The sequence below is a fragment of the Thalassospira sp. ABD4_177 genome (assembly GCF_056160125.1).
In genome coordinates, this window is the sequence record NZ_JBSWWO010000002.1 from 607672 (window position 1) to 663654 (window position 55983).

59 protein-coding genes and 1 pseudogene (2 of these 60 cut by a window edge) are annotated in these 55983 nt (G+C 55.1%); 35 read left to right on the forward strand and 25 right to left on the reverse strand.

The genetic code is table 11. The features are described from left to right. Window positions 1–440, reverse strand: the beginning of a protein-coding gene (locus ACXAF0_RS15590) for an aspartate kinase (protein WP_475346763.1). It extends 781 nt beyond the left edge of the window; only the first 440 of its 1221 coding nucleotides appear in the window; the start codon lies at window positions 438–440; its stop codon lies off the left edge, out of view. 381 nt (window positions 441–821) lie between these two features. On the opposite strand from ACXAF0_RS15590, the gene ubiG reads away from it, so the two are divergent. Then, complete coding sequence (gene ubiG, locus ACXAF0_RS15595) at window positions 822–1580, forward strand: bifunctional 2-polyprenyl-6-hydroxyphenol methylase/3-demethylubiquinol 3-O-methyltransferase UbiG (protein ID WP_475346764.1); 759 nt, start codon at window positions 822–824, stop codon at window positions 1578–1580. A 16-nt stretch (window positions 1581–1596) separates the two neighbouring features. Here ubiG and ACXAF0_RS15600 read toward each other — a convergent pair whose 3' ends face one another. Then, window positions 1597–2031, reverse strand: coding sequence for a DUF1178 family protein (locus tag ACXAF0_RS15600; RefSeq protein WP_475346765.1), 435 nt, complete (start codon window positions 2029–2031; stop codon window positions 1597–1599). A gap of 125 nt (window positions 2032–2156) precedes the next feature. On the opposite strand from ACXAF0_RS15600, the gene ACXAF0_RS15605 reads away from it, so the two are divergent. Then, window positions 2157–2684 carry a class I SAM-dependent methyltransferase gene (locus ACXAF0_RS15605; protein WP_475346766.1) on the forward strand — a complete coding sequence of 176 codons (528 nt, stop codon included), beginning with the start codon at window positions 2157–2159 and terminating at the stop codon, window positions 2682–2684. Here the strand turns inward: ACXAF0_RS15605 and ACXAF0_RS15610 are convergent. The 6 genes from ACXAF0_RS15610 to ACXAF0_RS15635 form a co-directional block, all read right to left on the reverse strand. Beyond that, complete coding sequence (locus tag ACXAF0_RS15610; RefSeq protein WP_475346767.1) at window positions 2681–3193, reverse strand: copper chaperone PCu(A)C; 513 nt, start codon at window positions 3191–3193, stop codon at window positions 2681–2683. The genes ACXAF0_RS15605 and ACXAF0_RS15610 overlap by 4 nt on opposite strands. A 39-nt stretch (window positions 3194–3232) precedes the next feature. Next, window positions 3233–4543, reverse strand: coding sequence for an FtsX-like permease family protein (locus ACXAF0_RS15615; protein ID WP_475346768.1), 1311 nt, complete (start codon window positions 4541–4543; stop codon window positions 3233–3235). After that, window positions 4540–5220 (reverse strand): ABC transporter ATP-binding protein, encoded by a 681-nt coding sequence (locus ACXAF0_RS15620; protein ID WP_475346769.1) that lies wholly within the window; start codon window positions 5218–5220, stop codon window positions 4540–4542. Before ACXAF0_RS15620 ends, ACXAF0_RS15615 begins: the two co-directional genes overlap by 4 nt. Then, the gene (locus ACXAF0_RS15625) at window positions 5220–5642 is read right to left on the reverse strand and encodes a hypothetical protein (RefSeq protein WP_475346770.1); all 423 of its coding nucleotides are present in this window, start codon (window positions 5640–5642) and stop codon (window positions 5220–5222) included. Before ACXAF0_RS15625 ends, ACXAF0_RS15620 begins: the two co-directional genes overlap by 1 nt. A 115-nt stretch (window positions 5643–5757) precedes the next feature. Beyond that, window positions 5758–7242 carry an alkaline phosphatase gene (locus tag ACXAF0_RS15630; RefSeq protein WP_475346771.1) on the reverse strand — a complete coding sequence of 495 codons (1485 nt, stop codon included), beginning with the start codon at window positions 7240–7242 and terminating at the stop codon, window positions 5758–5760. Window positions 7243–7518: 276 nt separating this feature from the next. Continuing rightward, complete coding sequence (locus ACXAF0_RS15635) at window positions 7519–8061, reverse strand: YHS domain-containing (seleno)protein (protein ID WP_475346772.1); 543 nt, start codon at window positions 8059–8061, stop codon at window positions 7519–7521. A gap of 224 nt (window positions 8062–8285) precedes the next feature. On the opposite strand from ACXAF0_RS15635, the gene ACXAF0_RS15640 reads away from it, so the two are divergent. Further along, window positions 8286–8669 (forward strand): VOC family protein, encoded by a 384-nt coding sequence (locus ACXAF0_RS15640; protein ID WP_475346773.1) that lies wholly within the window; start codon window positions 8286–8288, stop codon window positions 8667–8669. Between the two features lie 19 nt (window positions 8670–8688). Here ACXAF0_RS15640 and ACXAF0_RS15645 read toward each other — a convergent pair whose 3' ends face one another. Further along, window positions 8689–9513, reverse strand: coding sequence for a carbon-nitrogen hydrolase family protein (locus ACXAF0_RS15645; protein ID WP_475346774.1), 825 nt, complete (start codon window positions 9511–9513; stop codon window positions 8689–8691). 237 nt (window positions 9514–9750) lie between these two features. On the opposite strand from ACXAF0_RS15645, the gene ACXAF0_RS15650 reads away from it, so the two are divergent. Together ACXAF0_RS15650 and ACXAF0_RS15655 are read left to right on the forward strand one after the other, a co-directional pair. Then, complete coding sequence (locus tag ACXAF0_RS15650; protein ID WP_475346775.1) at window positions 9751–10410, forward strand: GntR family transcriptional regulator; 660 nt, start codon at window positions 9751–9753, stop codon at window positions 10408–10410. 136 nt (window positions 10411–10546) lie between these two features. Then, window positions 10547–11884 (forward strand): NAD(P)H-dependent oxidoreductase, encoded by a 1338-nt coding sequence (locus ACXAF0_RS15655; RefSeq protein ID WP_475346776.1) that lies wholly within the window; start codon window positions 10547–10549, stop codon window positions 11882–11884. A 75-nt stretch (window positions 11885–11959) separates the two neighbouring features. On the opposite strand, the gene grxC is transcribed toward ACXAF0_RS15655, so the two are convergent. The 3 genes from grxC to ACXAF0_RS15670 all read right to left on the reverse strand — a co-directional run bounded on the left by grxC (window position 11960) and on the right by ACXAF0_RS15670 (window position 14085). Continuing rightward, window positions 11960–12217, reverse strand: coding sequence for a glutaredoxin 3 (grxC, locus tag ACXAF0_RS15660; RefSeq protein ID WP_475346777.1), 258 nt, complete (start codon window positions 12215–12217; stop codon window positions 11960–11962). A gap of 125 nt (window positions 12218–12342) precedes the next feature. Then, window positions 12343–13110, reverse strand: a complete 768-nt coding sequence (locus ACXAF0_RS15665) for a ComF family protein (RefSeq protein ID WP_475346778.1) — start codon at window positions 13108–13110, stop codon at window positions 12343–12345. 60 nt (window positions 13111–13170) lie between these two features. Continuing rightward, window positions 13171–14085: a LysR family transcriptional regulator gene (locus tag ACXAF0_RS15670; protein ID WP_475346779.1), complete on the reverse strand. Its 915-nt coding sequence runs from the start codon at window positions 14083–14085 to the stop codon at window positions 13171–13173. Window positions 14086–14218: 133 nt separating this feature from the next. Here ACXAF0_RS15670 and ACXAF0_RS15675 point away from each other — a divergent pair, with 133 nt between their 5' ends. From ACXAF0_RS15675 to ACXAF0_RS15685, 3 genes are all read left to right on the forward strand, one after another. Further along, the gene (locus ACXAF0_RS15675) at window positions 14219–14836 is read left to right on the forward strand and encodes a glutathione S-transferase family protein (RefSeq protein WP_288350533.1); all 618 of its coding nucleotides are present in this window, start codon (window positions 14219–14221) and stop codon (window positions 14834–14836) included. A gap of 26 nt (window positions 14837–14862) precedes the next feature. Then, complete coding sequence (locus ACXAF0_RS15680) at window positions 14863–17073, forward strand: pyridoxamine 5'-phosphate oxidase family protein (protein ID WP_475346780.1); 2211 nt, start codon at window positions 14863–14865, stop codon at window positions 17071–17073. A gap of 99 nt (window positions 17074–17172) precedes the next feature. Then, on the forward strand, window positions 17173–18072 hold the full coding sequence (locus tag ACXAF0_RS15685; RefSeq protein ID WP_475346781.1) for a methyltransferase domain-containing protein: 900 nt from the start codon (window positions 17173–17175) through the stop codon (window positions 18070–18072). An 18-nt stretch (window positions 18073–18090) separates the two neighbouring features. Here the strand turns inward: ACXAF0_RS15685 and ACXAF0_RS15690 are convergent, their stop codons facing one another. Next, window positions 18091–18309 (reverse strand): DUF6500 family protein, encoded by a 219-nt coding sequence (locus tag ACXAF0_RS15690; RefSeq protein ID WP_475346782.1) that lies wholly within the window; start codon window positions 18307–18309, stop codon window positions 18091–18093. A 126-nt stretch (window positions 18310–18435) separates the two neighbouring features. Between ACXAF0_RS15690 and sfsA the strand changes: the two genes are divergently transcribed. The 4 genes from sfsA (at window position 18436) to ACXAF0_RS15710 (ending at window position 21362) form a co-directional block, all read left to right on the forward strand. Further along, the gene (sfsA, locus tag ACXAF0_RS15695) at window positions 18436–19149 is read left to right on the forward strand and encodes a DNA/RNA nuclease SfsA (RefSeq protein WP_475346783.1); all 714 of its coding nucleotides are present in this window, start codon (window positions 18436–18438) and stop codon (window positions 19147–19149) included. 110 nt (window positions 19150–19259) lie between these two features. Further along, the gene (map, locus tag ACXAF0_RS15700; RefSeq protein WP_475346784.1) at window positions 19260–20066 is read left to right on the forward strand and encodes a type I methionyl aminopeptidase; all 807 of its coding nucleotides are present in this window, start codon (window positions 19260–19262) and stop codon (window positions 20064–20066) included. 26 nt (window positions 20067–20092) lie between these two features. Further along, on the forward strand, window positions 20093–20935 hold the full coding sequence (gene radC, locus ACXAF0_RS15705) for a RadC family protein (RefSeq protein WP_475346785.1): 843 nt from the start codon (window positions 20093–20095) through the stop codon (window positions 20933–20935). A gap of 37 nt (window positions 20936–20972) precedes the next feature. Then, window positions 20973–21362 (forward strand): VOC family protein, encoded by a 390-nt coding sequence (locus ACXAF0_RS15710; RefSeq protein ID WP_475346786.1) that lies wholly within the window; start codon window positions 20973–20975, stop codon window positions 21360–21362. Between the two features lie 86 nt (window positions 21363–21448). Here the strand turns inward: ACXAF0_RS15710 and ACXAF0_RS15715 are convergent, their stop codons facing one another. Further along, window positions 21449–22294 carry a MipA/OmpV family protein gene (locus ACXAF0_RS15715; RefSeq protein ID WP_475346787.1) on the reverse strand — a complete coding sequence of 282 codons (846 nt, stop codon included), beginning with the start codon at window positions 22292–22294 and terminating at the stop codon, window positions 21449–21451. 127 nt (window positions 22295–22421) lie between these two features. After that, window positions 22422–24182, reverse strand: coding sequence for an HD domain-containing phosphohydrolase (locus ACXAF0_RS15720; protein WP_475346788.1), 1761 nt, complete (start codon window positions 24180–24182; stop codon window positions 22422–22424). A gap of 291 nt (window positions 24183–24473) precedes the next feature. On the opposite strand from ACXAF0_RS15720, the gene purB reads away from it, so the two are divergent. Then, window positions 24474–25784: an adenylosuccinate lyase gene (gene purB / locus ACXAF0_RS15725; protein ID WP_475346789.1), complete on the forward strand. Its 1311-nt coding sequence runs from the start codon at window positions 24474–24476 to the stop codon at window positions 25782–25784. A 159-nt stretch (window positions 25785–25943) separates the two neighbouring features. Beyond that, window positions 25944–26564 (forward strand): YbhB/YbcL family Raf kinase inhibitor-like protein, encoded by a 621-nt coding sequence (locus ACXAF0_RS15730; protein ID WP_475346790.1) that lies wholly within the window; start codon window positions 25944–25946, stop codon window positions 26562–26564. 54 nt (window positions 26565–26618) lie between these two features. Here the strand turns inward: ACXAF0_RS15730 and ACXAF0_RS15735 are convergent, their stop codons facing one another. Beyond that, on the reverse strand, window positions 26619–27518 hold the full coding sequence (locus ACXAF0_RS15735) for a LysR substrate-binding domain-containing protein (protein ID WP_475346791.1): 900 nt from the start codon (window positions 27516–27518) through the stop codon (window positions 26619–26621). 99 nt (window positions 27519–27617) lie between these two features. On the opposite strand from ACXAF0_RS15735, the gene ACXAF0_RS15740 reads away from it, so the two are divergent. Further along, entirely contained in the window at window positions 27618–28559 is a 942-nt protein-coding gene (locus ACXAF0_RS15740; protein ID WP_475346792.1) for a DMT family transporter, read from the forward strand. Window positions 28560–28663: 104 nt separating this feature from the next. On the opposite strand, the gene ACXAF0_RS15745 is transcribed toward ACXAF0_RS15740, so the two are convergent. Beyond that, window positions 28664–29341, reverse strand: coding sequence for a response regulator (locus ACXAF0_RS15745; RefSeq protein WP_475346793.1), 678 nt, complete (start codon window positions 29339–29341; stop codon window positions 28664–28666). A 165-nt stretch (window positions 29342–29506) separates the two neighbouring features. Then, the gene (locus tag ACXAF0_RS15750; protein WP_475346794.1) at window positions 29507–29824 is read right to left on the reverse strand and encodes a DUF1476 domain-containing protein; all 318 of its coding nucleotides are present in this window, start codon (window positions 29822–29824) and stop codon (window positions 29507–29509) included. Between the two features lie 163 nt (window positions 29825–29987). Between ACXAF0_RS15750 and ACXAF0_RS15755 the strand changes: the two genes are divergently transcribed. The 5 genes from ACXAF0_RS15755 (at window position 29988) to purL (ending at window position 35098) form a co-directional block, all read left to right on the forward strand. Further along, window positions 29988–30767 carry an NRDE family protein gene (locus ACXAF0_RS15755; protein ID WP_475346795.1) on the forward strand — a complete coding sequence of 260 codons (780 nt, stop codon included), beginning with the start codon at window positions 29988–29990 and terminating at the stop codon, window positions 30765–30767. 222 nt (window positions 30768–30989) lie between these two features. After that, window positions 30990–31754, forward strand: a complete 765-nt coding sequence (gene purC / locus ACXAF0_RS15760) for a phosphoribosylaminoimidazolesuccinocarboxamide synthase (RefSeq protein WP_475346796.1) — start codon at window positions 30990–30992, stop codon at window positions 31752–31754. 124 nt (window positions 31755–31878) lie between these two features. Further along, entirely contained in the window at window positions 31879–32118 is a 240-nt protein-coding gene (purS, locus tag ACXAF0_RS15765) for a phosphoribosylformylglycinamidine synthase subunit PurS (RefSeq protein ID WP_475346797.1), read from the forward strand. A gap of 80 nt (window positions 32119–32198) precedes the next feature. Next, window positions 32199–32888 (forward strand): phosphoribosylformylglycinamidine synthase subunit PurQ, encoded by a 690-nt coding sequence (gene purQ, locus ACXAF0_RS15770; protein ID WP_475346798.1) that lies wholly within the window; start codon window positions 32199–32201, stop codon window positions 32886–32888. Continuing rightward, window positions 32885–35098: a phosphoribosylformylglycinamidine synthase subunit PurL gene (gene purL, locus ACXAF0_RS15775; protein WP_475346799.1), complete on the forward strand. Its 2214-nt coding sequence runs from the start codon at window positions 32885–32887 to the stop codon at window positions 35096–35098. Before purQ ends, purL begins: the two co-directional genes overlap by 4 nt. A gap of 74 nt (window positions 35099–35172) precedes the next feature. Here the strand turns inward: purL and ACXAF0_RS15780 are convergent, their stop codons facing one another. After that, on the reverse strand, window positions 35173–36357 hold the full coding sequence (locus tag ACXAF0_RS15780) for an Mrp/NBP35 family ATP-binding protein (protein WP_475346800.1): 1185 nt from the start codon (window positions 36355–36357) through the stop codon (window positions 35173–35175). Between the two features lie 329 nt (window positions 36358–36686). Here ACXAF0_RS15780 and hflK point away from each other — a divergent pair, with 329 nt between their 5' ends. The 4 genes from hflK to ACXAF0_RS15800 all read left to right on the forward strand — a co-directional run bounded on the left by hflK (window position 36687) and on the right by ACXAF0_RS15800 (window position 40965). Continuing rightward, window positions 36687–37814, forward strand: coding sequence for an FtsH protease activity modulator HflK (hflK, locus tag ACXAF0_RS15785; protein ID WP_475346801.1), 1128 nt, complete (start codon window positions 36687–36689; stop codon window positions 37812–37814). Beyond that, window positions 37814–38686, forward strand: coding sequence for a protease modulator HflC (gene hflC / locus ACXAF0_RS15790; RefSeq protein ID WP_475346802.1), 873 nt, complete (start codon window positions 37814–37816; stop codon window positions 38684–38686). Before hflK ends, hflC begins: the two co-directional genes overlap by 1 nt. 115 nt (window positions 38687–38801) lie before the next feature. Further along, window positions 38802–38993, forward strand: coding sequence for a DUF2065 domain-containing protein (locus tag ACXAF0_RS15795; RefSeq protein ID WP_008891737.1), 192 nt, complete (start codon window positions 38802–38804; stop codon window positions 38991–38993). Window positions 38994–39471: 478 nt separating this feature from the next. Beyond that, window positions 39472–40965, forward strand: a complete 1494-nt coding sequence (locus ACXAF0_RS15800; RefSeq protein WP_475346803.1) for a DegQ family serine endoprotease — start codon at window positions 39472–39474, stop codon at window positions 40963–40965. Window positions 40966–41041: 76 nt separating this feature from the next. Here ACXAF0_RS15800 and serB read toward each other — a convergent pair whose 3' ends face one another. Next, complete coding sequence (gene serB / locus ACXAF0_RS15805; RefSeq protein ID WP_475346804.1) at window positions 41042–41932, reverse strand: phosphoserine phosphatase SerB; 891 nt, start codon at window positions 41930–41932, stop codon at window positions 41042–41044. Window positions 41933–42092: 160 nt separating this feature from the next. Between serB and ACXAF0_RS15810 the strand changes: the two genes are divergently transcribed. The 6 genes from ACXAF0_RS15810 (at window position 42093) to ilvC (ending at window position 47418) form a co-directional block, all read left to right on the forward strand. Beyond that, window positions 42093–42347, forward strand: coding sequence for a type II toxin-antitoxin system Phd/YefM family antitoxin (locus tag ACXAF0_RS15810; RefSeq protein ID WP_475346805.1), 255 nt, complete (start codon window positions 42093–42095; stop codon window positions 42345–42347). Next, a complete protein-coding gene (locus tag ACXAF0_RS15815; protein ID WP_475346806.1) occupies window positions 42347–42769 on the forward strand; it encodes a PIN domain-containing protein in 423 nt (140 codons plus the stop codon). The genes ACXAF0_RS15810 and ACXAF0_RS15815 overlap by 1 nt, the downstream gene beginning before the upstream one ends. Before the next feature lie 18 nt (window positions 42770–42787). Next, window positions 42788–43753: a tRNA (adenosine(37)-N6)-dimethylallyltransferase MiaA gene (miaA, locus tag ACXAF0_RS15820; RefSeq protein ID WP_475346807.1), complete on the forward strand. Its 966-nt coding sequence runs from the start codon at window positions 42788–42790 to the stop codon at window positions 43751–43753. 152 nt (window positions 43754–43905) lie between these two features. Further along, window positions 43906–45669: an acetolactate synthase 3 large subunit gene (locus tag ACXAF0_RS15825; RefSeq protein WP_475346808.1), complete on the forward strand. Its 1764-nt coding sequence runs from the start codon at window positions 43906–43908 to the stop codon at window positions 45667–45669. A 103-nt stretch (window positions 45670–45772) separates the two neighbouring features. Beyond that, on the forward strand, window positions 45773–46282 hold the full coding sequence (gene ilvN / locus ACXAF0_RS15830) for an acetolactate synthase small subunit (protein WP_044828093.1): 510 nt from the start codon (window positions 45773–45775) through the stop codon (window positions 46280–46282). A gap of 116 nt (window positions 46283–46398) precedes the next feature. Next, window positions 46399–47418 (forward strand): ketol-acid reductoisomerase, encoded by a 1020-nt coding sequence (ilvC, locus tag ACXAF0_RS15835; RefSeq protein WP_167724710.1) that lies wholly within the window; start codon window positions 46399–46401, stop codon window positions 47416–47418. Between the two features lie 77 nt (window positions 47419–47495). Here ilvC and ACXAF0_RS15840 read toward each other — a convergent pair whose 3' ends face one another. After that, the gene (locus ACXAF0_RS15840) at window positions 47496–48689 is read right to left on the reverse strand and encodes an MFS transporter (RefSeq protein ID WP_475346809.1); all 1194 of its coding nucleotides are present in this window, start codon (window positions 48687–48689) and stop codon (window positions 47496–47498) included. A 222-nt stretch (window positions 48690–48911) separates the two neighbouring features. Between ACXAF0_RS15840 and ACXAF0_RS15845 the strand changes: the two genes are divergently transcribed. Next, window positions 48912–49823: a pseudouridine-5'-phosphate glycosidase gene (locus tag ACXAF0_RS15845; protein WP_475346810.1), complete on the forward strand. Its 912-nt coding sequence runs from the start codon at window positions 48912–48914 to the stop codon at window positions 49821–49823. A 77-nt stretch (window positions 49824–49900) separates the two neighbouring features. Here ACXAF0_RS15845 and ACXAF0_RS15850 read toward each other — a convergent pair whose 3' ends face one another. Then, window positions 49901–50158: a hypothetical protein gene (locus tag ACXAF0_RS15850; RefSeq protein WP_475346811.1), complete on the reverse strand. Its 258-nt coding sequence runs from the start codon at window positions 50156–50158 to the stop codon at window positions 49901–49903. 197 nt (window positions 50159–50355) lie between these two features. On the opposite strand from ACXAF0_RS15850, the gene ACXAF0_RS15855 reads away from it, so the two are divergent. After that, window positions 50356–50817 carry a helix-turn-helix domain-containing protein gene (locus ACXAF0_RS15855; protein ID WP_475346812.1) on the forward strand — a complete coding sequence of 154 codons (462 nt, stop codon included), beginning with the start codon at window positions 50356–50358 and terminating at the stop codon, window positions 50815–50817. Between the two features lie 115 nt (window positions 50818–50932). On the opposite strand, the pseudogene ACXAF0_RS15860 reads toward ACXAF0_RS15855, so the two are convergent. Then, a pseudogene (locus tag ACXAF0_RS15860) lies at window positions 50933–51349 on the reverse strand (N-acetyltransferase family protein); the annotation flags it as partial. 133 nt (window positions 51350–51482) lie between these two features. Here ACXAF0_RS15860 and ACXAF0_RS15865 point away from each other — a divergent pair. Beyond that, window positions 51483–51851 (forward strand): hypothetical protein, encoded by a 369-nt coding sequence (locus ACXAF0_RS15865; protein WP_475346813.1) that lies wholly within the window; start codon window positions 51483–51485, stop codon window positions 51849–51851. On the opposite strand, the gene ACXAF0_RS15870 is transcribed toward ACXAF0_RS15865, so the two are convergent. Both ACXAF0_RS15870 and ACXAF0_RS15875 read right to left on the reverse strand, forming a co-directional pair. Beyond that, window positions 51838–52578, reverse strand: coding sequence for a PDC sensor domain-containing protein (locus ACXAF0_RS15870; RefSeq protein WP_475346814.1), 741 nt, complete (start codon window positions 52576–52578; stop codon window positions 51838–51840). The genes ACXAF0_RS15865 and ACXAF0_RS15870 overlap by 14 nt on opposite strands. Before the next feature lie 95 nt (window positions 52579–52673). Beyond that, a complete protein-coding gene (locus ACXAF0_RS15875; protein WP_475346815.1) occupies window positions 52674–53321 on the reverse strand; it encodes a pyridoxamine 5'-phosphate oxidase family protein in 648 nt (215 codons plus the stop codon). A 118-nt stretch (window positions 53322–53439) separates the two neighbouring features. Here ACXAF0_RS15875 and pdxR point away from each other — a divergent pair, with 118 nt between their 5' ends. Beyond that, on the forward strand, window positions 53440–54960 hold the full coding sequence (pdxR, locus tag ACXAF0_RS15880) for a MocR-like pyridoxine biosynthesis transcription factor PdxR (protein WP_475346816.1): 1521 nt from the start codon (window positions 53440–53442) through the stop codon (window positions 54958–54960). Window positions 54961–55079: 119 nt separating this feature from the next. Then, a protein-coding gene (locus tag ACXAF0_RS15885) for a cryptochrome/photolyase family protein (protein ID WP_475346817.1) crosses the window boundary here: on the forward strand, window positions 55080–55983 show its 5' portion. The gene runs 575 nt beyond the window's last position; the window shows 904 of its 1479 coding nt (coding positions 1–904); its start codon is at window positions 55080–55082; its stop codon lies beyond the right edge, outside the window.

Below are 55983 nucleotides of genomic sequence, written 5' to 3' on the forward strand. Positions count from 1 at the left end.
GTAGTAATCCGGTTATCAGGTGCGATCCCCTGGAAACCGGCGACACAAACGACTTCGCCGCCATCCATGCGCTTATCAAGCTCGGTGGTATCGATTTCCTGAATGCGGGCCTTGGCGTGGGCGCCATCGGTCTTGATCGGGATCTGCCAGCCAAGCCAGGAGCGCGCAGGCACATCCATGCTTTGCAGCGCCATCGCCAGAAGTCCGACAGTCACCTGCTCGCCCGACGATACGATCACGTCATATTCACGTGCATCATACATCGGCGAAACTTCCTGCGCCCAGCCAACCAGTTCGTTGGTCTTGCCCGACATGGCCGAGACAACAACAGCAACCTGATTGCCGGCATCGACTTCGGATTTCACCCGGCGCGCGACATTCTTGATTTTATCAACATCGGCGACCGACGTGCCGCCAAATTTCATGACAATACGGGCCATGAAGTATCCCCGCTATGCTCGCCGTCCATCGGCTGTCCGAACGTGACGGCATGTGATCCGGTCTTAGTCCAGGATAGCATGCCGCACTCGCAGCGCTTTCCCTGATCCAAGCGGCGTTATCAATACTGCCATAATTCACATGAAACAAGCGTCAAGGATGCCGATAAATTGCGCAAACGCGATTTTTTTGGCCCGAAAATGTCCCAAATCACCCAAACACAGCAAATCGCATCGCATATCCTGCGAAAACTACCCAATATCCCTGAGCGCGGAACGATCTTTCCGGGGTGCGATTTGACAGCTCGGTATTGCCTTGCCGGGCGCGCGCGCGTAAACAGAGCATCATACAGCTAAAGTGTTTTACGCCTTCGGAGCCACACCATGTCGGACGCATCCGCACAAACCAGCCGCACTGCCAATGCCGATGAAATCGCACGTTTTTCTGCGATGTCCGAAAAGTGGTGGGATCCGAACGGCGTGATGAAGCCGCTGCACAAGTTCAATCCGGTGCGCCTGCAAATCCTGCGTGACAATATCTGCGCCCATCTGGGCCGCGACCCGGAAACCATCGAACCGCTCAAAGGCATCGAAATCATCGATATCGGCTGTGGTGCGGGCCTTCTGTCAGAACCGCTTGCCCGCATGGGCGCCCGAATGACCTCGATCGATGCATCGGAAAGCAATATCGAAGTCGCCAAAATTCATGTTGCGCAATCCGGTCTTGAAATCGACTATCGCTGCTGCACGCCGGAAATGCTGGCCGATGAAGGCAAACAGTTCGACATCGTCCTGAACATGGAAGTGATTGAGCATGTCGATGATCCGCAATTCTTCATGCAGGCCTGCGCATCGGTTCTTAAGCCGGGTGGTCTGATGTTTGTCGCCACACTGAACCGCACAATCAAGTCACTGGCACTGGCCAAGATCGGTGCGGAATACATTCTGCGCTGGCTGCCGGCCGGGACCCACGACTGGCGCAAGTTTGTGAAGCCGTCGGAAATGTCGGGATATCTGCGTGGTGCGGGTCTTGATCTTTGCGATATCACGGGTGTGGCATACAACCCGATCAACGATACCTGGTCGCAAGCCCCGCGTGATCTTGATGTGAATTATATGGTGATCGCCCAAAAGCCCGACTGAGCAGGAAAACGCCTGATCAGTTCTTTTTGGTCTCGTCATCCCAGGGCAGCGCCATGACATCGATGCCTTCATCGACCAGTTCGGTGGTTTCCTCGATCGAGGCCTGACCATAGATGCCACGTTTTTCGGTTTCACCGTAATGGATTTTGCGGGCTTCTTCGGCGAACTTGTTGCCGACATTTTCGTAATTGCTTTCGACCTGTTTGCGGATTTCGGCTATCGCGGCCTGGGTGGCTTCGGCAATGGCTTTTTGTTGCTGCTTTTCGGCTGCGACTTCTTTTTGGCGTGACGTGCGCAGACGCGGCGCCATCAAGGCCTTGCCAACATTCGATGTGCCACATACCGGGCAGGACAAATCACCGCTTTCGGCCTGCGCCTCATAGGTCGCGCCGTCCTTGAACCAACCTTCAAATTCGTGATCATGTTCGCATTTAAGCTGGAATAGAATCATGATGGTACTTGTATAAGCCGAACCTGCCGCAAAACGATAAGCATATCATATAGACATGATATGGCCCGCCTTGGCACAAATCGCCAGTCCACGGGCGTCACACTGAATAAACAAGATTTACAAAAATGTCATCCCAATTGCCATCAAACTGGATCACACAGCATTGCCCCGCCTCAACCCCATCACGCAATCAGGCGCTTGATCTGGCATGCGGCAAGGGACGGCACAGTTTCTGGTTGGCGGATCAGGGATGGCAGGTCACCGCACCTGATCGCAACCTTTCCCAAACAGATACCAACGCCAACCCGGAAATCAACTGGTTGAAAGCTGACCTTGAAACGGGTCACTGGCCCTTGGGCGACCAGCAGTTTGATCTGATCGTTGTCGCCAATTACCTGCACCGGCCGTTATTTGCCCGCCTGCGTGATGCCGTCCGCCCAGACGGCACCCTGATCTATGAAACCTTCATGGTCGGGAACGAGGTTTATGGGCGCCCAAGATCGCCGGACTTTCTGCTGCGCCCCGGCGAGTTGAAGGCGCAATTTGGCGATTGGAAGGTGATCGCCAGTCAGGAAGGCGTGGTGCATGCCCCCGCCACTGGCGATCCAAAGGCGTGTCGACAGTCTATCGTTGTCCGCAAACCGGAAGCTTAATGTTGATGGCCAGCATGACTGTGCTGATGGGCGTCTGCTTCTTCAATCTCAACCTCGATTTCGATTTCCTCACCGTCGCTTAGGACATGCATATCGAAATGCCCACCATGCTCCAGCGATTGCTTTAGGCCAGTAAGTTTGAAGGCCAGTGCTTCCGGGGCCAAATCCATCTCGGCACCGGCGGGCACGATCAGGTCCCCAATCGGGACATAGACGCCATCACCAGACTGCATCTGAAAACCGACCACTGAAACATCATTGGCGATATCGGCTTCGGCCCCCGTGATCACCACGTCCTTGTCACTGGTGTTCTTGATTTCCATAAAGACAAGCGCATCATGACCAGATGTTTCACGGCTCCAGGCATGGATAAAACGAAGTGAGCTGCTTTCAGAAACATGATGCTCTTCGTGCTCATGTTCATGCTCATGGTCATCATGTTTGTGATCATCGGCAAATGCAGGCGTCGTTACCAACATCGCAGCAGCAATCAGCAGGGCCGTTTTCATTTCGATTTCTCCATTATCAAATTAAAGCGTGCCGCAACATCACCCGCGCAGGCCCGCAATCACGGAACGTTTCATGGTCAAAAGGGCTGGCAGAAGGGCCAGAACCGAGGTCAGACTGATAAACCCGGCGACGATATGAATTTCTGGCCAATCAAGTGTCGCCTGCACCAGAATATCGGTGCGCGCTGTGATCGCCTGGGAAATCCCCCAACTTGCCAACACGCCAAGGCCAAGCCCCGATGCCGCACCAATCACAATCAGGAAAACCGCGTAACTCCAGGTCAGCGCAAAGACGAACCTGCCCGGCGCCCCAAGGGCACGCAGCAGGGCAAGACGACGTGACAGCAATCGGGTCAGCATCATCAAACCGGCCAGAACACTGGCTGTGACAAGAACCTGCGTGATGACGGCGAGAACCGACATCAACTGACGCACATCGCCCATCAATGCATGTAGCCGGGCCAAAATGGCGCCCGGGAAAAAGGCCATCGTTTCGTCGTTGTTAAAGGTGGCCTGCAATCCATAGGTCGATCCCAGTGAATCGGCGCGCACCAGAACGGCTGGCGTTCCCGGGAAATAAGCCGGATCAAACGGCGGGCCAACAACGCCATCCCATTGCGGATCATGGCCAACCGCAAGACCATGCACACCCCAAACGGCTTCAACCGGCACCAGAATGGCCCGATCCCAAGGTGTTCCGGTCAACGGCATCTTGCCGGTGATGGTGTAATTGGCGCCGCGATGTGCATCATCTTCGGCCGCGTCCCCGACCCCGTGGGCCGGCGAAAACTGATCACCAACCGACAAAGACACGCGCGCCCCCACAATCGCCTCATCCTCGTTGGCAAACATCCGGCCGACAGACAGGTTTTCGCTCAGGTGCTTAACAAATTGCGGCGTGGTACCGACAACAGGCGCGTCTTTCCAGCTATCACCAAAGGCGATCGGCGCCACCAGCTGGGCACGGGGATGGCTTTCAATTGCGTGATAGGTTTCCCCGTCAATCAGCGGCATGTCGGATGCCTGCAAATAGACCGCGGCCAGCATGGCGGTGATTTCACTGCCCGGTGCGGCAACGATCAAATCAAACTTGTCGGCTGCGCGTGCCGTGCCCTGACGAAGCCCGCGTTCTTGTGCGATCAGACCGACGCCGATCCCGACTGATACCGCAATCAAGGCGACAAAAACGATGCTTAGCCAAACCTGCTGACGCACAAGCGCAATCAAAAGCGGTCGGATTTCAAAGCCCCGCAGAACAACCGCGCCCAAAGCAATTGCCGGCAACAACAGTACCAAGCCAATCAATCCGTCCTGCACAGCGACCGGCAGGTCGTACCAGAATGCCATCATGCTGCGCTGTCCTGTATTCTGCCATCCACGATATCAATCACCCGATCGGCTTGCGCATGCATCGCCGGGTCATGTGTCACCGCGATCAGGGTATGGCCATGATCGCGCGCAAGACGCATCAGATCATCGGCCAGCCGATCCGCATGCTCCCGATCCAGGCTTGCGGTCGGCTCATCGGCCAGAACAATCGCCGGGTCTGCCGCAAGGGCACGGGCAACCGCTATCCGTTGGCGCTCCCCACCGGAATAGGTCCCCGAAATGCGATGTTCACCGGCAGACAGCCCAAGCTTTTCAAGCTGTGCTGTTCCGGTATTGCGAATGTCTGCCCGACGCTGTTTGGGCGCATAAAGGGCAGCGATACTGGCATTGCCAAAGGCGCTTAGTTCTTCGAACAACAAGTGGTCCTGAAAAACAAACCCCACCTGATCACGGCGAAAGGCTGCGCGTGCAGGGTCGTTCATGTCCGAAAGAACCTGATCCCCCCAAACAACCTGACCCGTCGTAATCGGCAGGATGCCCGATATGGCATACAGGAATGTCGACTTGCCCGCACCTGACGGCCCGCGAACAGCCACCGCGGTTCCGGGTTCAATCGACAATGTTGGAATTTCAAGAAGGGTGCGACCGCCCTCACCCGATACGGTCAGCCCTTCGATCCGAAGCGGTAAGCCAGCCATCAAACCAGCTCGAAGGTTGATTTTTCAAGGCGCACCCGGCTGACAAACCCGGTCTCCGGATCCTTGTATCCGCCAAGCGACAAAACCCCGGAAACCGAAATGCGCCGGTTAAACGGTACGACGCGAAAGACGCGCTGGGTATAAACCGCCATGATGTCATCGGGCCATTCCGCCTCGGTCTCGCAGAACGGGCAAACAGCCATCGGACGTTTGGTCAGGACGAAAAAGGTACTGTCAGCCTTAAGCGGCGGGGCCATAAAGCCGTTTACCGTGATGCGTTCGCCTTGCAGTTCTTCGGCAAGCGGGGTGAAGCTTTGGTCTTTTTCGTAAAAATCACGCATCCGAAGTGCATCCTCGGCCCGAAGCAGGGTCGGTGTTGCCATAAAAGCAGCCCCAAGGGCGATGAACTGACGTCTTTGCATGATCATGTCCTGTTGGTATCTCCGGCCACGGCAGACCGGTCTTACTTCAATCCGGGTAAATGGCGGAAAGGGCCAAGAATGGCCCTTTCCTTAAACCCTTGCGACAGGTGCCAACTTAGTTGGCGGTCGCGGCATGGTGCATCACATGGAAGATAACGTTCTGTTCGATCGTCCCTTCCAGAAGATGCGCCCACGGGCCTTTTGCATAAACAGCAACGTCTTCACCCGAATGGGTTTCAGACGATTTCGGGATCAGCGCCTGCTGGAGGTATTCCAGATCAACAGCCTGTTCCTGGGTTACTTCCGGACGACCACCGTAATAGTTGCCATCTGCCTGTTTGGTCAGAACCGAACCGGCACCGTTCAGGTAACCTGCAACGGTGTAAGGCTTGCCATCATCGGCCAGAAGCGGCTCGCCGGTGTTTTCGGTTTTGTCGTTGCTGATATCCATGCAAAGGCCAAGGATATCGGAACCACGGCCGCAATAGCCGTTAAAGGCAATCGCATGTTCGTGGTCGGCGGTGACAACGATCAGGGTGTCTTCATCGTTGGTCAGTTCATCGGCAATCGCGATGGCTTCCTGGAAGGCAACGCCGTCACGAACGGTACGTGCAAGGTTACCGGCATGGTTTGCGTGGTCGACACGGCCCGCTTCGATCTGCAGGAAGAAACCGTTCTGATTGTTTGACAGCGACTTGATGGCCATTTCGGTCATCTGTGCCAGCGACGGCTCATCCGCACGGTCGGCTTCGTATTTCATGTGGCTGTCTTCAAACAGACCAATGATCGGCTTGCCCGACAGTTCCAGCTTGCCTGCGGTTTCATCGTTCCAGGCATACTGAACACCGGCGTCTTTCAGCTCGGCAATCAGGTCCTTACCATCTTTGCGGCGACCTTTGCCACCCTCGTCGGTCTGTGCTTCTTCAGAAACGAAGAAACGACGACCGCCACCCATTGCCAGATCAACGGTGCCGTCTTTCATTTTGGCAACCAGCTGCTGGGCGATGTCGGTCTGCTGGGTGCAGCCTTCCGGAACGCTGCCTTCCCAGTTACGGTCGGCCGAGTTGGAGTATGCCGATGCCGGGGTGGCGTGGGTGATACGTGCAGTCGAAATGATACCAACCGACTTGCCCTTGGCAGCCAGGATATCTGAAATCGAGGCCAGCTCGTTACCGGCAACGGTCGAGCAATCGCCACGGACAACATTGGCATTCACACCAAGAACACCCGCCTTGGTTTTAACACCAGACATCATGGCGGTACCGGTACCGGCACTGTCCGGGGTCTGCGCGTTGGTGTTGTATGTTTTCACCAGTGCCAGATACGGGAATGTTTCGTGCGGTCCAACGAACTCGTCACCATAACCACCTGCCTGCTGGCCTGCGAAAAGGCGGGTCGCATAGTTGGTGCCAACACCGTTACCATCGGCGATCAGGATGATCACGTTTTTGGCGCGGTTAGTAATCGGCTGTTTGGCGATTTCCTGCTGGATACGATCCTGAGCAGCGGTGAACCACTCGTTATTTGCCTGCGGAATTTCCTGCGCAGTCGCAGCCGTTGCAACCATGGTTGCAGCCAGCGCGAGAATTGACGGCTTCATGAGAACTTCTCCATTTCAATGCATATGCAGCGACAAGCCCATTTGCCCCTGCAGCCCAACTGCATTCCCCCCTACGGAAAGCAGGTAATGACAGCGGGGAATAGTTTTCTCGCGCAGGTGGAAAAGTCCAAAGACGGTTTGATGACAGTTGATGTTCAAATGAACATAAGTGGCTGTGACGCTGGGAAAACCTGATCGTCAAAGCAAGCCCCCCTGACATGCAAACACCCCGGCAGGTTAACCTGACCGGGGTGCTTGGTTGGGGCGCAGAATGTCTTATTTGATCGGGGCTGCCATGTCATAGGTGCCGTCATTATCGTTAATCGCCATCCAGCTTTTATCCGATGCCGACTTGGCTTCGAGTCCCGTCCAGTTGCCTTCGGCCGTATCGATAAATCCGTCGATATCTTCATTCCAGAAAACGACCACGGCTGGCGTGATGTTCAGATAAAGCTGCCCATCGACAATTCGCCACAGGTTCGGATTGGCAGGTACCTTGCCGCCCTTGGCGATGCCGTATGCGCAGTGCCCGTCATAAGCCGGGGCATATTTGGCCGGGTCGGCCAGAAACATGTCGCGATTTTCCTCGGACGCGAACGCCCAGGTCGCACCGTTATAGTCTGCTGTGATATCTGCGCGGCCCGGAACGGCGTGGGGTTGGGTCATGCCGACATCCTTTTGCGCCAGACTGAAATAGGCGACCGCATCATATCCGCTGATGGCATAGCCGGTTTCATCAACATATTGCTCGCCAGCAATCGCAGCACCCGAAAGGCCGAACAAAACCGCTGATCCGATTAAAAACTGCTTGAACATCATCCTTGGTTCTCCGGTTGAAAATCCCTGATGCCCCAACTGTGCCCGGACAAGCTCAAAAAGCGAAATGACGTTGCGACACTGTTTCGTGAGCACGCGTGAGGATGCGACAAACACCATCATGCTTCCTATATGAAGCAAAGGGAATTGGCCCTTGACCTTAACCATTGTTGAGGAATTACGACGAAGGGAAACTAGAGACAATTCCACAAGAACAAGGAAACGCCATGAGTGCTGCATTTCTCGAACATGTGAATTTCACCGTCGCCGATCCGGTCAAAACCGCCGCCAACCTGTGCAAATGGTTTGGCTGGCATATCCGCTGGCAGGGCCCGGCCATTCATGACGGGCTGACCTATCATGTTGGCAATGATGACAGCTATGTCGCGATTTATGCCCTTGGCACGCCCAAAAACGGGCAGGAAAATTCCTATGCCACGATTGGCGGGCTGAACCATCTCGGCATTGTCGTTGAGGATTTGGACGCGACCGAAGAACGCATCAAGGCGGACGGCATCGAGACCTTTAACCATGCCGATTACGAGCCCGGCCGCCGGTTCTATTTCCGTGATGAAAATGACATCGAATTCGAAGTGGTCAGTTACGCCTGACCACTTCGATCCATCCTCATCAACAGGGCTTGTATTCCCGATCATTGCCAAGCGATGGCACCATCCGGCGGATTTCCTCAACACGCGCGAGATCAATCTCGGCGGTAACAAAACCCGGATCGGTGCCACCATCGGCCAAAACCTGCCCCCACGGATCAATGATGAGCGAATGGCCAAACGTCTGGCGATCGCCGGGATGATCGCCGCACTGGGCGGCGGCAATCACAAAGCAACCATTTTCAATCGCGCGCGCCTTCAAAAGCGTGTGCCAATGCGCCTGCCCGGTTGTGCGGGTAAAGGCCGCCGGGATGCTGAGTATCTGCGCACCGGCCTTGGCGTAATCGCGAAACAGATGCGGGAAACGCACGTCATAGCAAATCGAAATCCCGATCTTGCCAAATTCGGTCTCGGCCAGGCGGGCGCTATCGCCGGGTCGGAAGGTCTTGCTTTCGCGGTAGCTTTCCCCATTGGCAAGATCGACATCAAACATATGGATCTTGTCATAGGATGTGATGACCTTGCCATCCGGACCAATCACGAAACAGCGGTTCGCCACCCGGTCCTCACCCGGCACTTTGACATGCAACGATCCGACAATCAGAGTGGCTTTCAGCTCCTCTGCCAGATCGCAGAAGAAAACCAGACCGGGATGCTCATCCTCGGGAAAGGCTGCGGCACGGACATTTGATCCGCCAAACGACATCATCGACACGTTTTCGGGAAAGGCGATCAGTCTGGCCCCGGCTGCACGTGCATCGCGGGCATAGGTTGCCGCTCGCGCAAGGTTATCAGACATCACATCGCGTGAATTGACCTGAACGCAGGCCGCAATGAAACGGGTCATGACGCAGTCTCCTTTTTATCGTTATCCATTGTCATGATGGGCACGACATCCCGCCCCGGCAATAGACAATTGGGATAGCCGGTCGCGATTTATCAAGGGATGCACGACCTTGGTTGCATTCCCCTGCCCCCATCAAAACCCAAAGATCACGATGCGTGCGTTTCCCGTCCTGATTCAACTCTTTCCAAACCTGAAATTAGTGTATACAGTATTCCGTACACCTAACGAGGATCGAAGATGGAACCTCTTTCCGGCCGAAAAAGTCTGACTGACGAAGTGCATGACCGCCTGGTTGATGCCTTGTGTTCTGGTGCTCTCCCTCCCGGAACGCCGTTGCGTCAGGGAGCCCTTGCCGAGGAACTCAATGTCTCGCGGCAACCCGTGTTGCAAGCTCTGGGGTTGCTGCGTCGTGACGGACTGGTCGAACCGATGGGTCGGCGCGGATATCGCGTTGCACCTGTGGACGGCGATCTGGTGCGTCACGTTTATGACCTGCGAGAAGCGTTTGACGGGCTTGCGGCCCGTCTTGCAGCAGAATCCATGGCATCGGATCGGGAATCGGCTTTGCGGGCTGCCATCCAACAGGGACACCACGCTCTGGGCAGCGGCGACACCGCAGAACTTGTTGCAGCCGACGTCGCATTTCATCAAACGATCTACCGTTTGTCGGGCAATCCCCTATTGCCCGAAGCATCCGCCGCAGTCTGGCTTCAGATCAGACGCGTGATGCATGCCTATCTCCAGATCGGTTACCCCCGTGATCCGATCTGGACCGAACATCAGGCCATCGCCGATGCAATCTGTGTCGGCGATGGTCCTCTTGCCGAGAAACTGGCGCGTGATCATGGGCGCAATGCACGTGATCGTCTGATTTCCTGCATGGAAAAGCCAAGCTGACCTCCCCTCGCTGCCACCAACAGCCCCCTCGCACCACCAAATCTGCTATAACGATACCAACTGCGAACGCTCCAACGTGCGCACAAAAGGCGGAACCATAAAAGAACGATAAAATTCCTGTCCGGGAGGAATTCCAATGAACCTTGATACAAAGCTGCGCCAGCGCGCAGATGATGGCAACCCCGTGCGGGTTGGCATCATCGGTGCCGGCAAATTCGGCTCGATGTTTTTAAGTCAGGCCGGGCATCATCCAGGCTATCACGTTCTGGGCATTGCCGATCTGAGTATTGACCGCGCCAAGACGGCCTTGCGCCGTGTGGGCTGGTCTGATGATCAGTTTGCCGCCAAGGACAGCGCATCGGCCTATCGCGATGGCACCACCTGGATTACCGAGGATGCCGATGCCCTGATTGCCGCTGACGGGCTTGAAGTCATCATTGATGCCACCGGAAGCCCCGCAGCCGGCATTCGCTTTGCCCTTAAGGCTATCGAACATGGTCGCCACATCGTCATGGTCAATGTCGAGGCCGATGTTCTTGCCGGTCCCCTGCTTGCCAAACGGGCCGAGGCCGCCGGTCTTGTCTATTCCATGGCTTATGGCGATCAACCGGCTTTGATTTCGGAAATGGTTGATTGGGCACGTGCAATCGGTTTGCCTGTGACCTGTGCTGGCAAGGGCACGAAATACCTTCCGATTTACCATCATGTCACGCCCGATGATGTCTGGCATCACTATGGCCTGACACCCGAACAGGCCCAGGCAGGCGGTATGAACCCGCAGATTTTCAATAGCTTCCTTGATGGCACCAAATCCGCCATTGAAATGGCGGCCGTGTCGAATGCCTGCGATCTGGTCCCACAGGATTGCGGGCTGCAATTCCCGGCTTGCGGAGTGGATGACTTGCCGCGTCTTTTATGTCCGCGAGAAAGTGGCGGGATCCTTGACCGCAAAGGCACGGTCGAGGTGGTTTCAAGCCTTGAACGCGATACCCGCCCGGTCTTTCGCGATCTGCGCTGGGGCGTTTACGTGACGTTTGAGGCCCCCAGCGACTATGTCGCACGTTGCTTTAACGAATATGGCCTGCTGACCGATCCAAGCGGTCAATATTCCACCATGTACAAGCCCTATCACCTGATCGGTTTGGAGCTTGGCATTTCAGTCGCATCCGCCGCCCTGCGAGGAGAAGCCACCGGCACATCGCGCGCATGGTCGGGCGATGCGGTCGCGACCGCCAAGCGTGATCTCAAAGCCGGTGAAATGCTCGATGGTGAAGGTGGCTATACGGTCTATGGCAAACTGACACCGGCCCAGACCTCCAAGGCGAACAATGCCCTGCCGATTGGGCTCGCCCATCACCTCAAGATCAAGCGTCCGGTGGCGATGGATCAGACTCTCACCTGGGATGATGTCGAGTTTGATATCAAGGACCCGGCAATTGCATTCCGCAAGGAAATGGAAGCCACTTTCAGCTGATCCCCCAATCATCAGACCAAAGAAAAACCCCGGCCAGATTGGCCGGGGTTTTGTATGACAATCGCCGTTATGCGATCAGGCAGAAAGCTTGCCTTCAAGCTTGTCCGCCGCTTCGAGCGCCATCAGCTCGTCACAGCCGCCAATATGTTCGTCATTGATGAAGATCTGCGGCACGGTGTGCTTGCCATTGGCGCGATCCATCATTTCCTTTTTACGACGCGGTTCCATCATCACGTCGATCAGCTGGTATTTAGCACCCTTTTCTTCCAGCAGCTTGCGCGCACGCTTGCAATACGGGCACCATTCGGTGGCATACACTTCAACTTTTGCCATGTGGCATACATCCTTTCTTGGGCAACCGATCATCGCTGATGCCCCGAAACATCGGGTTCGCCGCGTCTGATACGGTTAGGGATTTCATTCAGATGAGCGGTATATAACAGAAATCTTGCAGCACGTCATCGCACGACACGTGCAACTGTGATCACAGATACGTGCATGGCGCCTGATCGCTTCAGCGCCCGGACACAGGCATTGGCGGTTGCCCCGGTGGTCAGCACATCATCGATCAACACAACCCGCGCCCCGGCAAGGTTGCATTTGATGGCACGCAGTTCATCCACGTCAAAGGCCCCGCCAACTTCGCGCTTGCGTGACGATGGCCCCAGACCGCCAAGACTTCGGGTATTGCGCGCCCGCCGTAATACCAGCCCATCCCATGGCACACCGGTCATACGCGACAGCTTTGCTGCCAAAAGCCCCGACTGATTATAGCGCCGTTTGAGCAACCGTTTGCGATGTAGCGGCACCGGCACGATCAGATCAGCCTGATCCCAAATGCCCGTGCCCGCCTGAAAGAGCCAGCGCGCCAAAAGCGGCGTCAGATCGCCACGGTCGGCATGCTTGAACCGCAAAAGATAATCCCGGCTGTGATCATCATAAACCAGGGCTGCCCGGGCCTGATCAAAGGCCGGTTTCTTTTGCAGGCAATTGCCACACAACATCTGGCCGACTTCATCGGAATTACCGAGTGTGTTAGCGCTATCATCAAGCTCGAACGGATAACCGCAGCAGGCACATTGCGGGGCCGAGATAAATCTTAACCCCGCCCAGCAATCAGCACAGACCGCATGGGTCGTATCGGTCACATCGCCACACCCCCCGCAACGCGGCGGCAGAATGGCGTTGATGCCAATACTTGCAACAGTGCGCACCCATTCGATCATCTGCAATACGACCCACGATCACCTCAAGGAAGGCACACCATAACACACGCAAGGATTGAATTACCCGAATTCAAATAACGGATTGCCCCGCAAGGTATCAACCGCCAGATCGATAAACGCCCGCACCTTTGCCGGGGCATTGCGGCCTTCGGAATGCACCAGATGGATCGGCACCGGGTCGGGGGCATAATCATCAAGCACAGAGCAAAGCTGACCCGACGCAATATGGGGGGCTGCCTGATAGGATAGAATGCGGGTAATCCCCCAACCATCAATGGCCGCATTACGTGCGGCCTCAATCGAATTGGTTTCCCAGCGGGCATTTGGCGAAAACTGCACCATCTTGCCTCCTGCACGTGTCGGCTTGAATTGCCAGTCAAGCCGTGCAGAGGAACCGGTTGTCGATATGATTTTGTGATCAGATAGATCAGCGGGCGTTTTCGGCCAGCCCTGATCCACCAGATAAACCGGTGACGCACAAACAAGCGGTTGCACCTGCCCGACCTTGATCGCGGTGAGCGATGAGTCAGAAAGGTGGCCAATTCGCACGGCAAGGTCGATGCCTTCTTCTGCGATATTGACGAAACGATCAAAAAGCAGAAGACGTGCGCGTATGTCAGGATATTGATCCAGATACTGACCAACAACTGGTGCGACATGCATCTGCCCGAACTGAACCGGTGCGGTGATGGTCAGCATTCCGCTTGGCTTGGCATAAGCCCCACCTGCTGCAGCTTCGGCTTCCTGCAGATCGGCAAGCAGCCGCTTGCAGTCAGTGTAATAGCGCGCACCGGTTTCCGTCAGTGTCACAGACCGAGTTGTACGGATTAAAAGCCGCGCGCCTATCATGTCCTCAAGAAAGGCAACGGCCCTTGTGACAGCTGGTGGACTTTGTCGCAACTCCCGGGCTGCAGCGGCAAAGCTGCGTGCTTCGACCACATGCACAAAGACATTCATCGCCTGAAAACGATCCATCACACAGCCCTTAACCATTCCATTTAGTGGAATAGTAAATTCCAAACAAAGATAATTCTATCCCCAAAAAGAAACAATCATACTACATCGTCGCGTTCATCCCATTTGAACGCCCCAAACGGAGGACGTCTTAATGAAACTGCATTATTTTTCACTTTCCGGACACGCCCATCGCGCTCATTTGTTCCTGAGCCTTCTTGGCATTGATCACGAGATCATCAATGTCGATTTTGCCAATGGCGCAAATAGATCCCCTGAATTTCTTAAACTGAACCCATTCGGTCAGGTTCCTGTTCTTGAAGACGGGGATTTTGTCATCTCTGATTCCATCGCGATCATGGTTTATGCTGCAAAAAAAGTCGGGGCCACCGAATGGCTTCCTGAAACCCCCGAAGATGCGGCAAAAGTTCAGCAGTGGCTTTCGGTCGCAGCGGGTCAGATCGCTTATGGCCCCTGCGCTGCACGTCTTCTAACGGTATTCGATGTTCCATTTGATGCAGACGAAGTGATCGAGCGTGCACATGGCATCCTAAAATTGATCGAGGATCGACTGTCGGCGAATGACTGGATCGCACTTGCACACCCGACTGTCGCCGATATCGCGCTTTACAGCTATATCGCTAACGCGCCAGAAGGCAATGTCGACCTTTCCGCGTATGCGAATGTACGCCGCTGGTTGACTCGCATCGAGGCATTACCGGGTTTTGTTCCGTTTGAACAGACGAACGCCGGACTTCGCGTCGCTTCATGACACACCATCACGAATTGTGACAGACCATGATGATGGATTGGGCCGGTCATTTACGTCATTTCACCCTTTTCGCGACCTTTGCAAACCACACAGACCGGCCCATCAGAATTTTTATGCTAAGCAGGCCCAAAATGAACACGCCCGTCATAACATCATCCACATTTGCGTCAGAAGATAACGAGGAAGGCCCCTGGCACCAGGGCGAAATCCGTATGCAGGAACTGGCCGGTGTGCGAGAAGAAATGGTGGATGTCGGAAAACGCGTATTCCGTAATCACCTGATCGAACAACATCGTCAGTTTTATCCACAACTTCCCTTTGCCGTATTTGGCACGGTGGATGAAAATGATGATGTCTGGGCAACATTGCGCGCCAATCATCCCGGCTTTCTGATTTCAGAGGACCCAAATCACCTGATTGTCAAACTTCCCCGCGACTCAAGCGACCCGGCAAATAGCGGCATGGAAGATGGTCAGGCCATTGGTTTGATCGGGATCGAGTTACACACACGACGGCGCAACCGGTTGAATGGCAAAATTATACGTCAATCAGATGACCAGTTTGCAATTCGCGTCGGGCACAGTTTTGGCAATTGCCCGCAATATATCCGGCGGCGAAATTTTAAATTTGTTGGCGATCCCTTTACGGTTCCATCGTTGCATCCTGAAACATCGACGGAATTAACGACGCGGGCACGCGATATGATCGCAAAGGCCGATACTTTTTTCGTCGCGACCTTTGTGGACCGTGATGGCAAAACCCGCGAAATCGACGTATCCCATCGTGGCGGAAAACCGGGCTTTGTCCGGCTTGATTCCCAGGGAACACTGACCATTCCCGATTTTGCAGGCAACCTGTTTTTCAACACATTGGGCAACATTCTATCCAACCCAAAGGCCGGGTTGGTCTTTGCCGATTTTGCCAATGGTGATCTGCTACAACTAACCGGTGATGCAGAAGTCATCACCGAAGGCCCGGAAATTGATGCCTTTTTGGGGGCAGAACGCTTATGGCGGGTTTTCCCACGCAAAATGGTCTGGCGGGAATCTGCGTTGCCGATTCGTTGGCATACAACAGAAAACAGCATATCCCCCAACAGCCTTCTGACCGGTGATTGGGAAAGTGCCGAAAAGAGGCTATCCGCCGGTAAAGCTGGAAATGCCTGGCGTTGTTTTCGAATTGCGCAAATCTCGCAGGAAAACCATCTGATCCGGTCCTTTCATCTGGAACCTGCAGATCAGGACGGCACTCTGTCCTTTCAGCCCGGCCAGCATCTGCCAATCCGGGTCAACCCGCAGGGTCATGACAAACCATTGTTGCGAACCTATACGCTTTCAAGCTCTCCATCTGATGAGAAATATCGTATAAGCGTGAAACGCGAAGGTGCAGTATCAAGCCATCTGCATGACAAACTGAATATTGGCGATACAATCGAGACAGGCGCTCCTTCCGGCGACTTTTTCCTAAAAATAGCGATAGAACGACCAGTGGTTTTAATGGCTGGCGGCATTGGTATCACACCCATGATATCCATGATACGTCACGCTGTTTATGAGGGGTTGCGCACACGTCATTTTCGCGCAATCTGGCTGTTTTATGCTGCCCGCAACATTTCTGACCGTGCTTTTGATGATGAAATCACAGAACTCGTTAACGCGGCACAAGGAAACATTCGCCTCATCCGTGTTCTTCACGACACCAATGGCGCGACACCGCGCAAGGATTACGACGCATCCGGCTTTATCGACATGAACTTGTTGCGGTCGGTATTACCGTTTGACGATTTCGATTTTTACCTGTGTGGTCCGCCGCCTTTTATGCAAGGCATTTATGACGGCCTTCGTGGTTTAAACATCGCCGACAACCGCATTCACGCAGAGGCATTTGGCCCGGCCTCACTGACACGCACACCCTATCGCGACGATGGCCTGCCCGATCTGCCGGTTGCCAGTACGAAGCCAGTATCGGTCGAGTTCACGCAATCAAGAACCTCCGCAGTTTGGCAACCGGATGCAAACAAGACTTTGCTTGAACTCGCCGAGGATGCGGGCCTTGCACCTGAAGCAAGCTGTCGCGGCGGAAGCTGCGGCACATGCCGAACCAAAGTCACCCAAGGTAGCGTAACCTATAAAAACCGGCCAAGCGCAAATGTTGGCGTGGACGAAGCTTTAATCTGTTGTGCCGTACCGGCAGAGCCGGAAGATGGGAGACACACACCTTTGGTTCTCTCCACATAGGCTGATCAGATTTGCGGTTCTTCGATTGCAGCAGCGGGATCAAAGTTCTATCTAGTGTCAGAACCTATTACAATGATTTTAGCCGGAGCTTCCCGCCCCATGGCCGATCCGATCACTGTCTTTGATCGAGACATCCTGAAACTGCGCCGCGACCGCGCGGCAACCAAGGCGCAGGACTATAACTTCCTGTTTGCCGAAACGGCCGAACGCCTTGCCGATCGCCTTGATGACACCACCCGCAAATTCCCGCTCGCCGTCGATCTTGGCTGCCATAGCGGGGAGCTTGGCCAGATCATTGGCCAACGCGGCGGCATTGAAACCATTTATCAGAGCGATATTTCAAGCGGTTATGCTACAGCTGCACGGGCCAATAACGCCAAGGGCACCCTTGTCGCCGACGAGGAATTCCTGCCCTTTGCCGAAGGGTCGCTTGATCTGATCATCTCAAACCTGTCACTCCATTGGGTCAATGATCTGCCCGGCATGTTGCTTCAGGCGCGCCGTGCGCTGAAACCCGATGGCTTATTCCTTGCCTGCCTGCTCGGCGGCGAAACGCTTAAGGATCTGCGCGACGCCCTGATGACAGCGGAGGCCGAGGAAGAAGGCGGTGTGTCACCGCGCGTATCGCCCTTTGTCGACGTGAAGGATGCCGGATCGCTCCTGCAACGCAGTGGTTTTGCCCTGCCGGTGGTTGATGCTGATGATATCTATATCGACTATCCCGATGCGCTGAAACTGATGCGCGATCTTTCAGGGATGGGTGAAAGCAACCTGATTGCCAAGCGATCGAAGAAATTCACCAAACGCAGCACCCTTGCCCGCGCCGCCGCCATCTATCACGAACGTCATGCCCGTTCTGATGGCCGCATCCATGCCAAGTTTCAGGTGATCTATCTGACCGCCTGGGCCCCGGATGAAAGCCAGCCCCAACCACTGCGTCGCGGATCAGGTCAGGTCAGCTTGGTTGATTTTCTGGGCGATGACGCGAAAAAGCAGTAGTGCCGGATCAAGCCGGTATCATTTTCCAGATATAACCATCTCACGGATCTTGGTCGCCTTTTCAAAGTGATCAAGTTCGTGGATTTTGATCCACCATGTCGCGACTTCCATCAAGGTATCAGGATCATCATTGCGATTGGCAAAGAACGCATAGAATGACAGGCCGACTTCCGGTCCCTTTTGCGCGATTTTCCGACCGCAAACGGCAATGATTTTATCGCGCAGGCTTTGACGCATGACGGCTCCGTAAAAGGGTTATGGCTTCAAGGGGTTGATGTATGACCTGTTTGCCGCGAGATTGGCAGTCGTTCCCGACTATTCACATGACAGTTTCTGTCAGGACAGATTTGTGAAGGACCCCAGATGCATCTCCCAAGCCCGCTGATCCACGGCAATCTGATCAAGCGTTACAAACGGTTTTTGGCCGATGTTGAACTTGATAATGGTGAAGTGATCACGGCCCACTGCGCCAATCCGGGCGGCATGATCGGGCTTAAGGAGCCCGGCATTGATGTCTGGCTGTCGCAATCAGACAACCCGAAACGCAAACTGAAATACAGTTGGGAGCTTTGCCAGATCGGGGAAGCCTGGATCGGTATCAATACCGCGCACCCTAACGCGATTGTCGAAGAAGCCATCCTTGCCGGTAAAGTCCCGGAACTTGGGGGCTATGAAAACCTCAAGCGTGAAGTCAAATACGGCAAGAATTCACGGATCGATATCCTTCTGTCCGATCCCGAGCGCGGCCTTTGCTATGTCGAGGTCAAAAACGTCCATCTCAAACGTGATGAAGATGTCCCGGGCCTTGCCGAATTCCCCGATGCTGTCACCGCACGCGGGGCAAAGCATCTTGATGAAATGGCCGATATGGTCGCCGAAGGCCATCGGGCGGTGATGTTTTATCTGATCCAGCGCACCGATTGTGATCGCTTTACCTTGGCCACCGACATCGACCCGCATTACGGCGAACGGTTCAAGGCAGCACGTGACAACGGGGTTGAGGCCATTGCCTATGACTGCGCGATTGATACCAGTGCCGTGACGGTGCGCGACGCATTAGCGATCACCGGGCTATAAGCATCAAACCCCGCGCATATCAGCCAATCCTTGCCAATCATGGCGTCTGGCTTTATGTCATTGGGCTATAAAACAGTTATATACCTAGCCGAGTTTAAGGAGATTTTCGGGTGGCGAACGGAACAGTCAAAATTCACGGCCCCGAAGCATTTGAAGGCATGCGCGCCGCTGGCAAGCTGGCAGCAGAAGTGCTTGATATGATTACCCCGCATGTGGTTCCGGGCGTCACCACCGGTGAGCTTGATCGCCTGTGTGATGAATATATCCGCGATCACAATGCGATTTCGGCCTGCCTTGGTTATCGCGGTTTTCCAAAATCCACCTGCACGTCAATCAACCATGTGGTCTGCCACGGCATTCCCGGCGACAAGAAACTCGCCAATGGCGACATCATGAATATCGATGTCACGGTCATTCTTGATGGCTGGTATGGTGATACGTCGCGCATGTATATCGCAGGTACGCCAAAAGTCATGGCGCAGCGTCTTGTCGATGTGACTTATGAGTCGCTTTGGCGCGGGATCAATGCCGTCAAGCCGGGGGCGACCCTTGGCGATATCGGCCATGCCATTCAGTCCTATGCCGAAAGCGAACGTTTTTCGGTGGTGCGTGATTTCTGTGGTCACGGGTTGGGTCAAGTGTTCCATGATGCGCCGAATGTCTTGCATTACGGCAAGCCGGGCGAAGGTATCGTTCTGGAACCGGGCATGATCTTTACGATTGAGCCGATGATCAACCAGGGAACCTATGCGTGTAAAATTTTGCCCGATGGCTGGACAGCCGTGACGCGAGACCGCAAACTGTCTGCACAGTTTGAACATTCGCTCGGCGTGACGGAAGACGGGTTTGAAGTGTTTACCCGATCCCCCGCCGGTCTGGAAAAGCCGCCCTACGATCTTGGCAAGGCTGCCGAGTAACGGGCACGCAACAAGGGGATGCAGACTTGAGCGAAAAACAAGATCGCAAAGCTGCTTCCAATCCTGCCCAGCAGACCGCGTCAGAAATCCATGACGGCACGCGGGTCTTTTTCGATCAGGCCCGCACAGCCTATGCCCCAGGCGCAAACGCCGTATCGACGCCCGGTGCGTCCCAATCCCCAGAGGCCAAACCCGACAAGCCACATTATCACGGCCATCGCCAACGGCTGCGTGATCGCTTTATCAAGGGCGGTGCCACCGCCCTTGCCGATTACGAATTGCTTGAACTGATGCTGTGCATGGCAATGCCACGTGGGGACGTCAAACCACTGGCAAAATCCCTGATTGCGCAGTTTGGCAGTTTCGCCAATGTTCTGGCCGCGCGCCCCGAAGAGCTTAAAACCGCCAAGGGCCTTGGCGAAGCCGGCATTGCCGCCATCAAGATCGCAGAGGCCAGTGCATTGCACCTGTCGCGTGAACGGGCCATGGAACTGCCGGTGATTGCGAGCTGGGAACAGCTGATTGATTATTGCCGGGCGCGGATCGGGCATCTTAAGAACGAGGAACTGCATCTGCTGTTTCTTGATCGCAAGAACCGACTGATTACCGATGAATGCCATCAACGCGGCACGGTCGATCACACGCCGGTCTATCCGCGCGAGGTCATCAAGCGCGCGCTTGAACTGCATGCCTCCGCCCTCATTCTGGTGCATAACCATCCAAGCGGCGATGCCACCCCGTCAAAGGGTGACATCGACATGACCCGCAAGATTATCGACGCGGCCAAGGCGATGGAGATCACCGTACATGATCACATCATCATCAGCCGCGCGGGATATAATTCCTTCAAGACGCTGGGTCTGATATAGATTCCATACGTGAATCATTTCCCAAAACGAGACCGCCATGCCTCATATAGGTTTGTTTACCCTTGTCGTGCGCGACTATGACGATGCCATTGCGTTTTACACCGAAAAAGTCGGTTTTCACCTGTTAGAGGATACCGATATGGGCGGCGGCAAACGTTGGGTGGTCGTCGCACCCAAGGGAGCTACAGAAACCAGCGTTTTGCTGGCACAGGCCAAAAATGAAGACCAAACAACCGCGATTGGCAATCAGACCGGTGGGCGGGTTGGTTTTTTCCTCAATACAGATGATTTTAAGCGCGACCACAAACGGATGTGTGATGCCGGGGTTCACTTTCTTGAAGCCCCACGCCACGAGCCCTATGGCATGGTTGCTGTTTTTGAGGATCTCTATGGCAAAAAATGGGATCTTCTGGAACTCAAGAGATAAACCCTACTCTCCCTTCAGAGAAGCGACAGACGAACATTTAGTCGCAAAAGCAGCGCATAAATGCCCGTCATATCGGCGAAATCAAATCAGAAGGTATAAACCAGCACCAGACCGGCACTCAGCACATAGTCATCTTCAGTGATCGAACTGTCGGTATATTCATCAGGCAGGAAGCGCACACCACTGGTCCCGACCACGGCAAACCGTTCGGTCACCGGATAGGTCACGCTGAAATCAAGATGCGGGATAAAGGCCGCATCCGGGGCATAGAACCCACGATCGCTAAGCACTTCACTGTGACGGACACCGACATTGTAATCAACCAGTTCCTCGCTCTGCCATGTCACGCCACCGCCGACATTAAAGCGGAACTTTTCATAATTGGTCGGCAGGTAATAGCCGACATCGATTTCATGCCCGCCATAGGCATCATTCAGATCGGTCAGGTAGTTCGCCCGAAACTCCCCACGCCACAGGCGCAAAGATCCGCCAATACCGGCTTCAAACGCCATGTCACGTTCTTCAAGCCCATTGAGATAACTTGAGTCACCCGGATCAAACGGCTCCATGCGAAGCCCGCTCAGAAGGGAAACACTGGCAAAATCGTTTTTCCAGACTTTGGCATCAATACCATCCAGACCGACATGAAGCCATTCGGCATCATAGGCCAGCACCGGAAGTACGCCTGGATCAACACTGTCCGCCCCGCGATAGGGGTTGCTGCTCACCCGGCCGATGGCACCAAGCTGCCAATTGCCGCCAAGCCACGGCTTTAATGCATCCTCGGCTTGTGGATTGACCTGTTCGCGAATGATCTCTCTTTGACCGGGCGTTGCGGTCTGGGCGTGTGCCTGCCCTGAAATGGCGGCGGTTACGGTGATGGCAATAACGGAGGATTTCAGAAGAAGATGGGAAAAGGGACGTAAATTCATATACCTAAGCATCCTTGGTTTGATGGATGCAGAGATAGTCTCATTTAGCGGCGGCGCAAGCGTCCGGCTCTACAGGATCGAACTTCGCGCCCGGCTTTTGGGCGTTCGAATGCGCATTCGGACGTTCTCAGTCACGCACAGAAAAGCTGAACTGCGCGATATCGACGTCATCACACTGAGCTTCACGAAGATATTTCCGACCATATTCCTCATACATGCCACTGGTCAGGAACAACTCAAACAGGTCGCTGTCGATCTGTCCCTTGTCGCGCATGTCAGCCAGGATCGAGATACATTCAGACAATGTCTTGGGGCGTTTATAAGGGCGGTCGACCGCTGTCAGTGCCTCGAAAATATCGGCAATCACCATGACTTTTTCGAGGATGCCCATATCGTCCCCCGTCAGACCTCGCGGATAGCCTGATCCGTCCATCTTTTCGTGGTGGTTGCCCGCAATGGCGGGAATGCGTTGCAGTTCCTTGGGGTACGGCAATTGCGCAAGCATGTCCTGGGTAATGACGACATGGTCGTTGATCACCTGACGTTCTTCTGATGTCAGGGTGCCGTTCGGGATCGAAAGGTTATAGACCTCGCCGCGGTTAAAGCCGTCATAGATATCGGCTTCGCGATCCATCAGAAGGCTTTCGGTTCCCGGTGCCCGGAGTTCCGCCAGTTCGGCATCATCTAGACGTTGATTTTCCGCCCAGGACAAACCGATGCTGCGGTCAAAATAACGGGTCCATTTCTGCTCTGCGATGTCATGCAGGGCAAAGATTGTATCGGTATCAAGTTCCGTATCACCGATATTGGCATCAGCCACCATCGCGAACTGGGTTTCAAGTTCGCTAGCGCGCTTGGCAAAGTCGGCCTCGCACTGATCGGCGTCCTCGCCATCGAGTTTGCGTTTGAGCATCTCGATCTCGGCATCGCGGCGCAGGACTTCAAAGCGCGTGCGGACTTCGTGGATGCGGTTATGGATGGTTTCAAGCTTGGTGGCTTTTTCCATGACATGATCGGGTGTAACGATCTTGCCGCAATCATGCAGCCAGGCCGAAAGATCAAGCTCGTACCATTCCATATCGGTCAGGTAGAAATTGGAAAACGTTCCCTTCCGATCATCCACAGCCGCCTGGGCCAGCATGCGGGCAATGATCGGCACACGCGAACAATGGCCCGCCGTGTGCGGGGATTTGGCATCAATCGCATGACCAAGAACACGTACGAAACTTTCCATCAAGTCGCGCTGTGCGACCAGCAGGCGGCTGTTTTCAATCGCGACGGCGGCTTGGCTTGCCAGTGCTGTAATGATCGGCTCGATCACCGGATCAAAGGAAATGACGTTGCCCGCGTCATCGCGCGCATTGATCAGCTGCAAGACGCCAAGCACCACACCACTGGTGTTTTTAAGCGGCACGGTCAGGAAGGATTTGGATCGATACCCTGTTTTGGCATCAAAGGCCCGGGTGCCGGTAAAATCAAATCCCTCAGCATTATAGGCATCATCAATATTGATCGACTTGCCGGTCAGCGCGACATAGGTCGCGATATTGGCGTAGTTCGGGCGGCCCTGATCATCATAAAGCGGCAAGGGCGGGAACGGTTTTTCGCTTTCGCGGCCGGAAACGAAGAACGTATCAAGCGTATCGTTGACTATGATCCGGAAATGAAGCTCGCTTTCCTCACGGTTCACGAGATAAAGCGAGCCACCATCCGCATTGGTGAAGTCGCGCGCGGCCATGAGGATTTTCTGGTTCAGCTCTTCGCGGCCTTGCGATGCCGAAAGCGCGATCCCCAGTTCCACCAGTTCCGCCAGATAGTTTGCGTCTGTCTTGCGGACCTGTTTCACATCTGTCTGGTGATTTTTGGCCCCGTCGCGTTCACGCGCCATAAAAATTCCGTCCACTTCGTATTCGGATCATTCGCGTCATCGCAGAAACATCCTGCCTGCTTACACTACATACTTCTAATAAGTTGCTATTTTTCTAACAGCGCACAAGTTTCCGGGTGGTAAAATCACCTCACAATCCTGCCATACCCGTCTGCAGGGTTGCCAATTTGCCCGGAATGGACTATCCGACCCCGTGAAAGCGTGCCGGCGCCGTGATCGTGCAATTGATTACGCATTCCGATCATCGAGATCCTTTTCCGGCACCCAACCATATTGCCCGGAGGCGACCGCATGATCCCCCGTTATTCCCGTCCGCAGATGACATCCATCTGGGAACCGGCGAACAAGTTCCGTATCTGGTTCGAAATCGAAGCCCACGCTGCTGACAAACTGGCTGAACTGGGTGTTATCCCGGCAGACTCCGCCAAGCTTGTCTGGGAAAAAGGCGACAAGCCGTACACCCAGGACCGCATCGACCGCATTGATGCCGTCGAAGCCGAAGTCAAACACGATGTGATCGCGTTTCTGACCGAACTGGCCGAACAAGTTGGCGAAGAAGCCCGCTTTGTCCATCAGGGCATGACCAGCTCGGACGTTCTCGATACCTGCTTTAACGTGCAGCTTGCCCAGGCAACCGCTATCCTGCTTGAAGACATGGACAAGCTTCTGGCTGCGCTTAAAAAGCGCGCCTATGAAACCAAAGACGTTCCCTGCATGGGCCGTTCGCACGGCATCCACGCAGAGCCGGTGACCTTTGGTCTGAAGCTTGCGACCTTTTATGCGGAATTCAAACGTAACCGTGATCGTCTTGCCGCTGCCCGCGATGAAATCGCGACCTGCGCGATTTCCGGCGCAGTTGGCACATTCGCCAACATCGATCCGAGCGTTGAAGAACATGTTGCCGCGAAACTCGGCCTTAAGCCGGAACCGGTTTCGACCCAGGTGATCCCGCGTGACCGTCATGCAGCCTATTTCGCAGCCCTTGGCGTGATTGCATCGTCGATCGAGCATCTGGCAACCGAAATCCGCCACCTGCAGCGCACCGAAGTCCGCGAAGTTGAGGAATTCTTCTCCAAGGGGCAGAAAGGCTCCTCGGCGATGCCGCACAAGCGTAACCCGGTCCTGACCGAAAACCTGACCGGCCTTGCCCGTCTGGTGCGCTCGATGGCGATCCCGGCAATGGAAAACGTTGCCCTCTGGCACGAGCGCGACATTTCGCACAGCTCGGTCGAACGCAACATCGGCCCGGATGCGACCGTAACGCTCGACTTCGCGCTGATGCGTCTGACAAACGTGGTCGAGAACCTTGTCGTCTATCCGGAACGCATGGACGAGATCCTCAATCAGATGGGTGGTCTGGTCTTTTCGCAGCGTGTTCTGCTGACCCTGACCCAGCATGGTGTTTCGCGCGAAGATTCGTACCGGATCGTTCAGCGCAACGCGATGAAGGTCTGGAACCGCGAAGGCGATCTTCTGTCGCTTCTGAAAACCGACGAAGACGTTACCGCACGCATTCCGATGGATACGCTCGAAGCGCTGTTTGACCTTGGCTACCACACCAAGCATGTCGACACGATCTTTGCCCGTGTCTTTGCCGACTAAGCAAGACACGGATCACGCCAAAAGCCCCGGTCATCTGGCCGGGGCTTTTTCGTTTCACGTTGCCACAAGACCGCCCTTTGACATTGCGCACTTTGGATGCTGAGCTATATCGAATTCAGAAAATCCAACAAGAATGGCAAAGACAGGAAAGGCATAGCAATGAAACTGAAAATCGAAGGATGGGATGACGGCGCGCCGATCCCGACCAAATTCGCATTTGGCAAAATTCCGGCAGAAGGCCGATTTGAAACATCCGATAATATCAGCCCAGCCATGAGCTGGTCCGATGTGCCGGCTGGCACCAAATCATTTGCCCTGATCTGCCATGACCCGGATGTTCCGTCCTCGGGTGAAGACGTAAATATAGAAGGCAAACAAGTTCCTGCAAGCCTGCCACGTGTTGATTTCTATCACTGGGTGCTGGTCAATATCCCGGCCTCGACCACAAGCTTTGCCGAAGGCGTCGGCGCAAACGGCATTACGCCAAAAGGCAAACCGGCGGGTGTTAAGCCACACGGTGAAACCGGCCTGAATTCCTATACCGACTGGTTCGCAGGCGATGCGGATATGGGCGGCAATTATGCCGACTATGACGGCCCCTGCCCACCCTGGAATGACTCGATCATTCACCACTATCATTTCACGGTCTATGCGCTTGATACCGACAAGGTCGACCTGCCGGAAAACTTTACCGGCCCGGATGCCCTTGCCGCCATCGAAGGCCATGTGCTTGATAAGGCAAGCTATGTGGGCACCTACACCATGAACCGTGATCTCTGATCTGACGGCAGATCGCATTTCCAACCCCGGTCGGGACCCCTCGGCCGGGGTTTGTTATGAAATGCCCAATTCGCTGGCCTCGCTTAACAGCCAGTCGCGAAATTGCCTGACCGGTGCACGCAGCTCGCGATTCTTCGGCCAGACCAGATAATAGCCCAACGCCACCTTCACGACCTGGTCGGGAAACAGGTGAACCAGTTTGCCTTCGGCAATGTCTTCTTCGGCCAGTAACGGATTGGCCAAAACAACCCCCTGTTCGTGTATGGCCGCTTCTATCGCCATGGATGTCTGATCGATTTCCACACGCTTGATGCCGCGAACTTCCGGTTCTGAAAGCCCGGAAAATGTAGCCAGCCATTTTTCCCACCACGCATGCAGGATGTCATTAAGCAAGGTCGCGCGCACAAGATCATCGGGCACATCGAGCCCCATTCTGTCGCGATAGGACGGCGCGCAAAAGGCGGCCGCCTGCCCCTGATAAAGCAACACGGCTTCAAGGCTTTCATTCTTGCCATCGAAATAGCGCACGGCCAAATCGACCGGATCGTGGTCAAAATCAAGCAAAATGGATGATGACCCAACATGCAACGTGGTTTCCGGATGGGCGATCAAAAAGCGCGACATCCGTTTGGAAAACCATTTTGCCGCAAAGCTCGGTGGCATGACAAAGCGCACCGCGTGATCTGATTGATCGCGCAAATGATGGCTGGCATCGCGAATCTGCTGCAAGGCCGGGCCAATGCGCGCGGCATAGGCCAACCCATCTGCGGTTGGCGTGATCTGCCGGACCCCGCGCGTAAACAGCTCAACCCCAAACCATTCTTCAAGCTTGCGGACCTGCTGCCCCACCGCACCGGGCGTGACATTGAGTTCATCAGCCGCCAGCGCAAAGCTTTTCAGACGCATGGATGCCTCGAACGCAGGCAGTGATTTAAGCGGCGGATAAGATCCCATAGCGTAGTTTTTCTATTTCATAAGCCAGATACTATGATTTGTGAAACCTACCGGGAAATCCGACAATGGACCATAATTTTTACAAACTGGTCCGCCACCATGAAAAACAATGCCTATATCGTCTTCGGGTTTCTTGCCCTTGTCTGGGGCATGACCTTTCTGTTTAACAAGACCGCAAGCACCCTGATTACCCCGACGCAGATTGCAACCGTTCGGGTCATCATGGGCTTTCTGCCGGTTTTTGCCGTGGCCATGATCGGGCGAAAGCTCAGATGGCGGCATTTGCGCTATGCCCATCATTTTATCGCCATGTCGGTTCTGGCAGGCAGCCTTTACTATTTCAGCTTCGCCAAGGGTATCCAGCTTCTGCCATCAAGCCTTGCTGGCATGCTGAGCGGTGCCATTCCGATGATTTCCTTCGTCACCGCAGCCATCTTTTTGCGGGATGAGCCGATCAACCGGCGCTCCATGGCTGGCCTTTTGTTCGGCTTTGTCGGCGTCGCAATGATTGCCCGCCCGTGGGATGCGAGCATTTCGGCACATGATCTGGCCGGATTTGGTTATGTCGGATTGGGGTCGCTTTGCGTCGGACTGTCCTTTGTCTATGCCCGCCGGTTCCTGAGCCCGCTTGGCATCTCGCCGCTTGCGCTGTGCACCTATCAGCTGGGTATTGCGTCGCTGACACTGCTGATAACGACCGATTTCACCGGTGCGACAGCGATCTTTGACAACGGGTGGATTGCCCTTGGTCTGTTCTTTGGGCTTGGCCTGTTCGGGACGGGCATTGCCTATCTTTGTTACTATTACGTGGTCGCTAATCTCGGTGCCGTCAAAGCCGCAAGTGCGACCTATATCCCGCCGATCATCGCCGTTTTGACGGGATCGCTTATCCTCGGTGAAACCGTTCGCCTGCTTGATTTGGTCGCGATGGCGGCAATCATGACCGGGGTTATCGTCATGCAGTCCGGCCGACCGCGCAAGGCGCAATCAAATGGCGTGAATTCACTGCCGCCCAAGTTCCAAGCAGCTACGAACCGTTAATCGCCGTGCAGTGCGCTGGAAGATCAAAACAAAAAACGGCCCGTGAAATCCCGAGCCGGGATTTGAGCGCGAAGCTGAACGGTCTTTAGTCTTTGATGGTGATGTCAAAGGGTCCCGGAACGGGCCATGTCTTCCAATGCCATTTTCACGGCCTGGGCACGGTTCGAGACGTTCAGTTTACGATAGATGTTTTTCAGGTGGTACTTCACGGTGATCTCGCGCAGGTCAAGGTGACGTGCGATGTCCTTGTTCGGACGCCCTTCGGATAAAAGGGCCAGAACTTCACGTTCACGCGGTGTCAAGCGCGCAAAGTCACCTTCATTGCCAAAGCCTCCGGCAAGGCGACTGTCACTGTCACTCGACCCCGACATACTGTCACTCATGTCTGTCAGGATTGACGATGGCAGATACTTGTCGCCTGCAAGCACAAGCTGCACGGCATTTGCCAAGGCCTGCCCGCGAAGGGTTTTGGGAATAAATCCATGTGCCCCGGCCTCAATTGCCTTGCGAACATCGTCGCTGCGATAGGCACCAGAAAGCAGAACCACGAAGGTCGAGTCGGCCACTTGTTCCAAAGTGCGTTTCAGACCTTCGAGGCCATTCATGCCCGGCATGCGCAGATCAAGCAGCACAAGATCAAACGTATTGTTTGCTTCTATCAGCTCAAGTGCGGGGTCCAAAGACCCTGCTTCGGCCACTTCGCAGTCATCGAAATACTGTTGGAACAGTAGCGAGATTGCTTCACGAACCAGATCGTGATCGTCCGCCAAAAGGATACGCAATGCTGTCGCCTTTCATCTACCTAACCGGCTCCTTCACCTACCTGCGAAGGATACCACACCAAAAGGTTGCACCTACTCAATTTTTCGGTCTGGGGAGCTCAGGATACGAAAGCCAGCACGTATTAGCAAACGAGAAGTTTTCCAAGCACATGCCGTATCGTCAAATCACGACAAAACTTCGGCGCGCGCAACCGGGCGTAGTTCATCAAGCTTCGCATTCAAAGCCGAGGCCGTGACATCGATATTTTTGCGGCCAAAATCAGCCAGCAGCAACGCAACAACACCGTTCTCACGCGGATTGGCAACAACCTCGCCAATGATCTTGCGCGTGTAATCCTGACATTCTTCCGAGCTCATGCCCATCTGTTCGCCGGCCCACTGGACCAGCATTTTATAAAGATGGGTCTCGACGCGGAAATCCTGTTCAAGATCAAAGCTGTATTTCGCTTCGAACCCGCGTTCACGATCATTAAAGCTGCTCATTTCCATCCCTCCTGATATTTGATCACGTTACAAGTGGGGCTGCACCGTTCAACCTATTGTCGATCATAGTGTTTCATATGACAACAAATGATCTCGTTTTCACCCCTTTGTTCGACACTTTTGAATTTGACAAAATGCGCTTTGGCACGCTTTGATCTGGCTCATGTGTACAGTCATTATTTTACGCCGCCCCGACCATGACTGGCCGGTGCTGATTGGCGCCAATCGCGACGAAATGAACAACCGCCCCTGGAAAGCCCCGGCGCGCCATTGGGATGATCGCCCCGATGTCATCGCCGGGCTTGATGAGACCGCCGGGGGCACGTGGCTTGGTGTCAACGAGGATGGCGTGGTTGCCGCCGTGCTGAACCGCTATGGCACCCTGGGGCCGGAAGATGGCAAACGATCGCGTGGGGAACTCCCGCTTGAGGCGCTTGATCACGCCGATGCCATTGATGCCGCCCAGGCCCTTGCCGAACTGGATCGGAATGCCTATCGCCCGTTTAATATGGTGATTGCTGATAACCGTGATGCCTATTGGCTGGCCAACCGCGGCACTGGCAAGATCGAGATCACCGAAATCCCCGAAGGCATGTCGATTCTGACCGCCCATGACCTGAATGACAGCGAAAATAGCGCACGCACCAAACGCAACCTGCCGCGTTTCATCAGCGCCCCCGCCCCCAATCCCGAGGCGGATGACTGGTTCGCTTGGCAGGCGTTGCTGGCAGATACCGGGACCGAGGCCCCGGACCCCGAACATCATGACATTCGGGCCGATGCCATGCTGGTGCGCAGTAATATCGGCTTTGAGACGGTTTGTTCGTCGCTGATCGGGCTTCCGGCGATTCCCACAAGCGAACACGAATTGCCCCGTCGGCCGGTCTGGCTTTTTGCCGAAGGCCAACCCGACAAAACGCCGTTCCATCCGGTCGATGTGTAAGGTGGAATGATTACAAATTTCGCCTGACCACAAAGGGTTAGGTGAAAAGTTAAAACCGGTCGCCCGTCGGAGCGCGACGGTTGCAAATTTTGATTATCAAGTTTGCATAAATAGAGCTTAAGCGACAATTGAGTTTCTCGCCAAGCACTGCTATACGGAGGGCGCGAATTTCAGGGTGCCTGCCCACACAAGCAGCAGGCCTAGATGTGAAAGATCCCGCCAATGTCCAGAAAGCAGCCCATCTACGAGGGTAAAGCCAAGGTTCTTTACGAAGGTACGGAGCCCGGAACGATCATTCAGTATTTCAAGGACGACGCCACGGCGTTCAATGCCCAGAAACGCGGCACGATTGCCGGCAAGGGTGTCCTGAACAACATGATCACCGAATTCGTCATGACCCGTCTGGCAGAAATCGGCATTCCGACCCACTTCATTCGCCGTCTGAACATGCGCGAACAGGTTTGCAAGAAATGCGAAATCGTTCCTGTTGAAGTCGTGGTCCGCAACATCGTTGCCGGTTCGATGGCCAAACGTCTTGGCCTGGAAGAAGGCGAACGCCTGCCGCGCCCGATTGTCGAGTTCTATTACAAGGACGACGATCTTGGTGACCCGCTGGTGACTGACGAACACATCCTCGCTCTGGGCTGGGCAAGCGCCGAAGAGCTTGAGGAAATCGTTGGCATGACGCTTCGCGTCAATGACTACCTGTGTGGTCTGATGCGTGGCATCGGTCTGAAACTGGTTGATTTCAAACTTGAATTTGGCCGCGTCTGGGAAGGTGACTTCCCGCAGCTGGTGCTGGCCGATGAATTCAGCCCCGACAACTGCCGTCTTTGGGATGCAATCACCAACGAGAAGATGGACAAGGACCGCTTCCGTCGTGATCTTGGCGGCGTCGAAGAGGCCTATCAGGAAGTCGCACGCCGTCTTGGTGTCCTGCCTGAGTCCGCCGAAATAGAGCAACTGAACAAAGACGAAAAAAAATAATCCCAAGGCCGCGTTCGCGCGGCCTTTTCTTATGGCTGGTCGATGCCCATTCCGTCGGACAGCGTTTTGTTTGCAAACAGAACCCCGCGCGAGACCCGCGCATGCGAACTTAAAGGAGCTTCTCGTGAAAGCACGTGTTCATGTCACCCTGAAGAACGGTGTTCTTGACCCGCAGGGCAAAGCCGTTCACCACGCCCTTCAGGGCATGGGTTTTGATGGCGTCAATGACGTCCGTCAGGGCAAATTCATCGAACTCGAACTGGATGGCACCGATGCCGCCAAGGCCGAAGCCGAGGTCAAGGAAATGTGCGAGAAGCTTCTCGCCAATACCGTGATCGAAGATTACAGCATCGAGCTGGGCTGATCACCAGGACGGGGCTTTGCAAGGCTTGGCCTTTGTCCATCGGGATTAAGTAACGGACACTAATCGAGAGACGGTATTCCATGAAATCCGCTGTCATCCTCTTCCCCGGCATCAACCGGGAGAATGACGCCATCGCAGCATTGCAACAGGCCACCGGCACCGAGCCGACCCTGGTCTGGCATGGCGACACCGAGCTGCCCAAGACCGACATCATCATGGTCCCGGGTGGCTTTTCCTATGGTGACTATCTGCGTTGTGGCGCAATGGCTGCCAACTCGCCAATCATGCGTGCGGTTGCCGATCGCGCCAAACAGGGTGTCACCACCATTGGCGTTTGCAACGGCTTCCAGATCCTGACCGAAGCAGGCCTGCTGCCAGGTGCTTTGATGCGCAATGCCAGCCTGAAATTCATCTGCAAGAACACGCATCTGAAGGTCGAAAACGCCGATACGCGCTTTACCAACCTGTATGGCGCAGGTGAAATCGTCGAATATCCGGTCGCCCATCATGACGGCAATTATTTTGCTGACAGCGAAACGCTTGACCGCCTTGAAGGCGAAGGTCGCGTTGTGCTGCGCTATTGCGATGTCGATGGCAAGATTGATCCGGCGACCAACCTCAATGGTTCACAGCGCAACATTGCCGGCATCATCAACGAGGCCGGTAACGTCCTTGGCATGATGCCCCACCCCGAGAACGCAATCGATCCGCTGCATGGTGGCACCGATGGCCGCAATCTGTTCAAAAGCATGGTGGAGGCAGCATCGTGAGCACCAACGATTTCAACAGCACCCCGATCACGCCGGAACTGGTCAAGGAACACGGCCTGAACGAGGAAGAATACAAACTCGTTCTCGAAATCATGGGTCGCGAACCCAACATCAACGAGCTTGGCATTTTCTCGGTCATGTGGTCAGAGCATTGCTCCTACAAGTCTTCGAAAAAATGGCTAAAAACCCTGCCGACCAAGGCCGACTGGGTCATTCAGGGCCCGGGCGAAAACGCCGGTGTCATTGATATCGGTGATGGTCAGGCTGCCGTCTTCAAGATGGAAAGCCACAACCACCCGTCCTTTATCGAACCCTATCAGGGTGCGGCAACCGGTGTTGGCGGCATCATGCGTGACGTCTTCACCATGGGTGCACGTCCGGTCGCAAACCTCAATGCGCTACGTTTTGGCGAGCCGGATCATCCGAAAACCCGCCATCTTCTGAGCGGTGTGGTCGAAGGCATCGGTGGTTATGGCAACTGCATGGGCGTTCCGACCATCGGCGGCGAAACCAACTTCCACGCGTCTTACAACGGCAACATCCTGGTCAATGCGATGACCGTGGGCCTGGCCGATGCGGACAACATTTTCTATTCGGCTGCGGCGGGTATCGGTAACCCGGTTGTGTATGTCGGGTCGAAAACCGGCCGTGACGGCATCCATGGTGCGACCATGGCCTCTGCCGAGTTTGATGATGACAGCGAAGAAAAGCGTCCTACCGTTCAGGTCGGTGACCCGTTCACCGAGAAGCTACTGCTCGAAGCCTGCCTTGAGCTGATGGCAACCGACATGATCGTCGCCATTCAGGACATGGGGGCGGCTGGCCTGACCTCGTCCTCGTTTGAAATGGCCTCCAAGGGCGGCGTTGGTGTTGAGCTGTGGCTTGATAAGGTTCCGATGCGTGAAGAAGGCATGACGCCGTATGAGCTGATGCTTTCAGAGTCGCAGGAACGCATGCTGATGGTTCTGAAACCCGGTTGCGAAGATGCCGCCAAGGCAATCTTTGACAAATGGGAACTCGACTTTGCCGTCATCGGTACGCTTACCGACACTAAGCGCATGGTTCTGAAATGGCACGGGGAGCTTGCCGGTGACCTGCCGATCGATCCGCTGGCCGAAGCATCGCCGGAATATGATCGTCCGTGGGAACCGACCCCGAAACAGGATCGCATCGATCCGGCCAGCCTTTCGGGCAAGATGAGCCACATTGACGCGCTTAAAACCCTGATCGCATCGGCCGACCTCGCATCGCGTCGCTGGATCTGGGAACAGTATGACCATCTGGTCCGTGGCAACACGGTGATCCGTCCGGGTGGCGATGCCGGTGTTGTCCGTGTCGAAGGCACGAACAAGGGCCTTGCGGCCACCACCGACTGCACCCCGCGCTATGTCATGGCCGATCCGGTCGAGGGCGGCAAACAGGCCGTTGCCGAAGCTTATCGTAACCTGGTTGCAACCGGCGCCAAGCCGCTTGCGATTACGGACAACATGAACTTCGGCAACCCGGAACGCCCGCGCATCATGGGTCAGTTCGTTGGCGCCTGCCAGGGTATTGGCGAAGCCTGCATCACGCTGGAATTCCCGGTCGTGTCGGGTAACGTGTCGCTTTACAACGAAACCAACGGCATCGGCATCATGCCGACCCCGGCCATTGGCGGCGTTGGCCTGATTTCCGATCTGGGCCATCATGCCACCATCGGGCTCAAGCGTGATGACAGTGCACTGATCATGATCGGTGCAGCGACCGGTGAACTGGGTCAGTCACTTTACCTCAAGACCATCGAAGGTCGTGAAGAAGGCGCTCCGCCGCCGGTCGATCTGGGTGCAGAAAAGCGCGCCGGTACGGTCATTCACGAACTCATCGAACTGGGTCTTGTGCGCACCTGCCACGATATCGCAGATGGCGGCCTGCTGGTCACGGTTGCCGAGATGTGCCTTGCGGGCAATATCGGTGCGGATGTCTTCCTGCCGGAATCTGGCAGCGAAATCGCATGGCTGTTTGGCGAAGACCAGGGCCGTTACGTGATCGCCACCCGCGATCCGGACAAGGTCCTGAACGCGGCAAGCAGTGCGAATGTCGCAGCCGCCATCATCGGTCAGGCCGGTGGCGATGCGCTTTCCATCGATGGCGACGCCAAAGTGACCCTCTCCGAACTGCGCGAGTTGAACGAAGGCTGGATGCCGTCCTTCATGGCCGAAGCGGTTCAGTAAGCGAACTATAACCAACAAAAAAACCCCGTCGGAGCAATCTGGCGGGGTTTTTCTTTGTCTGCCTTCAAAGGCAACTATTTGAAGTTGATCTTGGGGAACAGACCCTTTTTCTTCCGGGCCTCTGCCGGGCCAACGCGTTCTTCAACGGCTGCTGCGATCTTTTCCGCAATGGCGCCATACGCCTTGGTGTGATCGCCATCGGGCTCTGTATCGACAATCGGTTTGCCTTCATCGGCACCCAGACGGATTTTTAGATCGAGCGGAATTTCGCCGAGGAACGGCACACCGAGCTCATCAGCCGCCTTATGCGCCCCACCATGATCAAAGACATGGTCGACATGGCCACATTCCGGACATTTGTAATAGGACATGTTTTCGATCAGGCCGAAGACCGGGACATTGACCTTGCGGAACATGTTAAGCCCCTTGCGCGCATCCAGAAGCGCTATGTCCTGCGGGGTGGAAACGATGACGGCGCCTGTGACCGGCACGCGCTGTGCCATGGAAAGCTGAATGTCGCCTGTGCCCGGCGGCATATCAACCACCAGCACATCAAGGTCGCCCCAATCGGTATCGCGCAGAAGCTGCTCCAGGGCGCCCATCGCCATCGGGCCACGCCAGATCACCGGCTGTTCCTCATCGACCATGAAGCCGATTGACATGATGCGCATGCCAAAGGCCGACGGCGGGATCATTTTGCCCTGATGTTCCTTGGACGGGGTCGGCTTGGCATCGCGAAGCCCCATCATGCGCGGCAGACTCGGCCCATAAATATCCGCATCAAGCAAACCGACCTTAAGTCCCTGTGCCACCAGCGAAAGCGCCAGATTGACAGAAGTTGTGGATTTGCCAACCCCGCCCTTGCCCGATGCGACGGTGACGATGCTGCGCACGGTTGGCAATTCAAGTGGCATCTGCCCACCGCCTTGCGGGCGCTGGCCCGGTTGTGCGGGTTGAGACGTGCGGCTTGGTTGGGATTGCGGTGCTGCTTGCGGACCAGATGCCTTGGGGCGCTCTGCGGTCAGGGCGACACGGGCTGTTGTGACCCCGTTCACAGCAGCCACCGCCTTTTCGGCACTCTGGCGCAAATCTTCGAGTGCAGGACCGCGATCCGGGTCGACTGCGATCATAACATTGACGACTTCATCATGAATATCAATGCCTTGCACCATACCTTTGGCTGTGATTGATTGGCCGTCGACCGGGTCGATTACGGCATCCAGTGCGGCAGTAATCTGTTCACGGTTGAGCGAAGTCATATTGCGGTCTCCAAATTTTGGCTTAAGTCCGTGGTCACACAGAACTTGCAGGCGCGTATCATTGTTTTGCAAGGCAAGCTGTCATATAAGGCCTAAGGGCATGCTCCGTCCAACAAGATTTCGTGAGTTTGCTTTGACCTGCAATCTGTTGCACTCCCGGTTGGCGTATCACAGATTGGTGGGGTCGATGGTGTGAAAAGTCTGATTGGCCCGGCATCGGGAAATGGATCGGCACACTGGATCTCGTTGGACGGAGCATGCATTGGGGCAAGCCCCCAAGCTCGGCAAACAAAGATAAACACCGAACGGCAAGAAGAGGAAGAAACTCGATGCCTTGGAATAATCAAGGGGGCGGCGGCCCCTGGGGCGGCGGCGGAAATAACGGTGGCGGCCAGAACCCGTGGGGACAGCGTCCTTCGGGTGGTGGCGGCGGCGGAAATACGCCCCCCGATTTTGATGAAATGATTCGTAAAGGCCAGGAACGCCTGAAACGGCTGTTCCCCGGTGGTGGCGGATACAAGGGCTTTGTCCTGATCGGTATCGCCGTCCTCGGGTTGTGGCTTTTGACCGGTTTCTACCGCGTCCAGCCCGGTGAACAGGGTGTTACACTTCTGTTTGGCAAATGGGTTGGTACGACGGGCCCGGGTCTGAACTACTTCCTTCCGGCCCCGATTGGCGAAGTCATCAAGCCAAACGTTGAACGGACCAACCAGATCGAGGTTGGCTATCGCGGTGCGGGCACCGTGACGGCAAACGGTTCGCGTGATGTGCCTGAAGAAAGCCTGATGCTCACGGGTGATCAGAACATCATCGACATCGACTATGTCGTTCAGTGGCGTATCAGCGATGCTGGTGCCTACCTGTTTAATGTGCGTGACCCGGAAAACACCATCAAGCTGGCATCGGAAAGTGCGATGCGTGAGGTGATCGGTAAAACCAACCTCGAAGAAGCACTGACGGTTGGCCGTGTCCGGGTTGAGGAACAGACCCGTACCCTGCTTCAGACCATCATGGATGGCTATGAGTCGGGTATTTTCATTGCTGAAGTGAAAATGCAGAAGGTGGACCCGCCACGTGACGTTATTGATGCGTTCAACGACGTGCAGCGTGCCCGTCAGGACCGTGATCGTTCCCAGAACGAAGCACTGGCCTATCGTAACGACATCATCCCGCGTGCAAAGGGTGAAGCAGAACGTCAGGTCCTGCAGGCCCGCGCATACAAGGACCGTGTCACCAAGGAAGCAGAGGGTGAAGCAGAACGCTTTAACTCGATCTACGATTCCTTCCTGACCGCCAAGGATGTAACGACCCGTCGTCTGTATCTTGAAACGATGCAGGAAATCCTTGCCAAGTCCGACAAGGTGATCATGGAACAAGGCGCTCAGGGTAGTGGCGTCGTCCCGTATCTTCCGCTTCCGGAAGTTCAGAAACGCGCGAATGCAGGAGGCAACAACTAATGGCAAGTCCTAAAATTATTGCCGCTGGCGTCGTCCTTGTTATCGCTGCTGTTGTTGGTTCGATGTGCGTATTTACCGTGCGTCAGGATCAGCAGGCACTTGTCCTTCAGTTTGGTAATCCGGTACATGCGGTATCCGAACCAGGTCTTCATTTCAAACTGCCGATTCAGAATGTCGAGTATTACGAGCGTCGTATTCTCGAACTTGATCCGCCGGTTCAGCAGGTTCTTCTGTCTGACCAAAAGCGTGTCAATGTCGATAGCTTTGCGCGCTGGAAAATCATCGATCCGCTGATCTTCCGTCAGCGTGCGACCAACTCTGCCAACTTCGTGCAGCTGTTTGGTCAGCGCCTGAACTCGGTCATCCGTGGTGAACTGGCACAGGCCCCGCTTGTGACGCTTCTTTCGGACAACCGTGCCCAGATCATGGAAAAGATCCAGGCAACGCTTGTTGATCCGGCCGAGGAATTCGGTGTCGAGCTGATTGACGTTCGTATCGGCCGTACCGACCTGCCGCAGGAAACCTCGCAAGCGGTGTATAACCGTATGCGTTCTTCGCGTATTGCCGAAGCCGCACAGCTTCGCGCAGAGGGTGAAGAGCTCAAGGCGAAGATCCAGGCCGAAGCAGATCGCGAACGGATCGGCATCATCGCCGAAGCCAACCGTCAGGCAGAAGTCCTGCGTGGTGAAGGCGATGCACAGCGAAACGTCATTCTGGGCAAGTCGTATGGCAAGGACGCGGAATTCTTCGAATTCTATCGTTCGCTCGAAGCCTACAAAACGGCGCTGGATAATGGCTCGACCATGGTGCTTTCACCAGACAGCGAGTTTTTCCAGTACTTTAATAAGTCTGGCCCGGCTACAAGCCGCTAGACAAAACATGGGGGCGACCGGCATATTGGCCTGGTCGCCCTTTTTGGTTTTATAAATTCGATCTGTCAGGCGAAGGTCTGAAAGATCACAAAGAAACGCCGGAACGTCCTTACTCATGAAGGAACTTGCAACAGCCATACTTCTGGCCATCGCGTTGGAAGGAATGCTCTACACGCTGTTTCCCGGCGGCCTTAAAAGGGTGATGGAGCTTGTTCAGGAAATTCCTGAATCGCAGTTGCGCATTGGCGGATTGATTGCCGCCGTCGTCGCCATTGGCGGAATATGGGCAGTCCGGACCTGGCTTTAACGGGGCTTTAGGATCAGGAACACCGCCGCAATCAGGCCCTTGCGCCATGATGTTGTGCTCACAATTCCTTGATTTTTCCCAGTGCTGCCCAATTTCTGCCAAAGTCGGGGTTAAGTTGAGAAGGGTCTAAACTTCGTTCAATGCTTCAAATGGCGTCAGAACAGGCAAGAACTACTAGGAAATCGCTGCAGCACGGGGAGGTCCCCCGTGCAAAGGGATTGACGAAGAAGGTCGCAGAATGTTCTGACGTCCTATGGATCGGAGGAATTTGCACAGGATATTGCGTCGTTTCATCTTGCAAGGCAGCGAGCCTTGCTGCGAAGAAACTCCTTATCCCCGCACAAATTCCTCTCGACCATTTAAAGCATTGAACGGAGTTTAGACCCTTTTTAAGCGACGGGTGAAATACAGTCCCGCCGCACGCTGCATAAAGAGAATGACAAATACCGTGAACGCGGCAACGAACAGGATCAGACACATGCTAGACGCATTATACAACCCGGTGCGGACGAAGGTAACCGCAGCACTGGTGATTGTTCTCCTTGGCGTGACCAGTGTTTCGCAGATCGCGAATGCCCGCCCCGCTCCTGAGAGTTTCGCAGACCTGGCAGAAAAGCTTCTGCCCAGTGTCGTAAATATTTCCACAAGCCAGATGGTCGCCGAGCGACAGGGACCGGACTTCCAGTTCCCTCCCGGCTCGCCGTTCGAAGACCTTTTCCGGGATTTCATGGACCGCAACGGTCAGGGTGGCCAGGGCGGACAAGCCCCGCAACGCCGCCGTGCAACCGCACTTGGTTCCGGTTTCATCATCTCGGCTGATGGCTATATCGTTACCAACAACCACGTGATTGACGGTGCCGATGAAATCACCGTCCGTTTGCATGACGGTGACACGCTCGACGCCGAACTGATCGGCCGTGACCCGAAAACCGACGTCGCCCTGCTCAAGGTCGAGCCGGAAGAAGACCTGCCATTCGTCAAATGGGGTGATTCCGATAATTCGCGCATTGGCGATTGGGCCATGGCGATCGGTAACCCGTTCGGCCTTGGCGGTACGGTAACCGCGGGTATCATTTCCGCGCGTAACCGCGACATAAATCAGGGCCCGTATGATGATTTCATTCAGACGGATGCCTCGATCAACCGTGGTAACTCCGGCGGTCCGCTGTTTAACCTTGATGGCGATGTCATTGGCATCAACAGTGCGATCTATTCGCCGTCCGGTGGTTCGGTCGGGATTGGCTTTGCCATTCCCTCAGGCATCGCACAAAGCGTTGTCGATCAGCTCAAGGAATATGGCCGTACCCGTCGCGGCTGGTTGGGTGTTCACATCCAGACCGTAACCGAAGACATCGCAGACTCGGTCGGTCTTGATGATGCAACCGGTGCCATGGTTGCCGGCGTATCGGAAGATGGCCCGGCCCAGGAAGCTGGCATCAAGCAGGGTGACGTCATCCTGACCTTTGATGGCAAGGAAGTTGAAAGCATGCGTCGCCTGCCGCGCATCGTCGCCGAAACCCGCATTGGCAAGGATGTCGATGTCGAGATCTGGCGCGATGGCGAAAAGCAGACCGTTCAGGTCGAGCTTGGCGAACTTGAAGAAGAAATCGTTGCAGCAAGTGCCACGGATGCCGAAGAACCGGAATCCACGGCGGTTGCCGAAGCCAGCATCACCGAACTTGGCATCAAGATCGCCAATGTCGATGAAAGCCTGCGTCAGCGCTTCAACCTTGCCGAAGGCACCGAAGGTGTGATCGTCACCGAGGTTGCCGGTGACAGCTATGCTGCCGAGAAAGGTGTTCGCCCGGGTGACATCATCATCGAGGCATCGCACAGCTCGGTTAGCTCAGTCGATGACGTTGTCGATGCGGTCGAAACCGCGATTGATGACGACAAACGCACCATCCTGATGTTGATCGAAACATCGGCTGGCCCGCGTTACTTCGGCCTGACCCTGTCGGGCGACGAATAAGCCACCGGCTTACAAAGACATCAAAAAAGGGCGGCCTGATCATCAGGCCGCCCTTTTTGTATTCCGCTTTCGACCTTTACGAAACGAAGTCCGCCTTCGCATAGCCCTGCAAATACAGCAACGCGGTCAGATCACCGTGATTGATGCAAATGCGCGCCTGTTCCTGCACGGACGGTTTGGCATGGAAGGCCACCCCGGTCCCGGCAAGCGAGATCATCTGGAGATCATTGGCACCATCGCCAACCGCAATGGCATCCCCAACCGTAATACCCTGTTTGGCAGAGAGGCTTTCAAGTGCATCGACCTTGGCCTGACGATCGAGAACCGGTTTCTGAACCTTGCCAGTCAGCTTGCCATCCTTTTCAATCAGGACATTGGCCTGATCATAATCAAAGCCAAGCTCGGCCCGCACCGCACCGGTAAAGAAATCAAAGCCGCCCGATACCAATGCGGCAAAGCCACCATTGGCCTTCATGGTCGCAACCAGTTCCCTGGCCCCGCCGGTATATTCAACGGCTTTCCAGGCTTCCTTGAGCATCTCGGTCGACATGCCATCAAGCAGGCCCACACGTTCATCAAGGGCCTCTTCGAAATCAAGCTCGCCATTCATCGCGCGTGCGGTGATTGCCGCCACCCGGTCCTTGACCCCGGCAAACTCGGCCAGCTCATCAAGGGTTTCCCCGGTGACAATTGTGCTGTCCATATCGGCAATCAGAAGCTTCTTGCGACGTGTTTCGACCTTCTGGGTAATGGCATCAACCGGAAGCTCTGCCTCGCCCAGAGCCGTATCTGCCACGTCAAGCGGGATACCATCAAAGGTCAGATCGCATGCCTCACCCTCAGCGAGCCACGTCACATCCCCGACCAGTGCCCCTGCCCCGGTCAGCGCGATGGCAGCGTTATCAATCACGGCCTTGGTCAGCGCATTCGAATTCGGGGCGGCAATCAGGGTGAGAACCAATTTCATGGTCAACAGGCTCCTTGGCGGGAAAGGCATAAAACATCGTTGTCGCCTTTATCCGAATTGCGCCGGACTGTGGCAAGAGCGTTTGTTGCTTTGCCCGATTTTGTTGCATCCGACCACCACACAATGTAGCATTGTTGCTACATATTTAGTGAGGTGCGAAATGGGTATCACGACAATCTCAAGCCGCGATTTCAATCAGGATACCAGCGGGGCAAAAAAGGCATCCAAAGGCGGACCTGTAATCATCACGGACCGTGGCAAGCCGTCGCATGTATTGCTGTCGATCGAGGAATATCAACGCCTGACGGGCTCATTACCTTCCATCGTTGAACTTCTTGCGATGCCTGGCGCAAACGATATCGAGTTTGACCCACAACCAGCCCGGATCAACATGAAGCCGGCTGATCTGTCGTAATGTTCATCCTCGATACAAACGTCATTTCAGAACTTCGTCGCGCGGGGCAAGGCAAGGCCGACAAAAATGTCGTCAATTGGGCTCAATCCATTGATGCAACGACCCTGTATATTTCGGCCATAACCGTTCTTGAGATTGAAACGGGCATTCTACAGATCGAACGACGCGACCCAGATCAGGCGGAGATATTGCGCAACTGGTTCGAAGGCCATGTCCTCAAGGCTTTTGAAAACAGGATACTGCCGATTGACGAAGCCGTTGCAAGGCGGTGCGCGCAGCTGCATGTTCCTGATCCGAAATCTGACCGCGATGCCCTCATTGCGGCAAGCGCACTGGTTCATGGAATGACAATCGCCACCCGCAACACCAAAGACTTTGATCAAACAGGTGCCCAAGTGTTTGATCCATGGAAAGCCCGATAGTCAGGACAAACTCATCGTATGCCCACCGCTAAGTACACCCAATTGCACCCCGTCCTGATTGTCGCTGGCCCGACCGCCAGTGGTAAGTCGGCGCTGGCCCTTGATCTGGCGGAGGCCTTTGACGGGGTGGTGATCAATGCTGACAGCATGCAGGTCTATGAGGAACTGCGTGTGCTGTCTGCGCGCCCTGATGAGAGCGAAATCGCCCGCGCGCCACATCGGCTGTATGGTGTGCTGTCCGGGCGCGAGGCCTGCTCGGCTGGCAAGTGGCGTGAAATGGCGATGGCCGAGATTGCCACGTGTCATGCCAATGGCAAACTGCCGATCATCACGGGCGGCACGGGCATGTATCTGAATGCCCTGACCGAGGGTATCGCCCCGATCCCCGATGTTCCGGCTGCGATTCGCGATAAGGTCACAAGAGAGCTTGAAGAGCTTGGTCACGACGCCTTCTTTGCCAAACTGCAGAGCCAAGACCCCGAAACCGCTGCCAACCTTGATGGCAGCAATACACAGCGCCTGATTCGCGCCGCCGAGGTTTTTGCCCATACCGGGCGGGGACTGGCAAGCTGGCACAAGGAGCCGGTGATTACCCCGCCAGAAAGCATGAAATTCAAGAAACTTTGTTACATGCCGCCGCGCGACATTCTTTATGACCGCTGCAACCGGCGTTTTGATCTGATGATCGAGCAAGGCGCAATTGACGAGGTCAAAGGGCTTCTTGCCCTTGAACTGCCTGTAACGGCGCCTGTGATGAAGGCTGTCGGCGTTCGTGAACTTTCCGCCTACCTTGCGGGGGAGATGGACCTGGCGACCGCCAAAGAGAAATCGCAGCGTGAAACCCGACGCTATGCAAAACGGCAATTAACCTGGTTCAGGCACCAAATGTTAGCCAAGGAAATCATCGACGCGCAATATTCGGAAAGTTTGGCAGCAAAAATGCGTCATGATGTTAACCAATTTCTGTTGACCACGCCAAAGTGAGGCGATAGGTTGGCGCTTCTGCCGCCTAAATGGCGGAAAACCGCCGTTTCGGCGGATTTTTCAACTCCAATTCGAGGATAATTGGATCATGTTTCAATCACGCGGTTATCACGCGACACATTGTTGTCGTTAAGTAAAGAGGCTCGAAAATCATGGCAGAACGTATTTTAAGCGGTTCGGAAGTAGTGTTGCAGGCCCTTGCAGATCAGGGTGTGGAAGTCGTGTTCGGCTATCCCGGCGGCGCTGTCCTACCGCTATATGACGAGATATTTAAACAGAACCGGATTCGTCACGTTCTCGTGCGCCATGAACAGGCTGCTGTCCACGCTGCAGAAGGTTACGCCCGCTCGACCGGCAAGGTCGGCGTTGTGCTGGTGACCTCTGGACCGGGGGCGACAAACGCCGTTACGGGCCTTACCGACGCGTTGATGGATTCCATTCCAGTTGTCTGCCTGACAGGTCAGGTCCCGACTCATCTGATCGGGAATGATGCCTTCCAGGAAGCCGACACCACCGGCATTACCCGCCCGTGCACCAAGCATAACTATCTGGTGAAAAATCCGGATCGTCTGGCGCGCACCATGCACGAAGCTTTCCACGTTGCGGCAAGTGGCCGTCCGGGCCCGGTCGTGATTGACCTGCCCAAGGACATCCTTGTTGGCAAGGCACCCTATATGGAGCCGGGTCAGGTTCAGCACCGCACCTATAACCCGGTGGTCAAGGGCGAACGCAGCCAGATCGAAGAAGCGATGGAAATGCTGGCATCGGCCAAAAAGCCGATCCTGTATTGTGGCGGCGGTGTGATCAATTCCGGCACCCAGGCTTGCAAGCTTCTGACCGAGTTCACCCGCATGACCGGCGCGCCGATCACGCTGACCCTGATGGGTCTTGGTGCCTATCCGGCATCGGACAAGCAGTATCTTGGCATGGTCGGGATGCACGGCACTTATGAATCGAACATGTCGATGCATGATTGCGATGTGATGGTCGCGATTGGTGCACGTTTTGATGACCGTGTGACCGGCAACCTTGATTTCTTTGCGCCGAACTCGCAGAAAATCCAAATCGACATTGATCAGAGCTCGATCAACAAGAACGTTCCGGTCGATGTCGGCATTGTTGGCGATGTTGGTCATGTTCTTGAAGACATGATCAAGATCTGGAAAGCCAAGCAGTACAAGATCGAAGCAGCAGCCCTTGATGGCTGGTGGAAAGAGATCGAAGGATGGCGTTCCAAACACTGCCTGTCCTACAAGCAGCCAAAAGACGTCATAAAGCCGCAGCATGTTATCCGCTCGATCCATGCCGCGACCCGTGATCGCAAGACCTATATCACCACCGACGTTGGCCAGCACCAAATGTGGGCCGCCCAGCATTTCGGGTTCGAACATCCGTATGAGTGGATGACGTCCGGTGGCCTTGGCACCATGGGCTATGGCATGCCGGCCGCGCTTGGTGTTCAGGTCGCCCACCCGGATGCGACCGTGGTCTGCTTTACAGGTGATGCATCGATCATGATGAACATTCAGGAATGCGCGACGATGACGCAGTATCGCCTGCCGATCAAAACCGTGATCCTGAATAACCGTTACATGGGCATGGTCCGTCAGTGGCAGCAGCTTCTGCACGGGTCGCGCTATTCCGAAAGCTATAGCGAAACCCTGCCCGACTTCGTCAAACTGTCCGAGGCCTTTGGCTTTACCGGGCTGACCTGTGACAAACCGGCTGATCTTGATGATGCCATCAAGAAGATGCTGGAAATTGATGGTCCGGTAATTTTGGACGTTGCTGTTGATGACAAGGAAAACTGCTATCCGATGATTCCGTCGGGCAAGCCGCATAATGAAATGCTGCTTGGGCAGGAAACCAACGGCAATGAAGCCATTGATTCCGACGAAGGGATGGTTCTGGTCTGATCCGCACAAACAATCTGTGCGCAACGAACTCATCAAATCAAAATGAAAAGGCCGGCGCGGGCGGCACGTTCTGCCCCCGACCGCGCCCTAGCGGAGCGAAACCGTGAAAGAAACCGAAATTTCGAAACACACCATATCCGTTCTGGTGGATAACGAGTCCGGCGTTCTGGCCCGTGTCATCGGGCTGTTTTCCGGCCGTGGCTATAACATTGAAAGCCTGACCGTTGCCGAAGTCGACGCCCAGGCCCACCAGTCGCGCATCACTGTGGTTACCTCGGGCACACCGATGGTGATCGAACAGATCAAGGCCCAGCTTTCGCGCCTTGTTCCGGTGCACAAGGTCAGCGACCTGACCCTTGCCGGGCCAAGTGTCGAGCGCGAGCTTGCACTGGTCAAAGTGATTGCCGCGGGTGAGAAACGTGTGGAATCCCTGCGTATTGCCGACATCTTCAAGGCGCGCGCAGTGGATGCGACAAACGATTCCTTCGTGTATGAAATCATCGGCAGCCCTGAAAAAATCGACGCCTTCATCAAACTGATGGAGCCGCTTGGGCTTTCGGAAATTTCGCGTACCGGTGTGGCAGCGATTTCGCGCGGCACACTGACGATGTGAGTTTGCCCTGCCCGGTGATCCGCATCGGGTAAGGCATTGGGGCCTGCCCCATAATAATTATTACCATCCGCCACGCATGAAAATCAGCGTGGTCCAACGTCCAGAGGTATCGAAAGATGCGTGTTTATTACGACCGCGATGCAGATGTTAATCTGATCAAAACCAAAAAAGTTGCCATCATCGGTTACGGTTCGCAGGGCCATGCCCATGCGCTGAACCTCCATGATTCCGGCGTCAAGGAAGTTGTTGTTGGTCTTCGTGAAGGTTCCGCTTCGCGCAAGAAGGCAGAAAATGCCGGTCTGAAAACCATGACCCCGGCCGAAGCAGCTGCTTGGGCAGATGTTGTCATGATCCTGACCCCGGATGAGCATCAGGCTGCGATCTATGCCAACGAACTGCGCGACAACCTGAAGCAGGGTGCGGCTCTTCTGTTCGCACATGGCCTGAACGTTCACTTCGGCCTGATCGAGCCGCGCGCTGACCTTGATGTCATGATGATCGCGCCGAAAGGCCCGGGTCACACCGTTCGTTCCGAATATGCACGTGGCGGCGGGGTTCCTTGCCTTGTTGCGATCGAACAGAACGCATCTGGCAACGCGCTTGAAGTTGCCCTGTCCTATGCTTCGGCAATCGGTGGCGGTCGTTCGGGCGTTATCGAAACCACCTTCCGAGAAGAGTGCGAAACCGACCTGTTCGGCGAACAGGCAGTTCTGTGTGGCGGCCTGACCCAGCTGATCAAGTACGGCTTCGAGACCCTGACCGAAGCTGGTTATGCACCGGAAATGGCATATTTCGAGTGCCTGCACGAAGTTAAGCTGATCGTTGACCTGATGTATGAAGGCGGTATGGCCAACATGCGTTACTCGATCTCCAACACCGCAGAATACGGCGACTATGTCACCGGCCCGCGCGTTGTTGATGCATCGGTCAAAGAACGTATGAAAGAAGTTCTTGCTGACATTCAGGAAGGCAAATTCGTACGTGACTTCGTTCAGGAAATGCATTGCGGCCAGCCGATGTTCAAGGCAACCCGCCGTCTGAACGCCGAACACGAAATCGAAGAAGTTGGTACCAAACTGCGCGCAATGATGCCGTGGATTGCTGCGAACCAGCTCGTCGACAAAGAAAAGAACTAAGCACAAGCTTGGATCTTTCTTACGCAAACGGCCGTCCCAATGGGGCGGCCGTTTTGTTTTGGGTATTGTTGTTTGGCTTATCCGCCGTGTTTCATTTGCCCGACCGGGAAGCGCAATTCGGTTGCCGCCCAGATCACAACGCACAGGACCGACACCCCGGCGCCAAGCGCAACGACGGCGGGCCAGCCGCCAATACCATAGGCGATGGCAGAACTGGCAGACCCACACGCCCCACCCAGAAAGTAACTGGCCATATAGCCGGTCGTCAGGCGGCTGCGGGCTTCGGGGTTAAGGCGGTACACCTCGCTCTGGTTTGAGATATGCGCGCCCTGGATGCCGAGATCGATCAGCACCACGCCCAGCGCAAAGGCAATCAGCGACCATTGCCCCCAATACAGCAACGCCCAGCTTAAAACGGTGGTCATCAAAAACCCGCCGGTACTCAGCCGTGCCCAACCCCTGTCAGCCAGCTTTCCGGCAATACGGGCGGCCAGAATGCCAATCGCACCGATCAGGCCATAAAGCCCTATCACGGCCTCGGACATGCCATATTGGCGCACCAGCATGAAGGCCATCGACGTCCAGAAAATACCGAACACGGCATATTGCAGGCCGCCAATCAGGCTGCGGCGGCGCAAGACCGGTTCATCGCGAAACAGATGCAGGATCGAAAGATAAAGGGTGCGGTAACTGGTATGTGACGTCGGCGGAATGTGGGGAATGATCCGGTAGCACGCTACCGAATAGAACGTCATCAGGACCGAGGCTGCAATAAACACCGACCGCCACCCGGCAAGTTCGGCCATGATGCCCGAAAATGTCCGGGCCAACAGGATCCCCATCAACAGACCGCCCATGACCGTCCCGACCGCAGAACCTCGTTTGTCATCGGTCGCAAGGTGGGCCGCCAGCGGCACAAGAATTTGCGCCGTCACACAGGTGATCCCGACCGAAAAGCTAAACACCACCAGCATCAAAAAGGACGGCGCCAAACCCATCGCCAGTAACCCGACCGCCGTGAGGGCCGAAGTTACGGTCAGCAATTTACGCCGTTCATGATGATCGCCCAATGGTACCACCGCAATCAGCCCGGTCAGATAGCCAAGCTGTGCGACGGTCACTAGAAAACCGGCCGTGGTTTCACTCAGCCCATATTCGCGGGCAAGCAGTTCAAGCAGGGGCTGTACATAATAAAGACTGGCAACGGACAGGCCGCTTCCGACCGCCATAAAGGCCAGAAGGCCGGTTGTCAGGGTGGGCTTGGCATGCATGTTCGGGTGGGCCTTAAGTCGGTTGGTGGTGGCGATACGATAGCTGCCAAATCAGCGACTTACAATGTGGCGTCTGAAATAGGTCTCGTGCTTCAGCGGCACCGGTTGCCATGATCACGCACAGCAGCCATTCGCAAAACACCCTGCTTTGCGCTGGATTTCAAAGGCCGTTCTGTTTAATTCTGGCCTTTAAAACTTTAAACCAGATATGAGCATATCGGAATGTCGGACTATATTGATATCGCCCCCGAGGTCGCAGAGGCCTTCGCCGCAGGCAAGCCTGTTGTTGCCCTTGAATCTACCATCATTTCCCATGGCATGCCCTATCCGCAGAACCTTGAAACCGCGCGCGCGGTTGAACAGGATGTGCGCGATAACGGTGCCGTTCCGGCCACCATCGCCGTGATTGGCGGGCGCTGCAAGATCGGCCTGTCGCCCGAAGAACTGGAATATTTCGCCAAGGGGACCGACATCCTCAAACTGTCGCGCCGTGACATCCCCTATTGCCTTGCCAAAAAACGCGATGGTGCGACCACGGTCTCGGCAACCATGCTCCTGGCGGAAAAGGCCGGCATTCGCGTTTTTGCCACCGGCGGTATTGGCGGGGTGCATCGTGACCTTGCAGGCAATTTCGATGTCTCGGCCGATCTGACCGAGCTAGGCAAAACCAATGTTGCGGTTGTTTGCGCCGGGGCAAAGGCGATCCTTGATATCCCCAAAACGCTTGAACATCTTGAAACGCTTGGCGTGCCGGTCATTGCCTATGGCACCGATGAATTCCCGGCATTCTATTCGGTTGAAAGCGGTCAGAAGGCACCGCTTCGCCTTGATACCCCCGAAGAACTCGCAGCCTTCCTGAAATCACAATGGGAATTTGGTCTTGAAGGCGGTGCGGTGATTGGCAATCCGCCGGAAGCTGACAAGGCACTGGCACGGGAAGCCATCGAAGGCGCGATTGACGATGCCCTGATCGAAGCCAAGGAAAAAGGCATTCAGGGACGTGACGTCACCCCGTTCCTTCTCGCCCGTGTCACCCAGCTGACCGAAGGCAAAAGCCTTGAGGCCAATATCGCGCTGGTGCGCAACAATGCCCGCCTCGGTGCGAAGATCGCAGCTTCAATGGCAGACGCCTGATCCCGACCTTCCATCAAATACAAACCCCTGTGCTTCGCACGGGGGTTTTTATTCCAACCTGCGTGACGAGCAGACCTTTATTCGGTCGAGCAATCCCGGTCTGCTTCAAGCCTTGCCGTTGCCAAAACAAGTTCGCGATATATTGCCGAAATTGCCGGCGATTGAATATCTATGCCGACTTCCGATTTTTCAAAGCGTTTGAGATCATCTACCAGGAACTGCAAATTCGACAGGAAAACGTCTGTTGTCTTACCCGTAAGTTGCAATTGTCCATTATGATGGTTAGCGTTTTTGCGAAGGAGACTGGCTATCTGCTCTATTTGCTCGCTTAACATTAACTACGCACTTTTTTGTTTTCCCTAAACCAATTCTCAGCATATCACTAAATTTCGCGTAGAATAAGCGGTTAAAGAGCTGAAATTCACCAATTTTGAGAAAAATTCGCGTTATTTTTTATTAGAAGCATTTCAAATTACCCACTTTAGGGGTAGGATCCTATCCTATCGGGATAGACAGGCGTGGGAAGGCGGAGATGACAGAAAACGACGCAAAGCAACTTGGTCAGCGTATCGGTCTTTGTGAAAAGATCGCTGGTTCTCGCACGGCCCTTGCCGAACGCACCGGCATATCCGCACGCACGCTTGAAAATTACAGTCATGGCCGCAACGACCCGAAGGCATCCGCCTGCGTTGCCATTGCCCGTGCAACAGACGTTTCGATCGAATGGCTACTCACCGGACAAGGCGCACCGGTGAATGAGCCCGCAACTGCCAGCGAAGAACGCGATCGCAAGATTGTCTTTAATATTGCCTATTTTATCGCGGGCAAATCAAAGGCTGTCAAAGTGGATCCGGACGAGTTTGCGGACCTGTTTCTTTCGCTGTTTGACTATTGCCGCGAGAAACAGCAGGCAGATGGAAAGAGCTTCGATGTTGAGGCATTCGAAAACGTGGTTGAGTTTGCCTCAAAGCAGTTTCAACGCCATAGCGGCTAAGAAGCTTGGTCAACCGGGCACGTAACGCCGCGCAATCATCGCAAACATACCCAAACTCGGGAATGGCGACATTTTCAATCACCCGGTCACGCTTAACCTCGCGACGCCAGCCCATCTGCGCATACCAAAGCCTGACCGGATTGTCCTTGAATGCCCACAATGCCGGTGGCGTCAGTCCATGTGACTCCATGAAATCCAGCATGGTCAACATCATCAGCGGTCCGACCTCACGCCCGCGGTAATCCGGAAGCACATAGGCCGCATGCATTTCTCCGGCGGCGGTAATGGCATCGTCCTTGTTCGGACAGCAAAAGCAGAATCCGACGACGGTATCATCGGCCTCCAATACGAACAGCGCTTCACCCCGTGAACGGGATTCGAACCAGCTCAGCCATTGCAGCCTTCTAAACTCCTGGTTTCTGCTATGCAAAACGGCATCGGGCATAAAGGCGTATGTTTCACGCCAACAAAACGCATGTATCTCCGAAACCTTTGAAACGTCTTCCTTTTTAGCAAACCTGATTGCAACCATAAGCTTATCCCCTTGTTACAAGTTCTAGGGAATCAGCTTACACATCTTTCGCGTGTTGCGATTTAGGTATAAATCTATCTACAGTAACAACATCGTAATTCTGACCACAGATTGAGAACGTCGGAACAGTCACATGCTTGATATAGATCTGCAAAAACGACTGGACAGGGCACCCCTGCTGGCCCGGAAGACAACCGCAACACCGTCAAAGCCACAGCTTTGGGTTATGGCGATTGTGATCGCTTTGTCTGCGGCAACGATCGGCGCGGTTACACATGCCTATGTCGCCCCGCCGCCTGCACTGAATGCCGACGATATTGGCAGACTTACTGTTCTTGTTAGTGAAAAGACCAGCACCGTCCCGGCTGACATATGGTCAGCAATGGAACAGCATATCGGCAAGCCCGCCAATGAGTTCACGTCAAAAGACCAGATGCAGGCAATCGCCTTCCTGCTTTATCTGGTGGACAAGGAACCTACAGAAACAATCAATATATGGTGACCACAGAACTGGTCACGACGACTGGGTAATCGCGCAAACGACGCCACATTGTGCGGGCCGGATACGTATTCAGTTTGGTTTCACTTATCCCTGATCGCCCATCAACAATCATCAGGCTTTCAAAGAAATCCTCAGCGAGTTCCATTTGTGCCGGGGCCGTCATGATTGTCTCGCCATCAATGGTAAAGGCCGAATAGAAACATAACCGACACGCCCGCTCAGAAGGCAGCCAGGCATCTGGCGTCATGACAGCAACCAATACGCCCATGACCGATCCGGATACCCCGCGCAACACCCGCGTTACCGGCACGAATGGCACGCCGGATTGCTTGCCCAGGACAGGCGTCTGGATCTGGATATGCTCGTCCTCAAGCGTAATCGTCTTGGAAAAATAAGGACGTCCGGAAAGATCAAGGTCAGCCGCCGGGTAACGGGTCGTATCAAATTCGAGAATGCCTTTGCTGTTGATGAACAACAGTGCACGAACGGCTTCGACCTGTTCGGTATAGCTCGCAAGGCTGCCCTGGATCACCACGTCATTCATGCCGCCTGCATTGCGCAGAAGGTCAGCCGACCGCCGCATCAGACCATCCGTTTGATTAAGGATATTCTCCACATGCGTCGCCATCAGCAGAACGTTTTCTTCCAACGACACATTGTTGGCATTTGCCGATGCAATACCAGGCTGCCCCAAAAGGCCTAAAACGACAATCAGCCACTTTTTCATCATTGAACCCTGTGTTGTGGGCTCGCCCACTTCAAGACTTGCTTAGAGTCTAGAGCACACATCAACACAGGGCCAGATGCAAGCAGAACTGACAATCATTCATTCACGGTTTCAGCCTGGCGGACAATTCCGGGCTTTAAACGGCTATCATCAATCGGCGCGCCCCAGACTGTCTCACACGGCAAAACCCCGGCCCAGACGTCAAGATCATAGTCTTCGTCGTCATCAACCGGATCACCGGCACGAACCTTTGCCGAGACCTCATTCAGGTCAAAACCAAGGAACATGGTGGCCTTGAGTTCCTGTTTATTGGGGTGGCGAATCTGATCCCACCGGCCAGGTTCAAGCTTGTCGGTAAACAGGCGCGAATGTTCCATCTTGTCCGCGTCATCAGCAACCAGCGTGCCTTTGCCATAGAGGATCACAGAACGGTAATTGGCCGAATGGTGAAAGGCAGAACGGGCCATCACCAAACCATCCAGTAGCGTGATGCAAAGGCAGGCCTCCGCCCCCTTGGCAATGGCGGCTAAAATGCGGTTCTTGGATGCACCGTGGATGTAAATGCGTTCCCCCACCCGCCAATGGGCGGTCGGGATCATCACCGGGCGGCCATCAATCACGGTCCCGACATGACAGATCAGCGCATCATCAATGATGCCGTGGATCTGTGCGCGGTCATACGTCGCACGGTTGGGCCCCCGGACAACTTTGGTGTGAGGATGAATTTCGTATTGATCAGACATGGCGGGACCTCTTCGTCAAAAAATCAGGCTTTGAATTTGGCCTGATCATGGATCAAATTGGACTTTTCAAAAGGTCCACTATAATAAAAATGACAGAACCAATTTGATTGAGGCCGCGATGCCGCGCAGTGATTACAGCTGGATTTATCCAAGCCAGTCCGACGATGCCGACGACCAGGGAAGCACCACCGCCTATCGCCGTCTTTATCACGGCATCCGATCGGCGATTCTCGATGGTCGCCTGCATCCGGGTGAACGCCTGCCCGCCAGTCGTGACCTGGCGAAATCGCTTGGCATTTCGCGTAACACGGTGGTGACGGGCTTCGATCTGCTGACCTCGGAAGGTTATCTTGAAACGCGCGTCGGCGCCGGAAGCTTTGTCGCCCGCGCCCTGCCCGACCGGGATATGCAAACGTGCGACAACACCAACAATAGCCACCCGACGGTAACAGAAGCCCGCCCGTTGCGGCTCAGCCAAAGTGCCCAGCGCATGCTGACCTATCAGCGCCGCTTTCCGCGTTTTCGTGTTGCCCGCCCGTTTAACCCGGCGACCCCCGACCTTGATGGGTTTCCGTTTGATCTTTGGGCGCGGTTGTTGCGCCGGTCATGGCGTGCGCCGGATATTGATCTGACCATTCCAGATGATCCACTTGGACTGCCGTTGCTGCGCGGTGAGATCGCCAAATGGCTGCGGCAATCGCGCGGGGTCAATTGCGATACCGATCAGGTGATGATTGTCTCAGGCGCGCAGCAGGCGCTTGATCTGGCCGCGCGCGCCCTTGTCGATCCGGGCGATATCATCGCCACCGAAGATCCGGGCTATGAAGGCATTCGGGGTGTGCTGGCGGCAAGCGGTGCTGTGGTCCAGCCGATTACAGTTGATGAAGACGGGTTGGACATCGAAGGCCTTGCCAAAACGCCGTCCCCTGCCCGGATTGTTGTCACCACACCATCGCGGAACTATCCGCTGGGTACCACGCTTTCGCTTGCGCGACGCCTCGCGCTTTTGCAATGGGCGCGCGATAACCATGCGTGGATTGTCGAGGATGATTATGACAGCGACTATCGCTATGACGGGCCACCGCTTTCATCCCTGCAGGGGCTCGATACCGACAACCGGGTGATCTATGTCGGCACATTTTCACGCGTGCTGTTCCCAGGCATCCGGCTTGGCTATCTTGTCCTGCCCAAGGCATTGGTTCCGGCCTTTCGCGGCATTCGTGGTTTTGCCGACGGTGTACCTGCGCCGACGACACAGGCCGCCCTTGGTGCGTTTTTTGCCGAGGGGCATTTTGGCAGTCACGTGCGCAAGATGCGCATGCAATATGCTGAACGACGCGCCCATCTTACAAACCTGATTGGGGATCAGGCCGCTGATATCCTGTCGGTGATGCCATCTGATGGCGGACTGCATCTTTGTGCCCGTTCAATCGGTGATCAGGACGACATCAGAATGCAGGAAGAGCTGGTTAAAGCCGGTCTCGATTGCCGCGCACTCTCGTCCTATTTCCATAAATCCAGCCCGGAAAAGGGGCCGCCAACTGTGCGCGGGTTGGTGCTTGGTTTTGCCGGATGGAAAAAAGATGTGCTTTCGGAAAGTTTCGGTGAACTGGTGCGAACCATCCGACGTATGTCTTGATGTACCCCGAGCCAGAGAGAGCGCCTCGACTTTCCCTCTAGACGCTGTCACAGTCGCGACGCTCTCTCCCCTCCGGCTTCACATCCCCAAACACATCGCCCAAGCAAGCAGGAAGACAGATGACTGAACGCCCGATCGCGATCATGTGGTTTCGAAACGACCTCCGATTGGCGGACAATCCGGCCCTGCTGGCCGCGATGAAATGGGCCAGGGAACAGGGTGGCGTTGTGCTCCCGGTCTTTATCCTTGATCCGGTGATTGCTGATCAGTTGGGTGGGGCGACGAAATGGTGGCTCGAAAAAAGCCTGTCGGCGCTGAACAAGGACATCGCCGCACTTGGCGAGACAAAATCCGATCGCGCGCTTCGTCTGTTCAAGGGCGATGCGAAAGCTACTCTTGAAAATATCGCAGATGAGAAACCAGTTCAGGCGGTGTTCTGGAACCGGCTTTATGACAGGCCGTCGACCGAGCGTGATACAGATATCAAATCCGCCCTTCAGGACCACGGCCTGACCTGTGAAAGCCACAAGGCCAATCTTCTGTTTGAACCGTGGGAGGTCAAAACCGGGCAAGGCACAGATTTCAAGGTCTATAGCCCGTTCTGGCGGGCCTGTCAGAAGCTCCCGACCCCGCGCGCCCCCCATGCGGCGCCAAAGGCCCTGGATGTCTTCAAGGGCGAGATTGAAGGCCAGATAAACATCACGGATTTTGATCTGGCACCAAAGCCTGTTGACTGGGCTGGCGGCCTGGATGAGCGTTTCACCCCGGGCGAACAGGGCGCAAAAGACCAACTGTTTGATTTTATCGATGACCGGCTTTCGGATTATGCCGATATGCGTGACCGCCCGGATCGTCGCGTGACGTCCGAGCTCTCCCCGCATCTGCGCTTTGGTGAAATCAGCCCCTATCAGGTCTGGCATGCCGCCAACCACCATGCCGATGCCAATCCCGGCAAAGGCAAGACCGCATCGAAATTCATTGCCGAACTCGGCTGGCGGGAATTCGCCCATCACATCCTGTTTC

Excerpts from the sequence above, each read along its gene's own strand:
- ubiG (WP_475346764.1), top strand. The coding sequence starts at position 822 with ATGTCGGACGCATCCGCACAAACCAGCCGCACTGCCAATGCCGATGAA.
- ACXAF0_RS15600 (WP_475346765.1), bottom strand. The coding sequence starts at position 2,031 with ATGATTCTATTCCAGCTTAAATGCGAACATGATCACGAATTTGAAGGT.
- ACXAF0_RS15605 (WP_475346766.1), top strand. The coding sequence starts at position 2,157 with ATGTCATCCCAATTGCCATCAAACTGGATCACACAGCATTGCCCCGCC.
- ACXAF0_RS15610 (WP_475346767.1), bottom strand. The coding sequence starts at position 3,193 with ATGAAAACGGCCCTGCTGATTGCTGCTGCGATGTTGGTAACGACGCCT.
- ACXAF0_RS15615 (WP_475346768.1), bottom strand. The coding sequence starts at position 4,543 with ATGATGGCATTCTGGTACGACCTGCCGGTCGCTGTGCAGGACGGATTG.
- ACXAF0_RS15620 (WP_475346769.1), bottom strand. The coding sequence starts at position 5,220 with ATGGCTGGCTTACCGCTTCGGATCGAAGGGCTGACCGTATCGGGTGAG.
- ACXAF0_RS15625 (WP_475346770.1), bottom strand. The coding sequence starts at position 5,642 with ATGCAAAGACGTCAGTTCATCGCCCTTGGGGCTGCTTTTATGGCAACA.
- ACXAF0_RS15630 (WP_475346771.1), bottom strand. The coding sequence starts at position 7,242 with ATGAAGCCGTCAATTCTCGCGCTGGCTGCAACCATGGTTGCAACGGCT.
- ACXAF0_RS15635 (WP_475346772.1), bottom strand. The coding sequence starts at position 8,061 with ATGATGTTCAAGCAGTTTTTAATCGGATCAGCGGTTTTGTTCGGCCTT.
- ACXAF0_RS15640 (WP_475346773.1), top strand. The coding sequence starts at position 8,286 with ATGAGTGCTGCATTTCTCGAACATGTGAATTTCACCGTCGCCGATCCG.
- ACXAF0_RS15645 (WP_475346774.1), bottom strand. The coding sequence starts at position 9,513 with ATGACCCGTTTCATTGCGGCCTGCGTTCAGGTCAATTCACGCGATGTG.
- ACXAF0_RS15650 (WP_475346775.1), top strand. The coding sequence starts at position 9,751 with ATGGAACCTCTTTCCGGCCGAAAAAGTCTGACTGACGAAGTGCATGAC.
- ACXAF0_RS15655 (WP_475346776.1), top strand. The coding sequence starts at position 10,547 with ATGAACCTTGATACAAAGCTGCGCCAGCGCGCAGATGATGGCAACCCC.
- grxC (WP_475346777.1), bottom strand. The coding sequence starts at position 12,217 with ATGGCAAAAGTTGAAGTGTATGCCACCGAATGGTGCCCGTATTGCAAG.
- ACXAF0_RS15665 (WP_475346778.1), bottom strand. The coding sequence starts at position 13,110 with ATGATCGAATGGGTGCGCACTGTTGCAAGTATTGGCATCAACGCCATT.
- ACXAF0_RS15670 (WP_475346779.1), bottom strand. The coding sequence starts at position 14,085 with ATGGATCGTTTTCAGGCGATGAATGTCTTTGTGCATGTGGTCGAAGCA.
- ACXAF0_RS15675 (WP_288350533.1), top strand. The coding sequence starts at position 14,219 with ATGAAACTGCATTATTTTTCACTTTCCGGACACGCCCATCGCGCTCAT.
- ACXAF0_RS15680 (WP_475346780.1), top strand. The coding sequence starts at position 14,863 with ATGATGATGGATTGGGCCGGTCATTTACGTCATTTCACCCTTTTCGCG.
- ACXAF0_RS15685 (WP_475346781.1), top strand. The coding sequence starts at position 17,173 with ATGGCCGATCCGATCACTGTCTTTGATCGAGACATCCTGAAACTGCGC.
- ACXAF0_RS15690 (WP_475346782.1), bottom strand. The coding sequence starts at position 18,309 with ATGCGTCAAAGCCTGCGCGATAAAATCATTGCCGTTTGCGGTCGGAAA.
- sfsA (WP_475346783.1), top strand. The coding sequence starts at position 18,436 with ATGCATCTCCCAAGCCCGCTGATCCACGGCAATCTGATCAAGCGTTAC.
- ACXAF0_RS15710 (WP_475346786.1), top strand. The coding sequence starts at position 20,973 with ATGCCTCATATAGGTTTGTTTACCCTTGTCGTGCGCGACTATGACGAT.
- ACXAF0_RS15715 (WP_475346787.1), bottom strand. The coding sequence starts at position 22,294 with ATGAATTTACGTCCCTTTTCCCATCTTCTTCTGAAATCCTCCGTTATT.
- ACXAF0_RS15720 (WP_475346788.1), bottom strand. The coding sequence starts at position 24,182 with ATGGCGCGTGAACGCGACGGGGCCAAAAATCACCAGACAGATGTGAAA.
- purB (WP_475346789.1), top strand. The coding sequence starts at position 24,474 with ATGATCCCCCGTTATTCCCGTCCGCAGATGACATCCATCTGGGAACCG.
- ACXAF0_RS15730 (WP_475346790.1), top strand. The coding sequence starts at position 25,944 with ATGAAACTGAAAATCGAAGGATGGGATGACGGCGCGCCGATCCCGACC.
- ACXAF0_RS15735 (WP_475346791.1), bottom strand. The coding sequence starts at position 27,518 with ATGGGATCTTATCCGCCGCTTAAATCACTGCCTGCGTTCGAGGCATCC.
- ACXAF0_RS15740 (WP_475346792.1), top strand. The coding sequence starts at position 27,618 with ATGAAAAACAATGCCTATATCGTCTTCGGGTTTCTTGCCCTTGTCTGG.
- ACXAF0_RS15750 (WP_475346794.1), bottom strand. The coding sequence starts at position 29,824 with ATGAGCAGCTTTAATGATCGTGAACGCGGGTTCGAAGCGAAATACAGC.
- ACXAF0_RS15755 (WP_475346795.1), top strand. The coding sequence starts at position 29,988 with ATGTGTACAGTCATTATTTTACGCCGCCCCGACCATGACTGGCCGGTG.
- purC (WP_475346796.1), top strand. The coding sequence starts at position 30,990 with ATGTCCAGAAAGCAGCCCATCTACGAGGGTAAAGCCAAGGTTCTTTAC.
- purQ (WP_475346798.1), top strand. The coding sequence starts at position 32,199 with ATGAAATCCGCTGTCATCCTCTTCCCCGGCATCAACCGGGAGAATGAC.
- ACXAF0_RS15780 (WP_475346800.1), bottom strand. The coding sequence starts at position 36,357 with ATGACTTCGCTCAACCGTGAACAGATTACTGCCGCACTGGATGCCGTA.
- hflK (WP_475346801.1), top strand. The coding sequence starts at position 36,687 with ATGCCTTGGAATAATCAAGGGGGCGGCGGCCCCTGGGGCGGCGGCGGA.
- hflC (WP_475346802.1), top strand. The coding sequence starts at position 37,814 with ATGGCAAGTCCTAAAATTATTGCCGCTGGCGTCGTCCTTGTTATCGCT.
- ACXAF0_RS15795 (WP_008891737.1), top strand. The coding sequence starts at position 38,802 with ATGAAGGAACTTGCAACAGCCATACTTCTGGCCATCGCGTTGGAAGGA.
- ACXAF0_RS15800 (WP_475346803.1), top strand. The coding sequence starts at position 39,472 with ATGCTAGACGCATTATACAACCCGGTGCGGACGAAGGTAACCGCAGCA.
- serB (WP_475346804.1), bottom strand. The coding sequence starts at position 41,932 with ATGAAATTGGTTCTCACCCTGATTGCCGCCCCGAATTCGAATGCGCTG.
- ACXAF0_RS15810 (WP_475346805.1), top strand. The coding sequence starts at position 42,093 with ATGGGTATCACGACAATCTCAAGCCGCGATTTCAATCAGGATACCAGC.
- ACXAF0_RS15815 (WP_475346806.1), top strand. The coding sequence starts at position 42,347 with ATGTTCATCCTCGATACAAACGTCATTTCAGAACTTCGTCGCGCGGGG.
- miaA (WP_475346807.1), top strand. The coding sequence starts at position 42,788 with ATGCCCACCGCTAAGTACACCCAATTGCACCCCGTCCTGATTGTCGCT.
- ACXAF0_RS15825 (WP_475346808.1), top strand. The coding sequence starts at position 43,906 with ATGGCAGAACGTATTTTAAGCGGTTCGGAAGTAGTGTTGCAGGCCCTT.
- ilvC (WP_167724710.1), top strand. The coding sequence starts at position 46,399 with ATGCGTGTTTATTACGACCGCGATGCAGATGTTAATCTGATCAAAACC.
- ACXAF0_RS15840 (WP_475346809.1), bottom strand. The coding sequence starts at position 48,689 with ATGCATGCCAAGCCCACCCTGACAACCGGCCTTCTGGCCTTTATGGCG.
- ACXAF0_RS15845 (WP_475346810.1), top strand. The coding sequence starts at position 48,912 with ATGTCGGACTATATTGATATCGCCCCCGAGGTCGCAGAGGCCTTCGCC.
- ACXAF0_RS15850 (WP_475346811.1), bottom strand. The coding sequence starts at position 50,158 with ATGTTAAGCGAGCAAATAGAGCAGATAGCCAGTCTCCTTCGCAAAAAC.
- ACXAF0_RS15855 (WP_475346812.1), top strand. The coding sequence starts at position 50,356 with ATGACAGAAAACGACGCAAAGCAACTTGGTCAGCGTATCGGTCTTTGT.
- ACXAF0_RS15865 (WP_475346813.1), top strand. The coding sequence starts at position 51,483 with ATGCTTGATATAGATCTGCAAAAACGACTGGACAGGGCACCCCTGCTG.
- ACXAF0_RS15870 (WP_475346814.1), bottom strand. The coding sequence starts at position 52,578 with ATGAAAAAGTGGCTGATTGTCGTTTTAGGCCTTTTGGGGCAGCCTGGT.
- ACXAF0_RS15875 (WP_475346815.1), bottom strand. The coding sequence starts at position 53,321 with ATGTCTGATCAATACGAAATTCATCCTCACACCAAAGTTGTCCGGGGG.
- pdxR (WP_475346816.1), top strand. The coding sequence starts at position 53,440 with ATGCCGCGCAGTGATTACAGCTGGATTTATCCAAGCCAGTCCGACGAT.